Origin of the sequence: Streptomyces inhibens, from assembly GCF_022221585.1 — a bacterium.
Classification (GTDB): domain Bacteria; phylum Actinomycetota; class Actinomycetes; order Streptomycetales; family Streptomycetaceae; genus Streptomyces; species Streptomyces inhibens.
Genome location: NZ_CP084681.1, coordinates 9405623 through 9462554, shown reverse-complemented (window position 1 = coordinate 9462554; position 56932 = coordinate 9405623). Strand labels below are relative to the sequence as shown.

50 protein-coding genes and 11 pseudogenes are annotated in these 56932 nt (G+C 68.1%); 41 read left to right on the top strand and 20 right to left on the bottom strand.

Annotated elements, in window-relative coordinates; translation table 11 throughout:
• Positions 1-74: 74 nt before the first annotated feature.
• Positions 75-890: pseudogene (locus KI385_RS42625) on the top strand (IS5 family transposase).
• Positions 891-1069: 179 nt separating this feature from the next.
• Positions 1070-1465: pseudogene (locus KI385_RS42620) on the top strand (transposase family protein); the annotation flags it as partial.
• A 366-nt stretch (positions 1466-1831) separates the two neighbouring features.
• On the opposite strand, the gene KI385_RS42615 reads toward KI385_RS42620, so the two are convergent.
• Complete coding sequence (locus KI385_RS42615) at positions 1832-2473, bottom strand: TetR/AcrR family transcriptional regulator (protein ID WP_238577349.1); 642 nt, start codon at positions 2471-2473, stop codon at positions 1832-1834.
• Positions 2474-2623: 150 nt separating this feature from the next.
• On the opposite strand from KI385_RS42615, the pseudogene KI385_RS44910 reads away from it, so the two are divergent.
• From KI385_RS44910 to KI385_RS42600, 3 genes and pseudogenes are all read left to right on the top strand, one after another.
• Positions 2624-2806, top strand: a pseudogene (locus tag KI385_RS44910) (DUF2867 domain-containing protein); the annotation flags it as partial.
• 146 nt (positions 2807-2952) lie between these two features.
• Positions 2953-3144 carry a DUF2867 domain-containing protein gene (locus tag KI385_RS44905; RefSeq protein WP_483439810.1) on the top strand — a complete coding sequence of 64 codons (192 nt, stop codon included), beginning with the start codon at positions 2953-2955 and terminating at the stop codon, positions 3142-3144.
• 167 nt (positions 3145-3311) lie between these two features.
• Complete coding sequence (locus KI385_RS42600) at positions 3312-3728, top strand: DUF6463 family protein (protein ID WP_238577348.1); 417 nt, start codon at positions 3312-3314, stop codon at positions 3726-3728.
• A gap of 486 nt (positions 3729-4214) precedes the next feature.
• Here the strand turns inward: KI385_RS42600 and KI385_RS42595 are convergent.
• Positions 4215-5417, bottom strand: a pseudogene (locus KI385_RS42595) (transposase); the annotation flags it as partial.
• A gap of 148 nt (positions 5418-5565) precedes the next feature.
• Here KI385_RS42595 and KI385_RS42590 point away from each other — a divergent pair.
• The 3 genes from KI385_RS42590 (at position 5566) to KI385_RS42580 (ending at position 7339) form a co-directional block, all read left to right on the top strand.
• A complete protein-coding gene (locus tag KI385_RS42590) occupies positions 5566-6021 on the top strand; it encodes a DUF5946 family protein (protein WP_238577347.1) in 456 nt (151 codons plus the stop codon).
• A 292-nt stretch (positions 6022-6313) separates the two neighbouring features.
• Positions 6314-6844, top strand: a complete 531-nt coding sequence (cpt, locus tag KI385_RS42585) for a chloramphenicol phosphotransferase CPT (RefSeq protein ID WP_425357122.1) — start codon at positions 6314-6316, stop codon at positions 6842-6844.
• A gap of 273 nt (positions 6845-7117) precedes the next feature.
• Complete coding sequence (locus KI385_RS42580) at positions 7118-7339, top strand: hypothetical protein (protein ID WP_238577346.1); 222 nt, start codon at positions 7118-7120, stop codon at positions 7337-7339.
• Between the two features lie 7 nt (positions 7340-7346).
• On the opposite strand, the gene KI385_RS42575 is transcribed toward KI385_RS42580, so the two are convergent.
• The 4 genes from KI385_RS42575 to KI385_RS42560 form a co-directional block, all read right to left on the bottom strand.
• A complete protein-coding gene (locus KI385_RS42575) occupies positions 7347-7514 on the bottom strand; it encodes a hypothetical protein (protein WP_238577345.1) in 168 nt (55 codons plus the stop codon).
• A gap of 115 nt (positions 7515-7629) precedes the next feature.
• On the bottom strand, positions 7630-7923 hold the full coding sequence (locus KI385_RS42570; protein WP_238577344.1) for a hypothetical protein: 294 nt from the start codon (positions 7921-7923) through the stop codon (positions 7630-7632).
• Positions 7924-8108: 185 nt separating this feature from the next.
• Positions 8109-9368 carry a sensor histidine kinase gene (locus KI385_RS42565; RefSeq protein ID WP_238577343.1) on the bottom strand — a complete coding sequence of 420 codons (1260 nt, stop codon included), beginning with the start codon at positions 9366-9368 and terminating at the stop codon, positions 8109-8111.
• On the bottom strand, positions 9365-10039 hold the full coding sequence (locus KI385_RS42560) for a winged helix-turn-helix domain-containing protein (RefSeq protein WP_238577342.1): 675 nt from the start codon (positions 10037-10039) through the stop codon (positions 9365-9367). The genes KI385_RS42565 and KI385_RS42560 overlap by 4 nt, the downstream gene beginning before the upstream one ends.
• Before the next feature lie 350 nt (positions 10040-10389).
• Here KI385_RS42560 and KI385_RS42555 point away from each other — a divergent pair, with 350 nt between their 5' ends.
• Positions 10390-12345: a glycoside hydrolase family 9 protein gene (locus KI385_RS42555; protein ID WP_238577341.1), complete on the top strand. Its 1956-nt coding sequence runs from the start codon at positions 10390-10392 to the stop codon at positions 12343-12345.
• A gap of 489 nt (positions 12346-12834) precedes the next feature.
• On the opposite strand, the gene KI385_RS42550 is transcribed toward KI385_RS42555, so the two are convergent.
• On the bottom strand, positions 12835-13035 hold the full coding sequence (locus tag KI385_RS42550; RefSeq protein ID WP_238577340.1) for a hypothetical protein: 201 nt from the start codon (positions 13033-13035) through the stop codon (positions 12835-12837).
• A gap of 337 nt (positions 13036-13372) precedes the next feature.
• Positions 13373-13594: an HNH endonuclease gene (locus KI385_RS44840; RefSeq protein WP_425357046.1), complete on the bottom strand. Its 222-nt coding sequence runs from the start codon at positions 13592-13594 to the stop codon at positions 13373-13375.
• A gap of 18 nt (positions 13595-13612) precedes the next feature.
• Between KI385_RS44840 and KI385_RS42540 the strand changes: the two genes are divergently transcribed.
• From KI385_RS42540 to KI385_RS42530, 3 genes and pseudogenes are all read left to right on the top strand, one after another.
• The gene (locus KI385_RS42540; protein ID WP_238577339.1) at positions 13613-13765 is read left to right on the top strand and encodes a hypothetical protein; all 153 of its coding nucleotides are present in this window, start codon (positions 13613-13615) and stop codon (positions 13763-13765) included.
• A 326-nt stretch (positions 13766-14091) separates the two neighbouring features.
• Entirely contained in the window at positions 14092-14745 is a 654-nt protein-coding gene (locus KI385_RS42535; RefSeq protein ID WP_238577338.1) for a hypothetical protein, read from the top strand.
• A 1448-nt stretch (positions 14746-16193) separates the two neighbouring features.
• Positions 16194-16601 (top strand): annotated as a pseudogene (locus KI385_RS42530) (transposase); the annotation flags it as partial.
• Between the two features lie 230 nt (positions 16602-16831).
• Here the strand turns inward: KI385_RS42530 and KI385_RS42525 are convergent.
• Positions 16832-17835 (bottom strand): annotated as a pseudogene (locus KI385_RS42525) (IS5 family transposase).
• Between the two features lie 102 nt (positions 17836-17937).
• Positions 17938-18483, bottom strand: coding sequence for a GNAT family N-acetyltransferase (locus KI385_RS42520; protein ID WP_238577337.1), 546 nt, complete (start codon positions 18481-18483; stop codon positions 17938-17940).
• A gap of 79 nt (positions 18484-18562) precedes the next feature.
• Here KI385_RS42520 and KI385_RS42515 point away from each other — a divergent pair.
• The 3 genes from KI385_RS42515 (at position 18563) to KI385_RS42505 (ending at position 20220) form a co-directional block, all read left to right on the top strand.
• Positions 18563-19494 (top strand): IS5 family transposase gene (locus tag KI385_RS42515; RefSeq protein WP_425357045.1). Its coding sequence is split into 2 segments (ribosomal slippage): positions 18563-18898 and positions 18901-19494, totalling 930 coding nucleotides; the frame shifts between segments, so codons are not numbered across the junction.
• Positions 19495-19584: 90 nt separating this feature from the next.
• On the top strand, positions 19585-19848 hold the full coding sequence (locus KI385_RS42510; RefSeq protein WP_238577336.1) for a hypothetical protein: 264 nt from the start codon (positions 19585-19587) through the stop codon (positions 19846-19848).
• A 117-nt stretch (positions 19849-19965) separates the two neighbouring features.
• Complete coding sequence (locus KI385_RS42505; RefSeq protein WP_238577335.1) at positions 19966-20220, top strand: PLD nuclease N-terminal domain-containing protein; 255 nt, start codon at positions 19966-19968, stop codon at positions 20218-20220.
• Between the two features lie 324 nt (positions 20221-20544).
• Here KI385_RS42505 and KI385_RS42500 read toward each other — a convergent pair whose 3' ends face one another.
• Positions 20545-22554 (bottom strand): NACHT domain-containing protein, encoded by a 2010-nt coding sequence (locus tag KI385_RS42500; protein WP_238577334.1) that lies wholly within the window; start codon positions 22552-22554, stop codon positions 20545-20547.
• A gap of 237 nt (positions 22555-22791) precedes the next feature.
• Here KI385_RS42500 and KI385_RS42495 point away from each other — a divergent pair, with 237 nt between their 5' ends.
• Complete coding sequence (locus KI385_RS42495; protein ID WP_238577333.1) at positions 22792-23652, top strand: 2OG-Fe dioxygenase family protein; 861 nt, start codon at positions 22792-22794, stop codon at positions 23650-23652.
• A 393-nt stretch (positions 23653-24045) separates the two neighbouring features.
• Positions 24046-24228, top strand: a complete 183-nt coding sequence (locus KI385_RS42485) for a hypothetical protein (RefSeq protein WP_238578112.1) — start codon at positions 24046-24048, stop codon at positions 24226-24228.
• On the opposite strand, the pseudogene KI385_RS42480 reads toward KI385_RS42485, so the two are convergent.
• Positions 24201-24859, bottom strand: a pseudogene (locus tag KI385_RS42480) (transposase). The gene KI385_RS42485 and the pseudogene KI385_RS42480 overlap by 28 nt on opposite strands.
• A gap of 111 nt (positions 24860-24970) precedes the next feature.
• The gene (locus tag KI385_RS42475) at positions 24971-25507 is read right to left on the bottom strand and encodes a 2'-5' RNA ligase family protein (RefSeq protein WP_238577332.1); all 537 of its coding nucleotides are present in this window, start codon (positions 25505-25507) and stop codon (positions 24971-24973) included.
• 181 nt (positions 25508-25688) lie between these two features.
• Here KI385_RS42475 and KI385_RS42470 point away from each other — a divergent pair, with 181 nt between their 5' ends.
• The 6 genes and pseudogenes from KI385_RS42470 to KI385_RS42445 all read left to right on the top strand — a co-directional run bounded on the left by KI385_RS42470 (position 25689) and on the right by KI385_RS42445 (position 29656).
• Positions 25689-26297 (top strand): transposase, encoded by a 609-nt coding sequence (locus KI385_RS42470; RefSeq protein WP_238577331.1) that lies wholly within the window; start codon positions 25689-25691, stop codon positions 26295-26297.
• Positions 26270-26356, top strand: a pseudogene (locus KI385_RS42465) (hypothetical protein); the annotation flags it as partial. The gene KI385_RS42470 and the pseudogene KI385_RS42465, both read left to right, overlap by 28 nt.
• Before the next feature lie 67 nt (positions 26357-26423).
• Positions 26424-26930: a transposase gene (locus tag KI385_RS42460; RefSeq protein WP_342593511.1), complete on the top strand. Its 507-nt coding sequence runs from the start codon at positions 26424-26426 to the stop codon at positions 26928-26930.
• Positions 26931-27066: 136 nt separating this feature from the next.
• The gene (locus KI385_RS42455; protein WP_238577329.1) at positions 27067-28350 is read left to right on the top strand and encodes an NAD(P)/FAD-dependent oxidoreductase; all 1284 of its coding nucleotides are present in this window, start codon (positions 27067-27069) and stop codon (positions 28348-28350) included.
• A gap of 235 nt (positions 28351-28585) precedes the next feature.
• Positions 28586-28729: pseudogene (locus KI385_RS42450) on the top strand (transposase); the annotation flags it as partial.
• Positions 28730-28885: 156 nt separating this feature from the next.
• Entirely contained in the window at positions 28886-29656 is a 771-nt protein-coding gene (locus KI385_RS42445) for a nucleotidyltransferase domain-containing protein (protein WP_238577328.1), read from the top strand.
• A gap of 124 nt (positions 29657-29780) precedes the next feature.
• Here the strand turns inward: KI385_RS42445 and KI385_RS42440 are convergent, their stop codons facing one another.
• From KI385_RS42440 to KI385_RS44110, 3 genes are all read right to left on the bottom strand, one after another.
• Positions 29781-30068, bottom strand: coding sequence for a hypothetical protein (locus tag KI385_RS42440; RefSeq protein ID WP_238577327.1), 288 nt, complete (start codon positions 30066-30068; stop codon positions 29781-29783).
• A 154-nt stretch (positions 30069-30222) separates the two neighbouring features.
• Positions 30223-30909: a transposase gene (locus KI385_RS42435; protein WP_238577326.1), complete on the bottom strand. Its 687-nt coding sequence runs from the start codon at positions 30907-30909 to the stop codon at positions 30223-30225.
• Between the two features lie 209 nt (positions 30910-31118).
• Entirely contained in the window at positions 31119-31241 is a 123-nt protein-coding gene (locus KI385_RS44110; protein WP_281066966.1) for a hypothetical protein, read from the bottom strand.
• A 398-nt stretch (positions 31242-31639) separates the two neighbouring features.
• Here KI385_RS44110 and KI385_RS42430 point away from each other — a divergent pair.
• Positions 31640-32284, top strand: a pseudogene (locus KI385_RS42430) (methyltransferase domain-containing protein); the annotation flags it as partial.
• Positions 32285-32661: 377 nt separating this feature from the next.
• Here KI385_RS42430 and KI385_RS42425 read toward each other — a convergent pair.
• On the bottom strand, positions 32662-33498 hold the full coding sequence (locus KI385_RS42425; RefSeq protein ID WP_238577325.1) for an alpha/beta fold hydrolase: 837 nt from the start codon (positions 33496-33498) through the stop codon (positions 32662-32664).
• 514 nt (positions 33499-34012) lie between these two features.
• Here KI385_RS42425 and KI385_RS42420 point away from each other — a divergent pair.
• Positions 34013-34738 carry an alpha/beta fold hydrolase gene (locus KI385_RS42420; protein ID WP_238577324.1) on the top strand — a complete coding sequence of 242 codons (726 nt, stop codon included), beginning with the start codon at positions 34013-34015 and terminating at the stop codon, positions 34736-34738.
• 266 nt (positions 34739-35004) lie between these two features.
• Positions 35005-35841, top strand: coding sequence for an alpha/beta fold hydrolase (locus KI385_RS42415; protein WP_238577323.1), 837 nt, complete (start codon positions 35005-35007; stop codon positions 35839-35841).
• Positions 35842-35858: 17 nt separating this feature from the next.
• Here the strand turns inward: KI385_RS42415 and KI385_RS42410 are convergent, their stop codons facing one another.
• Positions 35859-36356: a carboxymuconolactone decarboxylase family protein gene (locus KI385_RS42410; protein ID WP_238577322.1), complete on the bottom strand. Its 498-nt coding sequence runs from the start codon at positions 36354-36356 to the stop codon at positions 35859-35861.
• A 125-nt stretch (positions 36357-36481) separates the two neighbouring features.
• On the opposite strand from KI385_RS42410, the gene KI385_RS42405 reads away from it, so the two are divergent.
• Complete coding sequence (locus KI385_RS42405; RefSeq protein ID WP_238577321.1) at positions 36482-37462, top strand: pirin family protein; 981 nt, start codon at positions 36482-36484, stop codon at positions 37460-37462.
• A 10-nt stretch (positions 37463-37472) separates the two neighbouring features.
• A complete protein-coding gene (locus tag KI385_RS42400) occupies positions 37473-37814 on the top strand; it encodes a GNAT family N-acetyltransferase (RefSeq protein ID WP_238577320.1) in 342 nt (113 codons plus the stop codon).
• A 19-nt stretch (positions 37815-37833) separates the two neighbouring features.
• Here KI385_RS42400 and KI385_RS42395 read toward each other — a convergent pair whose 3' ends face one another.
• Positions 37834-38193 carry a hypothetical protein gene (locus KI385_RS42395; protein ID WP_238577319.1) on the bottom strand — a complete coding sequence of 120 codons (360 nt, stop codon included), beginning with the start codon at positions 38191-38193 and terminating at the stop codon, positions 37834-37836.
• Between the two features lie 906 nt (positions 38194-39099).
• Between KI385_RS42395 and KI385_RS42390 the strand changes: the two genes are divergently transcribed.
• The 11 genes from KI385_RS42390 to KI385_RS42340 all read left to right on the top strand — a co-directional run bounded on the left by KI385_RS42390 (position 39100) and on the right by KI385_RS42340 (position 54372).
• Positions 39100-41847 (top strand): helix-turn-helix transcriptional regulator, encoded by a 2748-nt coding sequence (locus tag KI385_RS42390; RefSeq protein WP_238577318.1) that lies wholly within the window; start codon positions 39100-39102, stop codon positions 41845-41847.
• An 88-nt stretch (positions 41848-41935) separates the two neighbouring features.
• On the top strand, positions 41936-42703 hold the full coding sequence (locus KI385_RS42385; protein WP_238577317.1) for an alpha/beta fold hydrolase: 768 nt from the start codon (positions 41936-41938) through the stop codon (positions 42701-42703).
• A 192-nt stretch (positions 42704-42895) separates the two neighbouring features.
• Positions 42896-44149 carry a sugar ABC transporter substrate-binding protein gene (locus tag KI385_RS42380; protein ID WP_238577316.1) on the top strand — a complete coding sequence of 418 codons (1254 nt, stop codon included), beginning with the start codon at positions 42896-42898 and terminating at the stop codon, positions 44147-44149.
• A 19-nt stretch (positions 44150-44168) separates the two neighbouring features.
• On the top strand, positions 44169-45158 hold the full coding sequence (locus KI385_RS42375) for a carbohydrate ABC transporter permease (RefSeq protein WP_425357044.1): 990 nt from the start codon (positions 44169-44171) through the stop codon (positions 45156-45158).
• 11 nt (positions 45159-45169) lie between these two features.
• Positions 45170-45985: a carbohydrate ABC transporter permease gene (locus KI385_RS42370; RefSeq protein ID WP_238577315.1), complete on the top strand. Its 816-nt coding sequence runs from the start codon at positions 45170-45172 to the stop codon at positions 45983-45985.
• A 161-nt stretch (positions 45986-46146) separates the two neighbouring features.
• Positions 46147-47175 carry an AraC-like ligand-binding domain-containing protein gene (locus tag KI385_RS42365; protein ID WP_238577314.1) on the top strand — a complete coding sequence of 343 codons (1029 nt, stop codon included), beginning with the start codon at positions 46147-46149 and terminating at the stop codon, positions 47173-47175.
• Between the two features lie 121 nt (positions 47176-47296).
• Positions 47297-47722, top strand: a complete 426-nt coding sequence (locus KI385_RS42360) for an SsgA family sporulation/cell division regulator (protein ID WP_238577313.1) — start codon at positions 47297-47299, stop codon at positions 47720-47722.
• A gap of 639 nt (positions 47723-48361) precedes the next feature.
• Positions 48362-49663: a cytochrome ubiquinol oxidase subunit I gene (locus KI385_RS42355; RefSeq protein ID WP_238577312.1), complete on the top strand. Its 1302-nt coding sequence runs from the start codon at positions 48362-48364 to the stop codon at positions 49661-49663.
• The gene (locus tag KI385_RS42350) at positions 49656-50936 is read left to right on the top strand and encodes a cytochrome d ubiquinol oxidase subunit II (protein WP_238577311.1); all 1281 of its coding nucleotides are present in this window, start codon (positions 49656-49658) and stop codon (positions 50934-50936) included. Before KI385_RS42355 ends, KI385_RS42350 begins: the two co-directional genes overlap by 8 nt.
• Positions 50933-52702 carry an ABC transporter ATP-binding protein/permease gene (locus tag KI385_RS42345; protein ID WP_238577310.1) on the top strand — a complete coding sequence of 590 codons (1770 nt, stop codon included), beginning with the start codon at positions 50933-50935 and terminating at the stop codon, positions 52700-52702. Before KI385_RS42350 ends, KI385_RS42345 begins: the two co-directional genes overlap by 4 nt.
• Positions 52699-54372 carry an ATP-binding cassette domain-containing protein gene (locus KI385_RS42340; RefSeq protein WP_238577309.1) on the top strand — a complete coding sequence of 558 codons (1674 nt, stop codon included), beginning with the start codon at positions 52699-52701 and terminating at the stop codon, positions 54370-54372. The genes KI385_RS42345 and KI385_RS42340 overlap by 4 nt, the downstream gene beginning before the upstream one ends.
• Before the next feature lie 113 nt (positions 54373-54485).
• Here the strand turns inward: KI385_RS42340 and KI385_RS42335 are convergent, their stop codons facing one another.
• Complete coding sequence (locus tag KI385_RS42335) at positions 54486-55418, bottom strand: glyoxalase (RefSeq protein WP_238577308.1); 933 nt, start codon at positions 55416-55418, stop codon at positions 54486-54488.
• A 71-nt stretch (positions 55419-55489) separates the two neighbouring features.
• Between KI385_RS42335 and KI385_RS44835 the strand changes: the two are divergent.
• Positions 55490-56041: pseudogene (locus KI385_RS44835) on the top strand (aquaporin); the annotation flags it as partial.
• 188 nt (positions 56042-56229) lie between these two features.
• Positions 56230-56370: a hypothetical protein gene (locus KI385_RS42330; RefSeq protein ID WP_238577307.1), complete on the top strand. Its 141-nt coding sequence runs from the start codon at positions 56230-56232 to the stop codon at positions 56368-56370.
• The last annotated feature ends 562 nt before the right edge of the window (positions 56371-56932 follow it).

The following is a 56932-nucleotide window of genomic DNA, read 5'->3' as shown; positions in this document are numbered from 1 at the left end:
CAGGGAGGGCCAGTCGCCGCCCCGCCCTTTAGATCGTGTCCTTCCTATGTGGTGAGTTGGACGTTGAGATGGTCATGGGGAGGGGGCGGTGGAGTTGGATCGTTCCGGATGGACTCTGGGAGATCGCGCGGGTGTTGCTGCCGCCGTCGCGGGTGCGTCCACAAGGAGGCGGGACGCAGAACACCCCTGATGAGGCGGCATTCGCGGCCATCGTCTACGTGCTGGTGAGTGGGTGTGCCTGGCGGTCGCTGCCGCCGTGCTTCGGGATCTCGAAGTCCACGGCCACCGCCGGTTTCTGATCTGGTCGCGGGCCGGCGTGTGGGGCCGGCTGCACCAAGCCGTGCTCGACAAACTTGCCGCCAAGAAGCTGCTCGATCTTTCCCGCGTCGTCCTCGACACCGCCCATGTGAGGGCGAAAAAGGGGGCGAACTTGCAGGTCCGAGCCCCGTGGACCGGGGTAAGCCGGGTTCCAAGATCCATGTCCTGTCCGATCGGTCGGGACTGCCTCTCGTGGTCGGTGTCTCAGGTGGTAACACCCACGACAGCCAGGGGCTGAAGCCCATGGTCGCCGGCCTCCAATCGAGACACGACCCCGATCGGGGCCGGAACTACACACCCCGCAAGCTTCACGCCGACAAGGCATACGACCAGCCCGACCTGCGTAAATGGGTCCGTGGCAAGCGGGTTGGCGTACGGATCGCCCGCAAGGCATCGAGTCCAGCCAGCGTCTGGGGCGCCACCGTTGGGTGATCGAGCGCACGATGTCCTGGCTCTCCGGTTACCGCAGACTCAGCCCACGCTGCGAACGTCACCCCCGCAACTACCTGGGTTTTCACGGACTTGCCGCAGCCTTGCGTTGCTACAAGCGCATGGGCCGCCTCACCACATAGGACACGGTCTTAGACAAGAGATCACGGTCCCGGAACTACCGAAGATCTCCGCCTGGCAGGAACGAGGCATGGCGGAGCCGGACTGAACACGGGGATCTCAGTCCCGGAACGGCGGCAGGCTTCCACCTTGCTTGGTGTCCCTTGCGCCCACGCACTCGGGACCACCGATGAGCAATTAGAACTACCGGTACTCAACGGCCCATCAGGTTGTCATCGACGCTGACACCCGCATGGTCGTCGTGGTCGGCCGGCCCGTGCCGGGTAACCGCCACGACTCCCGCGGATGGCGGAATCCGGAGCCAAAGCCGCCGTCGGAATCACGATGACCATCGCCGACGGCGGGTACCCAGGGCACCGGCCTGGTCATCCCGCACCGCCGCCCCAAAGGCGAGGAGCTCCCCGCCTGGAAGGAGGAACACAACCGCTCCCACAAGCAGGACCGGGCGCGCATCTAGCACATCTTCGCCCGCAGGAAGAGCTGGAAGATCCTGCGGGATTGCCGACTCAAAGGCGACGGCGTCCACCACGCCATGCTCGGCATCGCCCGCCTGCACAACCTCAACCTCGCCGGCTAGGCAGCAGGGTCACACTGCGGTCGACCGCATCGTAGATCACTTACGGGACGGCCCTTAGGCGTGCAGGTGAAGTCCATGCCCCCGGCAGAGGCGACTGCAGTGGCTCAGTGAGACGCGCTCCGAGCTTGGGAAGCATCGGGTGCTTGGTGTTGGTCACGCCGCTGACCTGCGGTGACGCAGCCTCCCGCCCTCGCCCGATATGGCTCTGAGGGCCGCTGTTGACCGCGAACGACCGCCTCGACGGGCACGCTTCGGGCACTCCGCTGCGGTCGCTGAACGCATCGTGCGTTCGCCTCTGCGGACTCCCTGGCTGGTCACCGCAAGTGACCAGCCAGCTGCCCCTCCGCTCGTCTTCGAGGATCTGGATTACGTCACGATCGCACTGTCGGAATCGTCCGGGGCGCCGGGAGCTCCGGCTCCAGTGAGGGCGAGTGTCACGTCGAGAAGTGCAGAGGTCAGGGCGGGGAGTTGGTCGGGGGATTCGGACAGCAGGAACAGCCAGGCGAAGACGGGGCCGACCAGCAGGGCGTTGAGGGCGGCCGGGTCGGGGCGGGTGGTGAGCTCACCGCGCGCGGCTGCGCGGTCCAGGATCTCCGTGAGAGTTCGGCGCTGGGCGGCGAGGTATTTCGCGTCGAACCGTTCGTGTAGTGCGGGGTCGGCGTGGATATCGGCCAACAGGCCGGGAATCGTGCCGTGCGGCGGAGCGGCCATGCTGTCCGCGACTTCGGCTAGCACGGCGGCCAGGTCGGCGCGGAGCGATCCGTGGTCGGGTGCCACGGCCAGGAACTGGCCGGGCACGAGTACGTCAAAGATCATTTCTTGTTTGGTGGCGTGGCGCCGGTAGATCGCCGCCTTGCCCACGCCGGCTCGCGCCGCGACCTCGGCCGTTGTGAGCCGTGCGTACCCCACCTCGGCCAGCAGCTCTCGAACGGCGGAGGCGATGGCGTCATCGACGCGGCTGTCCCGGGGGCGGCCGCCCTGGTTTCTGGCTTGCTTTCGCGCAGACATGCATGCATCATACGGAACCGTGAGTATCGAAACCAACAGTTCCAGAACTACCGGTTCCGTGTTCTCTGGTCCGGCCGTCGGCCTGGCGCACCGTCCGTGCCGACGGCGTGGTCTACGACGCCGAACTCCGCCCCGACCATCGACGCGGTGATGGCCGCCGACGCCACCAGCCGGTCCCGGCCCAACGAGTTCACCCGCGACTTCCGGACCGAAGACGTATGGTTTTTCCGCGCCCCCGACTCCGGACCCGATGACTTCCCCGCGATGCTCGACGCGCTGAAGACGGCGTACGACGGCCGCAAGGAGCCGGCCGCCGTCCGGTTTCTGTTCGCGGTGCGCTGGAAGCTCGGTGCCCTGCTCGGCTGGGACGCCCCGAAGGAGGGCCTGGGCGGGCGGGTCGTCTCGCTGCGCTACCGGTTCCCCCGCGACCTCGCCCGGACCGCGAACGCCGCCGCCCCTGCACCGACCCGTTCGCCGAGGTGTACCAGCTCGACAACGAAGCGGCCCGCGAACTGGCCGACAAGACCGTCCACGACATCATGCACCTGGGTTGGGTGCCGACCGACGACGGCGGATACGAACTGCGCATGGCAGCCCTCGTCAGACCCAGCGGACAGTTCGGACGGCTCTACATGGCCGTCATTGGTACCTCATCATCTGCCCGGCCCTGACCCGCCGATGGGAACGCGCCTGGCTCGACCACGGCTACCCGCAGCGGCACACCGGAGACGCCGCGCGCACAGAAACCAGGACTGGCCCGGATTGATCCGAACCACGGCCTAACGACAACCGTGTGAAGTCTCGCGGCTCCACATTCGCAAGAGATGGGACGATTCAGATGATCAAATGTGCCGGCTGGCTCCTTGTGTTCCTCGGAGCCGCGCACACGCTCCTCGCCCTGACGCTGGAGGGGGCAGCACGCCACGCCGGGGAGTGGTTCAGCGGGGCGCTGTGGGGCGAAGACTTCTCCGAAATGAGCCCGGCCAACAGTGCGCTCTGGCTGTCTCTGGAGAGCTTCGGCCCGCCACTCATCGTGGTCGGCCTGATCGTCCTGTGGCTGGACCGCCGCGGCATCACACCACCGCCGTTCATCGCGTGGACGCTGGGGATCTGGGGCGTGGTGGACGCCGTCATCCTCATCACCACGCCCTGGCCACTCTTCCTGCTCGCGACCATCCTGCTGTTGGTCGGAGGCCGCCGAACCGCCAGCCGCGGCAACCCCGCGCCGCACGCCGACGCGACGCGGATGCCGTAGGAAACCGCCTGGTGACCAGGCCCCCGCCCACCCTCTGTATGAGCTGCATCTGGGTGTGCTCTGGATTGATCGAGGCCACAGCCTGGGTTCAAGTCGGTGGGTGGCATCAGGCTGGGACGGCTCGACGCCGCCGACCTGGATACGGCACGCACGTTCGCCGAAGGACTGCGAGCTCGGATCAGCGCCAACTGCCCGCCCACTGACCTGGCCACCGCGTAATCATCGCCTTGAGGCCGCGGATTTCACGGAGTTGGGCACGCGAAGGGGCACGGAGAGCCGCAACAGGTCTGCTCAACGAACAACCCCCGCGCCACTGGTCTGGGGGTTGTGGTGGAGCGGGCGACGAGAATCGAACTCGCGCTCCGAGTTTGGGAAGCAACGGAGCCTGCGAGATTGAAATGCCATCTCACCTGTACCAGATGTAGGGATGACAGTCCGGCTGGAGGCCACTCTTGACACCCCTCTTGACCGGGGGTCACCGCGTGGAAGGGTACGGACGGGGCGGGCGGCTTGTTCGTATGCGCGCCGTGCCTTTCCGGGTTTCCCGGCGCGTTGGTGGCCGATCCGGGCCACGCCGAGATCGGTCAGGGCCCGGTCGTTGGCAGCGGTGCCGAAGCCGCGGTGGGCGACGACCGTGCCAGGCGGGCGGCCGGTCAGCGTGGTAGCACGCTGCACCGACGGCACCAGCTGCGGTGCATCGGCCGGGTTCCCGCGCTGGACCTGGTGGTCGACGACGAAGCCGCGTTCGTCCTCGGCCACCAGGGCGGTGTAGCCGAACCGGGTCGGGTGCTGGGGCTTGCCCTTGCGGATCGGCCGGACATCGGGATCGGCCAGGGAGATTAACCGGTCGGGGATCGTGCGGTTGCCCGCCAGGCACTGAGCGGGCTGCTCCAGCAGGCGCTGCGTGCCCGCCACCGTCTCGGTCAGATCACCGACCAGATGCGCGAGGCGGCCTGAGGGACCTGTGCGAAGTGCCCGGCGGGCGTTGCGCTCCACAGCGGCCACGTTCCGCAGCGTCGCCCGGGTGAGGGCGGCGACCTCGCCGGTGAGCCGGTCGATCTCGCCCAGGGCCTGGCCGGTGCGTCTGCGCAGAGTGCGGGAGATCTGCTTCCGGCGGGAGCCCGCTGACCGGCTGCCGTTCCTGAATCGGGTGCGCCTGGCGGCGTCGGTGGCCTTGATCCGGCCCACCAGCCGGCCGAGCTTGCGCACCCCGTGCTCCAGAAGGTCGGCGTCAGTGGGGTGGTCGGTGTCGGCTTCGATCACGGTGGTGTCGATACGTAATGTGCAGCACCGCAGCAGCTTGTCCTCGAGCAGTCTGCCCAGCAGCGCGGCATTGAGTTGTTCCACGGTCTGTGGGCCGCTGCGGCGCATGAGTTTGATCAGGGTGGGCGGGTGCGGCACCGGTGAGGTTGACGGGATCCGGCAGAACCGGCGCCAGCTCAGCGAATCCGCTACCTCGCGGCACAACGTCTCGTAGCCGAGGTGGTAGCGGTGCTTGAGATACAGCAGCCGCAGCAGCGTCTCGACCGGTACGATGGTCAGCCGCTCGGTGAACACCGCCCGCCACGGGGCGATGAACCGCTCGCCGTCCAGGAAGGCATCGACACAGGCCAGTTCAGCGGGCAGCTGCCGTGCTTGCTCCGGCAGCACTTCCCACCGGGTGTCCCGCACTGCCTCGACACGCAACATCGCTACCACCCCCGGCCACAACGACCCGCTCTCACTGTCGCAGCCGGCGACAGCCCGCACCAGCTCTCCCCACAGGTCAAGCGAACGGCATCCCGGACTTCTTCAGGAGCAAGTAGCTACGCTGTACTTCGAGGATCAAGGAGAAGGCATGGAACCCTGCGCGGAGTGCGGTGCGCCGATGGACCCGCGATCCTGTGACGAGCTGTTCCACACCTTGCTCGCGTTGGACCATTCACGGCAGGCACCGTGGGGGCCGCTGCACGGCGTCGCAGTCTCTTGCTTCCTGCTCCAACACCCCAGTCGGCTTCCCGCCGATGACGGCGCGATGGCTTGGGCGCTCCTGTGCGCCTACCTCGAAGGCGGCCTCGATGAAGCGAACCAGCTCGTCGGTCAGGCTCGTCGTGGCAACTCCCATCGTGTGAAGGGCGGGCCTTCACGAGTCGTCCGGAACGCGCCGCTGACGCACCGGGACGCGCCGCGATCGGGTTTCTCCGTCACGATCGAAGACGTCGCCGTCGACGGGACCTTCCCCTCCGCGGAGTTCACAGAACGCGTCAAGGCTTGGGCCGCCGCGACGGTCGACGCGTGGAGCCGCGGCACGTGATCAAAAAGACCGTGGGCCCGCCGAAGAGCGGGCCCACGGCATTCCTGGTTCGTTCGGCCTGTCCACGACCGCGCGCACCGACGACGCTGGGTCCGCCTGGCGCCGACGTCACCAAGCCCGCACACGCCGCAGCCTTTACCGCCGTCAAGCCGCCCTTCAGCCATGAAGATCGCATCTACGGCTGGAGTACCGGTGCTCTGACCGGGACAGTTCACCGGGTTGTGGCAGGCGGTGCAGGGTTCGCGGAAATTCGTTTCGAGCGTTGCCGCGGGGCCTCTACTGTGGCGCGGTGATGACTCAGGTGATCGTTCTCAACGGTGGTTCCAGTTCGGGGAAGTCCGGGATCGTTCGGTGTCTGCAGGCAGTCCTGCCGGATCCGTGGCTGGCCCTTGGGACAGACACGCTGGTTGAGGCGATGCCGGCCTCCATGCAGGCGTCGGATGGCGGGATCGAGTTCGCTCCGGACGGAGAGGTGATCGTCGGGCCGGAGTTCCGGACGCTGGAAGCGGCATGGATCGAGGGGGTCGCCGCGATGGCCCGTGCGGGCGCCCGGGTCATCGTCGATGAGGTCTTCCTCGGCGGAGCGGGCTCACAGCAGCGATGGCAGAAAGCTTTGGGCGAACTGCGGGTGCTGTGGGTCGGCGTCAGGTGTGACGGTGTGGTTGCCGCAGGCCGTGAGGTCGCACGAGGCGATCGGGTCACCGGGATGGCCGCGTCCCAGGCGGATGTGGTTCACCAGGGCGTGGCCTATGACCTGGAGGTGGACACCGCGCATGCCGAGTCGATGGAGTGCGCACGAACTATCGCCGTACATGTCAAGTGATCGACGGCCCGGCTGTCTGCCGCTGTGACCGCAGCGCCGGGACGAGTCGGGCTGCGGTGGTGAGGGGGCGTCCGCCCCAATGGATTCCCTTCTCGCTGTGGATGCGGGCGCGCTCCCTGCGTTGGGCTGCGAGGACGTCGGGGTGGCGGGCGTTGGTGTTGGTTGGCCCGGGGGTTGGCGGAGACGACGACGAAGGCGTAAGCCGACGCTGTCGTGCTGTTCCTGGTGTGGTGCGCGAGCACCAGGCGGGAGTGGCGGACCGCCGCTCGGGACATGGGGCTGTTCATGCTGTGGCTGAAGTGGACCCTGGGAAACAGCGGTCAGCGGCGGGTGGTGGGGCCCGGCCCGGGTGTGAAGCCGGTCCGGGGTGAGAACCGGATCAACAAGGTGCTGACTGCCGTCCGGATGTTCCTGGTGCACGCGGTGGTGAACAAGGCCGCGCCGGGCCCGCACCCTCAAGTCCGGGCGCTGATCAGCGTTTTGATGCTGTTTTGATGCCCCTTTAGCGCGGATCGTCGTCCGTCTCCAGCAGGTGGACGGCTGCCGTGGGCATCAACCAGTAATCCGTGACCGATTCCTGCGCCAGGAGGCGTGCGACCGTGAGCCGGTACGCCAGCACGACCTCACCGCTGTCCAGCTCGACCTCGACCAGATGGCTCCGCCCGCTCACCACAGCCCCCCGCTGTTCCTCGGTCCGTTCGAGTGGTGGCGTGACTATATCCCCGCGGTCGCTACGGCATCGGAGGGCAACACGCTTGTTCTGCACGGGAGTTGGCGAGCTCGTCTCATCGCGGCCGACCGGTGGCATCGTGCGCTTGCCGCACGGAGGCCAGAACTCGGTCGGCGAGTTCGGGGAGGGCTGCCCGTACCGGCTCGCTCAGGCCGGTGCCCAGTGCGGTGTCGGCCGCTTCCACGGCGTGCACGACGAGCGTGCGCGGCAGCCGGTCGAGGGCTTCGTCCAGGACGGGGCACTCCCCCGGCCCCAGGGCGTGGGTGCTCGCCGTCCCGCTGGAGGGATCGGCGGCCTGGGCGTCCGACCTGGCCTCCTCGGTGATGTCGATGCCGACCGGGCACCACACGATGCAGCGCCCGCAGCCGACGCAGCCGCCGGGTCCGCCGGGCGGGCGGACACCCCGGCGAGGGTCGCGGCACCTTCCGCCCCCGGGCGGCGATCAACGCTGGCGGGCTGATTCACCGTGCCCGGTGCTGCATGAGATGAAGGTGAGACGGCCTGGCGAGGGCGGCCGGGCCTCGCCAGGGTGCGTCAGCCGCTCTTGCGCTCCGGCAGCAGCAGCTCTGCCAGTGCCCCGCCACCGGGGGCCTGGGAAAGCCGGGCGGTGCCGCCGTGGAGCTCGGCCACCCAGCGGACGATGGCAAGACCGGTGCCGGTGCCGGTGCTCGCGGCTCCGGTGACGCGCCGCTCGAAGATCCGGGTACGGTCCTCGGGCGGCACGCCGGGGCCGTGGTCCCGTACAGCGACCCGGCCGGCGGCGACCGTCACTTCGACCGGAGTGCCGCCGCCGTGTCGTAGGGCGTTCTCCACGAGGTTGCGGACCGCGTGGGCCAACAGTTCGGGATCCCCGTCGGCGATGACGGCCTCGGTGGTGACCGTGACGCCGGTGGGGTCCGGCAGTTCCTCGATGGTCTGCTCGACCAGCTGGTCCAGGCGTAGCGGGGTGAGCTCGACTTCCTGGGTGCCGGCTTCCACCCGGGCTCGGGCCAGCAGCCCGGTGACGAGGCGGCCCAGCCGGTCGACCAGCCGGACTGCCTCGTCCAGGGCGGCGGGGGCCCGGCCTGGCGAGGCGTTGCCGTTCTCCATCACCAGGCGCAAGGTGGCCAGTGGCGTGCGCAGTTCGTGGGCGGCTTCCGCGAGGAACTGCTCTTGCTGCTCAAGTCCCTGTAGGGCGGGGCGCATTGAGCGCCCGGTCAGTAGGTGGCCCACTGAGGCTGCCGCCAGCACGAGCGTGGCGCAGCCCAGGGCCAGCCACTGGATCAGCCGCTTGTGGTCCGCCTGGCCGCGTGCTGGGTCGGCTCCGACCAGTACGGTGGCGCCGATCCTGTCGTTGTCCCAGACCGGGGCTGCGGCCCAGTGGTACTCGCGCCCGTTGGCGGCGGTGGTGGTGACCAGGGTGGTTTCCTGGTCGTGTTGGACTTCCTGCCAGATCTCGTCGAGTTCTGCCTTGGCGGGCAGGGTGGCGTGGGAGGGGTACGCGTAGCGGATCCGCGGTCCGGCGTTCGGGGGTGCCTGGAGAATGCCGAGTGCCTCGGCGCTGCGGGCGAGTTCGTCCTCGTGCAGCGAGTCGAGGCGCAGAGTGCCGTCCGCGTCGTAGAAGAACGTGCGGGCGAGGCCGTCGGCGCGGTGGCTGACGGCGTTGTCGAGATCGTTGGTGCGCGAGTGGCTGTCGGTGCGGACGGCGATGGTGGCAAGCACCAGCAGGCAGGCGGCAGTCGTCGCGGCGAAGAGCAGGGTCATCACCCACCGGGCGCGGTGCAGCCGCGCGGCGGCGGGGGTACGCGACTTCACAGGCCCGTGGCCGGGTCGGCGAGGCGGTACCCGGCGCCGCGCACCGTCAAGATGAGCTCGGGTGGTCCCAGTCGGCGGCGCAGCTGGCCTATGAGGACGTCGACGACATTCGAGAGCGGTTCGGCCTGTTCGTCCCAGCAGTGTTCAATGAGTTCGCTGCGGCTGACCACCTCGTCGGCACGCAGCATCAGGACCTCCAGGACCGCGAACTCCTTCGCGGTCAGCGTGAGCAGCACGCCGCCTCGCCGCACCCGGCGGCGGGGAAGGTCGAGCTCCAGGTCGCCGACTCGCAGCTCGGGCAGCCGTGCGGGCTGGCCGCGGCGGCACAGGGTGCGCACCCGGGCGTTGAGCTCGGCAAACGCGAAAGGCTTGACGAGGTAGTCGTCGGCGCCGTGCTCGAAGCCGGCCACCCGGTCGGTGACGGCGTCAAGCGCGGTGAGCAGAAGGATCGGGAGGGTGGAGCCCGCCTTGCGCTGAGCGGCAAGGAGAGTGAGCGCGTCCCCGTCGGGCAGAGTTCGGTCGGCGATCAGGCAGTCGTAGGCGTTGACGGCGAGTTTGCAGTCGGCCTCGGCGAGATCGCCGGCGAAGTCGACGGCGAAGCCTGCCTCGCGCAGGCCTCTGGTGATCGCTGGGCCAAGCTCTGGGTCGTCCTCGAGGACCAGTACGCGCATGATCGGGGAGCCTACGTGGTCGGAAAATCGCGAAGACCTCGGTGGTCATGGTGTTGAGAGTTCATTGTGCCGCTTTGCCGGACCCGGGCATCCCCGAAGCGGATCGGTGGTTGCCGGAGCGCTCGGCGAGCCGTCGAGGCCCAGGACAACGGCGGCGATCACCGGGAGCTGGGTGAGGCGCGGGGACGCGAGCCGAATGACGCACCGGCCCCGGGCGGCCTCGCTCGACCGACGTTGAAGCACCACAGTGCCGTCGAAAACGGCTTCACGAGCGTCGACTTGGCGTGGGAGCGCCGGGTGCCGTCGTCTTCCTCATCATCACCTCATGAAGCCGCTGGCAGTCTGCGGGCATGGCAAAAAAACGTACCCGCGTCATCGGCCTGACCGCTGCCGGCGCGGCAACCACCGTGCTTGCGGTCTACTGCGTCCAGTCCGCCCAGGGAGCGGGCGGACTGGATACAGCACCCCGCGCCGTGGTGCGCGTCGACCAGGTCGGCTACACGCCCGGTGAGGCCAAGCAGGCCTACCTCATGACCTCAGCTTCTGCGTCCCAGGCGTCCTTCCGGGTGCGGGACACCTCTGGGAAAGAAGTGCTCAGCGGCAGGGTCGAGGCCTCCACAGGAGGGTGGAACAACACCTACAAGGCCGTTCACACCCTGAACCTGTCCCGCCTCACCGAGCCCGGCGACTACCGGGTGGAGGTGTCAGGGCCCGTGACCGCGACCTCCCCGCAGTTCCACATCGCGCCCGCAGACGAACTGTTCGGCAAGATCATCCAGGACAACGTCCGCTTCTTCCAGGCCCAGCGCGACGGAGGCGACGTTGTTCCCACCGAACTGCGACGCAAGCCCTCCCACCTGGCGGACCGCCAGGCCACCGTGTACGACACCCCTGTCTACGACGCCGACGAGACCGTGCTGCAGGCGCCCCTCAAGCCGGTCGAGGGCCCGGTGGATGTCTCAGGCGGCTGGAACGATGCCGGTGACTTCCTCAAGTTCACGCACACCGCCTCCTACTCCACCGCGAGTCTGCTGCTCGCGCAGCGGACCACGCCCGTCGGCGGGAAGGAACTGGCGGCCGAGGCCCGCCACGGGCTGGACTGGCTCGACAAGATGTGGGACGACGAGTCCCGCACCCTCTACGTCCAGGTCGGCCTCGGCAAGGGCGACACGGACGACGGCAGCGGCAAGATCCGCTCCGATCACGACGTCTGGCGCCTGCCCGAGGCCGACGACGCCCTCAACGTCAAGCCCGGCGATCCGAACTACCTGATCAAGCACCGGCCGGTCTTGCGAGCGGCACCCCCCGGCAAGCCGATCAGCCCCAACCTCGCAGGGCGCGTCGCCGCGACCTTCGCCCTGGCCGCCCAGCTGGACGCGGCAGACAACCCGGACCGGGCACACGCGGAGCTGGAGAAGGCCGCACACATCTACGAACTCGCCAACACGGACCCCGGTGACCAGCTGGTCACCGCCTTCCCCCACGGGTTCTATCCCGAGGCGTCCTGGCAGGACGACATGGAGTTCGGCGCCAGCGAGCTGGCCCTCGCCGGCCGGGCCCTCGACGACAACCGGTCAGCCGGCTGGATCAAACAGGCCGGCCACTGGGCCACGCAGTACCTCGCCTCGGACAACCTCGGCACCCTTGGACTCGGCGACGTCAGCGCACTCGCGCACGCCGACCTCGCCAAGCTGCTCAACTCCGACGCCCCGAGCACCGAGGTGACCCGCAGCCGGCTCATCGCCGACCTCAAGCGGCAGCTCGATGACGGCAGCTCCCGCGCGGCCGGCGACCCGTTCCGAGCCGGTGCTCTCTACACCGACTTCGACTCCGTGCCCCACACCTTCGGTCTGGCCGCCACCGCCCAGCTGTATCACCGCGTGACCGGAGACTCCCGCTACGACGCCTTCGCCACCCAACAGCGCAACTGGACGCTGGGCGCCAACGCGTGGGGCTCCTCCTTCGTCATCGGGGCCGGCACCACTTTCCCGCACTGCCCCGAGCACCAGGCCGCCAACCTCGCCGGTGACCTCAACGGCGAAGGTGACATCCTGCTGGGCGGTGTCGTCAACGGCCCCAACGCTGCAGACAAGCTCAAGGACCTCAACTCCTTCCCCACCATGCGCAAGTGCCCGACGGACCAGGGCAACCCCTTCGAGGCTTTCGACGGCCGCGGCAGCGGCTACATGGACCACGTAGGAGCCTGGCAGACGGTCGAATCCGCAGACGACTTCACCGCCACCGCCCTGCTCTCCTTCACCCTCTCCGCCTCCACCCCCAAGGACGCCGAGACAAACGCCGGTTGACGACAACGGTGGGCGACAACGGTGGGCGATGCGATGCCCTGACTGCTTGGAGCTGAACGACTGCAGCGCATCCCGGTGAGTCTGTACCACCGTCCCTTGCAGACTGTTGTCTTCCAGAAGGTGCCTGCACCAGCTCAGGCGTCTGGCTTCCTGCCTCCCACGTCCCTGAATAGCGCAACAGATCTGGCTCCCTGCAACCAAGCGGGGAGCCAGAACGCATGCGTTATGTGTGCAAGGCGGGGACAGGCCCTGAACACACGGAGGCATCCGCAAGATTCGCCCACGACGGCACCGGGCCCCAGCGCAGCGGCCGCAACTGCCGGGTGACCCCCGTTGTGACGGCTTCCCAGATCCCGACGGAGCTACGACCGGCGCCCCGAGGGCCAGGTCGAGCTGGTTGTTCAGGTCGACCTCGAACCGGCCCTGGGACGGGCCGCCGGTCAAGGTCCTCGGTCAGCGCTGGCGCCATGTCGCGGCGAGCCGGGGAGGTCAGTCGCTTTCGCGGAGGGCTTGGAGCTGGGCACGGGTGACAGTGAAGGGAGGGACGCCCCCCTTCCATCCTTCCTGCGTGGCGCGCGCCAGCCCGGTCGGCGGCATGTTGCAGTCGTATCCAGGGGCGGCGTTGGTGATGTCGTCCAGCAGGAGGGCGATCAATCGGGCCAGCGCGATGGGCCCCGCCGCCGTAACCATAGGTGTAGCTGGCGCCTACCTGCGGTGCCAGGAAGACCGTGCCGTCCTCGGTGCGGACCCACACCGAACGCTTCACCACGGTCAGAGCGGCAAGCGGCAAGCGGCGAGCGGGCGGGCAGCCGCTGCGGGCCGCTCGTGGTTGTAGTGGTTCAGGAAGTCGGCCAGTGCCGACCGGCGTTCACGTTCGGAGGTGTGGTCGCGGAGGTACGCCCACTCCCTGGCAAGGGTCCCGGTAGGGTCGGCCGAGCGGCGAGGTCCCTGCTGAGCAGGGCCTTTTCCCCTCGGCCTCCCTCCGAACCGGACAGGCCCGATTTCCGAGCATCCGGCTCTCCAGTGACTACTGCGTGAGCGTCGTGTTCGATTTCCCCGTGTGGATGCGCTCGTGGCAGGCGCCGCAGGCCACGAGGGCCTTGCGCCGGCGCTTGGCCATGAGTTTCTTCCCATCGGGGGATGGCGAGACCAGTCGGCCAAGGTCGTTGAGTGACCTGATGTGGTGAACCTCCACCTCGCCAGCCCGCTCGCAAACCTCGCACCGATTTCCCTGGAGTCGACCGATCAACTCCTTGTGGGCATAACCGTGACACCCACAACGGGCAGCGGCGCCCGTAAGACCCCTTATACCCAAGCCCGCCCCACCCAGCGCTACAACCGCCGCAACGAACTCCTCGACGACTCCCCCGGCTACCCCCTGGCCGCCTCCCTGGCTGACGCACTCGATCCGGCACTTTAGTGCGCCAATGAGGTATAGGTACGCGAGATTGGGCCGGCCAGCCAAGACTTGGGAGCCGACTTGCTCCTCGAAAGCGCTTTGGGGCGTCAGCTTCGTACGTCAGTCAGGTGAACGTCGGCGCGGCGGTGCAACATTTCGGCCAGGGGTGGTACAGGAGGCATGTGAGCTCCCAACCGCCGATCGGCCCGCCCAGCGGCCCCCTACACGGGGAACCGCCGGCCAGTCAGCCGCCCCCTTGGCAGCCCCGGCAGCAGCCCCCTCGGCGGCCCCGGTGGCGCACTCCACTTGTACTCATCGGTGCGGTCGTTGCCGTTGTTGTGATTGCGGTGGTCCTCGCCTTCGCGTTCAGCGGCGGCAAAGACGAGGGTGAACCTTCGGGTACCCCTGCCAAGGTTCCGAGCGTCAGTTCATCTGCAGCAGCTACCGATCTCGCGGAACGCGTGACACTGACACCCAAGGATTGGGGTAGTACGTTTGTTCGAGATTCCCCATATCAGAGTACCGGTTTGACTTGGCCAGCGGTCGACCAAGACTGCAAAGTCACGCAGGAGTCGCCGGTTGGCGCACTCGCTGCGCTTTCACGCAACGCCAAAGAACCAGATGGCACGGCGTTTTCCGGCTCTTCATTCATCACCTATAAAGGAGCGGACTTTGCCAAGCGCGGCATTGCCCGGCAGCGCGAGCCCCTGCAGAGATGCCCGAAAATGAGCGATGCGGGAAGCAAGTTGCAGTACGATAAAGTCCACGAAGTCGCCTTTGCTGAGCTGAAGGGTTTTGATGACTTGGTGGCCGAGGAAGGTCACATCAGCGTCGATACCGATGGCAAGAAGGCAGACGCCGAATACACGCTTCTCACGGGCCTCAAAGGACAGTTCCTACTGCAGTCATACATTAACCGCGCCTCTGGGTCCCAGGAGAAGAACCGCGACGATGCCGTCAATGCCCTCTCGCTCATGCTGAGCCGCCTCAAGAACAGTTGACTTCATTCACCTGCCATGGCCTCGCCAAGCCGAGAGCGGCTACTGCAGACGTCACATCCTGATCTGGGCGACGAGTGCAGTGCACCGGCGCTACCTCCGCCTTGTGTGCTGTGGTCGGGGTGCTCGCCAGCCTTCTCCCGCTGGGCCTCGGGCCGCGAGACCGGCACACTGCTCCCCTGTCGCTGCCAAGACGCGAGCCGTCTCGGTCCTGGTGATAACCGCGTTATCACCAGGACCGACAACAGATGGTCGCCAGGGAATAGAGCAGAGAGACAGGGGCCACAGCATGGCTCAGAGCTCCATCGAGAAGCGCCGACAGCATGCACCCGTGGGGCGCATTCGAGGCCCGGTGGCGGACAGCACTGGCTGACCTGCGATGGTGTGCGCCATGGACTCTGAGCCGAGCACCGGTCCCGCCCGCCACTACGACCGGGGAGGATGGCTGGCTCAGTTCACTGGCCACGTGCTTGTGGTCTGTCCTCGTTGCGGCGGTTGCGCACTCGTCCTCCCCCGGCCTGGCCTCCCTGAGCCCAACGCCTTCGAGCTGCTGTTCCAGCCACGCCGCCTGGCCTGCCGAGGGTGTGGTGCCGTCACCGATTGGGAGCCGGAGGTCCGAGATGGCGGGCTGGTCGCAGCGAGTCCGGGCGGGACAGAGGATCCGTTCTTCCGAAGGCCGCTGTGGCTGCAGACCCGCTGTGCCGGCCAGATCCTGTGGGCCTACAACGAAGAGCACGTCAACGAACTGTCGGCCTATGTCGGCGCCACATTGCGCGAGCACGGGGCGAGTCCGACGAGGGCGATGCTCACGCGGCTGCCACGGTGGATGAAGAGGTCTGACAACCGCTCTGATGTCCTGGCCGGCCTGGAGACGCTGCGCGTTCTGGCCAAGCGGTCAGCTCCCGCCGATCGGTCCGATGCCGCACATGAGCGTGGCGACCGCCCTCGGCCCTATAGGGCCCTGTATTTCCGGGGCGGTCCATACGAGAGCACATCCTGAAGCATTGCTCGCAGCCGACCGCTGTCATCGAATCGAGTCGTTTGGCAGCGAGCCCACACGATGTGACGCCCCGGCCAATCTGCCTGTTCTGGATGCTGATCACCATCATGACCCGGCGGCTCGCCCGGGGCAGCCAGCTCGCACCGACAGCTGGCAAGAGGCAACACCCGAGAGGGCGAACGGTTCACGGCCGTCATCCCGGCTGACCGAAGCCGAACCGGGCATAGCGCGGACTTCCCCGGCTCACCACGTGTGCACACAGCGCGCGGCCCTGGCTGGCGACGCGCCGCGCAGCAGGTTTCAGACGGAACGGACAGATGCGCGATCAGTCGCGATCGTGGTGGACGGCGGTGATCTGGGAATGGTGCCGAGCGGACGGCGGACGTCGGAGAGATCGTTGCTCCACGGTCGCAGCGCGTTCGCTTCGCGGTCGTCCGCGGCCGTGCGGCGTCGGCACCGCGCCGAGGTGTCTGCCCGTCGGGTGGGCGGGCTGACGACGAAGATCCACCTGGCCGGTGAGGGCGGACTGCGGCCGTTGGCCATGCTGATTACGCCCGGACAATGGGGTGACGCCCCGGAGATGATCCCGGTCCTGGAACACATCCGCGTGCCCCGTCCGGCTGGCGGCCATCCCCGCACCCGGCCGGACCACCTCAGCGGTGACAAAGCGTACTCATCTCGCCGCAACCGCGGCTATCTGCGGCGTCGGCAGATCAAGCACACCATCCCCGAGCGCCGCGATCAGCAGGCCCACCGCCAACGCCGCGGCACCCGGGGCGACCGCACCGAGACACTGGCGCGGTGGCAGCGGCGCCTCCTCCAGCACGAGGTGGAGCACGGCGGCGGCAGCCCTCGGTGACCGGGTCGGTATGTCAGCGCTTCGGCGGCGGCTTGATCAGGTAGATCCGGCGGGCCAGATCCAGCGCGGTCAGCAGCACGTTGGCGCCGTTCCAACGGTACTGGCGCTGCTGCCGCCACACGGAGCTGCGCGCCCTGCGCGCCCTGGTACTCAGCCCTCTCCTGCTGCTCACATGCCTCGGCGGGGGCGCGGCCCTTCCCCTCGCCGCTAGGGCCTGTGTGATGTTGTGATCAACCAGTTGGCTTCAGGAGGTCGTTGATCCAGATCATCGAGGCGCGGAGGTGGAGGCCAGCGAGGTAGCTCTCGGGCGTCTTGTCGTATCGAGTCGCGATGCCCCGCCAGGCCTTCAGCTTGTTGATCAGGCGCTCGACGGTATTCCGTTCCTTGTAGAGATCGGCGTTGTGGCGTGTGGGCCGGCCGCCCCGGCTACCTTTCTTCTTCCGGTTGGCGGCTTGGTCCTTCTTCTCCGGGATGACTGCCTTGATGTTACGTTTCCGCAGGTAAGAGCGGTTGGCGCGGGATGAGTAGGCTTTGTCCGCGGCGACAGCGGCAGGCCGGGTCCGGGGACGGCCGACAGGCAGACGGACCCTCACCTTTTGCAGCACGGGGACGAACTGGGGGCTGTCGGCGACCTGTCCTGCGGTCAGGACGAGTGACAACGGACGGCACTTGCAGTCTGCGGCAAGATGAATCTTGCTCGTCAGCCCACCACGGGATCTGCCGAGCTGGGCTTCCTTCAAGCGGAGCTTGCGCCGTCGCCTGATGCGCCGCCGCTCTTCCTGCTCGGGGTCGTCATTGCCGTCCTGCCCGTTCTGTTCTGGCCGGCGGCCCCCTTTTGCCGGGCCCGCTCCTGCTCGGCGGCGGCTTCCTCAAGGGCGTCCATGACCTCCTTGCCGATGCGCATCCCGGCGGCGTCGTGGTGGGCGCGGGCGGCAGTGGAGTCCACACTGACCAGGGACAAGTCCGCCTTCCCCTGGCGGGCGGCCTCGGCGATCACGCCTTCCAGCAGTGCGGTGAAGACACCGGCGTCCCTCCACACCCGAAAGCGGCCGTAGACCGTCGGCCACGGGCCGAACTCATGCGGCATCTCCCGCCACTGGCTGCTGGTGCGGAACCGCCAGATCACCCCCTCGAACTGCTCCCGCAGCCGCCCGGGGTACGGGCCGTACTCGCCTATCGGCAGGAACGGCTCGATCAACGTCCACTGCTCGTCGCTGAGTTGGCTACGCGTCACGACCGTCTTCCTACCGGATCCGCCTTCCGGGCGGATCCGGATCGCAAGATTGATCACGACATCACACAGGCCCTAGTGCGGTCTTCGGTTCTGTCCGGCCGATCACGAAGGAGTCGACGTCGGCAGGTTCTTCATGAGGACGATGCTGTCGTAATTGGTGACGTCCCACCGCCAAGTGCCGATCGGTGCGTAGCCACGCCGGCGGTACCAGTCGACGAGGTCTGTTGCCTGTGAGGAGGTATCGATGACGACCTGCCTCGATCCGAGAGCAGCGATCCGTGACTCTGCCAGAGCCAGCAGCCGCTGTCCGAGGCCAGTGCCTCTTTGTGATGGCTCGACAGCCAGTTGCCAGAACGAGCCGCCTCCTGCCGGCGCAGGGTATCCAGCCGGAGTGGCGTGTGGAGCTGACACGGTGACGGTGCCGACCACTGCGTTCCCGTCCATCGCGATCCAGCACTCGCCTTTGCTCAAGCGGTGCTGAGTGTCCTGCGGACTTTGGTAGGAGGCGAAGAAGACCCGCCCGGCAGCGGCGTGGTCTGCGTAGGCGCGGTGGAGCAGGAGAGTCAGCTGCTCAACCGAGTCACCGTTGCGGAAACGCCTGACCTGCACGGTTGCAGACGGACTCACTTCCGTCGAGTTGATGTTCATCCGCGCAGTCAAGCGCACTTTTGGGATCTGTCCAGCTCAGTCATGTGACTTGCCTCTGGGGCGGGGCGTTGCTCTGGGTATGGGGCGGGGTGATCTGACGGAAGCCGAGTGGGAACAGCTACGGCCGTTCCTGCCGGTCAGCAACGGGCGTTGTGGCCGGTGGCGGGATCACCGGCAGGTGATCGACGGGATTCTGCACCGGGTGCAGACCGGTGTGCAGTGGCGTGACCTGCCTGAACGGTTCGGGCCGTGGAAGACCGTCCATGAACGTCACCGGCTGTGGTCGGCGGACGGGACCTGGGAGCGTCTGCTCCAGCAGGTCCAGGCAGCGGCCGACGCGGCGGGTGAGATCGACTGGGACATCTCGGTGGACTCCACCACCGTGCGGGCGCATCAGCACGCGGCCGGGGCCCGCACCGACCCGCCGTCGGCTCCCGCGTCAAAGGGGGCCGAGGCGGCAGAACACCAGGACGAAACCGCATGGCAGATCCTGCACGCCCGCCTGGTGGAGGTGGTGCGGGAGGTGAAGGCCTGGGCCGCTCGCGCGGCGGGTTCACCACCAAGCTCCACCTGAGCGCGGACGGCCGCTGCCGCCCGCTGTCTTTGATCGTCACCCCAGGTCAGCGGGCGGACTGCACCCAGTTCAATCCGGTCCTGGAGAAGATCCGCGTCCCGAAACTCGGGCCTGGCCGACCGCGCAAGAAGCCCGGCAGCCTCGCCGCCGACAAGGCCTACAGCAACGGACCCTGCCGCCAGTACCTGCGACGCCGGGGCATCCGCCACATCATCCCGGAGAAGACCGACAGCCAGGCAGCCCGCCTGCACAAAGGCGCACACGGCGGACGGCCACCCGGCTTCGACGAAGACCGGTACAAGAAGCGCAACACCGTCGAACGAGCGATCAACCGACTCAAGCAGCAGCGCGCTGTCGCCACTCGGTACGACAAACGCGGCTACGTCTACCTCGGCACCGCAACCGCAGCCGCCCTCGTCATCTGGCTCCGAACGTGACCGCCCGGACAAGTCCTCGCCGGCGCCACCGCTTCCGCTGCCAACCCCTCCGCGCTGACCGAGATCGCGGGCCGGGTGCACTTTCAGGAGGTGGCGTACAGCCTCGCGGCCGACCCGGTGGCCGGACTCGTTCTGCTGCTGCCGCCGACGCTCTGCCTGGCCCTGATCGGCGCCTGCGTGAGGGGCATCCGCCGCCACCCCCAGGGCCTGGGCCTCCACGAAACCCTCTCCGGCATCCGCAACCATGCCCTCCCCCACACCCGAGCACGCACCGGCCCGGACGCGCCCGAGCCGGCCGATCCACAGGTACCGGCACCGGTGGCTGCGGCCGATGGCTCCCGCACAGGCGGGTAACCGCCTCTCACCTCCACCCACACACCTGGTGCGCCACACGCCCCAACCACCGGTCACCACACGTCCAGCCCGACCGACGAACTCTGGGAATCCCCCCAGCAATAAGAGGAGAGAACGATGCAGGCACAGCTCGCACACCAGATGGCCCTTGCCCCTACGGGCGACATCATGATCGCCTGCGCAGGAGCTGCTGTGGTCCTGGGCGCTCTCGCGTTTTTCTTCGGCGCTCTGCTCAGCATCGTCAGGTCCGACCTCACCGGCGGGATGAAGCTGGTCTGGGTCGTCTTCGCCTTGATGGCCCCCTTCTTCGGGTGCCTGCTCTGGTTCCTCGTCGGTCGCCGTGACGCCCAGCGTCGGGCAGGCATCGCCTGATTCCAAGAGCGGGGTGGCCGAGGAGGGCGTTGATGCGTGCGGCGGCCAGGAGAGTGTCGGTCGGGGCCTGAGTGGAGTTGCGGGCGATGGTCAGGGCGTGGTCGGTGGCGGCCGCGTCGGGGTTGCGGTGGGGGCGGGGTGATGCACGAGCACGCCTGTCTGCCGCAACCCAGTCTCAGAGAGTGCGTCGGCCTCCTCAATCGGCGTTTCGCCGCCCTGCGGGAGTAACCGGTAGCGCGCGATGGTGCCGCAATGTCGATCAGATGCCGCGCCAGTTTTGGGTGGAGTCTCGGGTGAGGCGTATGGGGTGACGTGTCGGCACGTTCACCGGGCCGACGGCCCGGCAGGTGCCGAGCCATTCACGGCACGGGCGTGCAGGGCCGCGAAGTGGTCGAGGAACAGGCCGTGAACGAACATGTAGCCGCCGCCGACCCGGCGGAGCCGGATACGGTCGCTCGCGTACTGCAGGAACCGCACCCACCTCAGCGGGATGCGGCCCTGTAGCGCCAGCATCACCCGCAGGGTGTAGTGGTGCAGCCAGGCACGTCCTCCGGTGTGCAACGCCGTCAGAACAAACACGGAAATGCCGCACGTCAGCCCATCGATCAAGCCGAACAGCAACGTCATTCGTGCCCCGAACGCCACTCCTGCCAGGATGCCGATGGCCGTTCCTCCGGGCAGACCGACGGCGACAGCGTTCATCAGAGAGCGGCGCATTCCTTCGTTCGGACTGATGCGGGCCTCTCGAAGCTGCGGCGACACCCCACCGACCACCACATAGAAGGTGATCGGCAAGACCATGAAGAAGGCCGCAAAGACCACGGTGGTGGTCAGGCCCCACACGTGCATGATGGTCCCAACGATGGCTGAGAGCGCGACGCCCCAGGGCAGGGCCGAGCGCAGTTGCCGGCCGGCGTTCTGCCGCAGGGAGTGCAACGACCAAGAGATGATCTCGGCTGGACGGATCGCTCTGTCGAACGCAAAGACGCAGACCAGCCCCCCGATCGCTGCACCTGTGAGCCAGCCCGTCGACATGCCCGCCACATAGACGTCGTTCCCCAAGCCGAAGAGCCTGGCACCGAGGGTGTTGGCGTGGTCGATTGCGTACCCGGTCGCCAGAGCCATCGCCACCCCGAGGAGAAGAGGGGAGAAGCATGCCGTCATGATCCTCAGCAGCGGGCTCGACAACCACATAGGCTGCGTCCACTCCACGTGGAACACAGTCTGGTCGTCCTGGCTCATCTGATGCGCGAGTTCACCGAGCCAGCGGACGACGCGTTCGTCATCGTAGGCACGGCCGGTCGGCCTGCGGCGCAGCGTGTGCTGGATATAGCTGTCGATCAGGTGTGAACGTCGGTCCGCAACCCGGCCTTCGGCCTCCAGTTCCTCTGCGGACAAGCCCCGATAGACCAGGGAGGCCACATTCAGCAGCAGCGGAGAGGAGAGCAGTGACAGCAGCTGATCGTCATGCTCAATAGCCGTGTGTAGCCCTGCGAGTTGGGCTCCGGCGCCGGCGAGGTGGGTGAGTACCTGGCTTTGCGTCAGGTCCTGAATCAGGACAGCCCTGTTCAGGCGGAGCCGCGAGCCGATGGCATCGTAGTCCGCGACCCGCGAGCAGACGACGATTTGCAGAGGGCCGTTCGCGCCGAGGAAGTCATTGATCGCCCTGACGCAGCCGTCGCGGCGGTCGACTCTGACCTCGTCGAGACCGTCCAGAAGGGGCAGGATCATCTCGTCGTGGAGCCACTGCCGGGCCAGTTTTCGCGGAACGGTGTACCGGCGATGCAGCTCGTCCTCGAGCCATTGGTCGAGCGGACTTTCGGACTTCCCCCACGAGGAGAGGTTGAAGACGACGGGCATCGGCTGTTCGCAGTCAGACTGCGCCCGCTGAAGCAGCTCCGCGGCTATCTCAAGCAATAACGTCGTCTTGCCGGACCCGGGCATGCCAAGGATCAGCAGGGAGCCTCCGGACTGGTCGAAAACATCGATGGCGGATGTTCCCGGCGGAAGTGCACGCGGCCGGTCCGGATCGTCGTACACCACTACGTTCCACGGGCGCTCGACAGCGTCCGAGCGGGTCTCCAGCCCCAGCTCGAGCCTCGTCACCACCTCCAGCGACTGGTTCAGGACCCCGTCGATCCAAAAGTCCCGCTGGCGCTGGAGCATCAGTCTCCGGTGCTGCTGCTGAACCGGAGCATCGGGTGCGGGATCCTCCTGCGGCTCGATCCATGCCTGCCATGCCGCGACCCCGAGACACAGCAGTGCCGTGATGCTGAAGGCGGCCCAGGCGAGCGCGGAGTTCTTCACCAGCCAGTCCGGCAGTTGATCGGGCACGAGCTCGGTGGCAACCCCCGAGCTGGCACTGGCGCAAGCCAGCGCAATCGCAGCTACAACCCTCGTCCTGCGCGCGGCCACGACAGGCCTACCTGGTGTCCGGCATGTCGAACATCCCCCAGAAGGTACGGTGCCGGGGAGCGGAGAGGCATGAGCGCCTTCCGATGCCGCCGCGCCAACTTCTACACTTGTATCTCTCGCACTTACAGAGCGTCAATTCCCCAAAGGTGTGACGCCATGGCCATTCGGCGCGATCCGTTTAGCCCGTGCACGGCGATCCCCACGCCACCCTCTGCCGCCGTCGGTGAGCTGTGTCGGAAGCTCGACCGGGACAACGCGTGCATCCTGCCCGGAGAATGGGCTCAGTCGCTGTTGTTGTCCCGGAATCCCCGCTCGCTCTCGGACTGGGACGCGTTCCAGCAGAGCTGGTCCCGAATGCCGCTCGACGGCTTCATGAACGATGGTGGCCGCTACCGGCGCCGCCGATTCTCAACACTGCGCGCATGCGCCTCCAGTTACACCTTCTATGTCAATCCACCCCAGGCCCACTATCAGCATCTCCAGCACAACTGGTTGAACGGCGGATTCCCCCGTTTCTTCGCTCCGGTCCGTGACGAGATCTTGTACAGCCGGACGATGAACAGCCTGTTGGAGCTGGGAGCCGAGGTGTTCGGCCAGCTGTCCCCCGACGACGACTGGCATGTCGAGGTCCACCAGTTCCGCATCACGGCGCAGGGCACCGCGAGCGCCTCACCGACCCCGGAGGGCCGGCACCGTGACGGGGTCAGATTCGTGATGATGGTCCTGGTGCGGCGGGAGAACGTCAGCGGCGGGACGACGATCCTGTACGACCTGGACGATCAACGCCAGGCCGAGGTGGCACTGGGGCATCCGCTGGATCTGGTGCTCGTCAACGACGAGCGTGTCCGGCATGAAGTCACCCCGCTGATCCAGGCCAACTCTCGCCTGCCCGGCCTGCGGGACGTGCTGGTAGTGACGTTCAGTTCCGGATGGCGATCTGCTCCAACTGGGGCGCGGCCACCCGGATGTGGCCCTCGGTGTACAGGGCGATCGAGCGGTCCAGCCGGGCGGCGTTGAAGCACATCTGCGTGACGGCCAACTTCGTCGGATCCACCGTCAGGCGCGGATGGGGGTGATAGCTGAAGGGAAGCACCGTGCCCATGGGGCTTCCGGGAACCTCCTGGTAGCGGACTTCATCCCGATCTCGGACACCAGCAGCCGAACGCCCCAGGAAGTCTCCCCGCCGCTCCCCCACTTCCAGGACGCATGGGCCCACTCCGTCGCCACAACGACGTGTACTTCGCCGATGCGGCCCCGGCCCTGCGTGCAGCCCGTAAAAGAGCGTTGTGTCCCGGCGAGCGTGTTTGGCCGAGTCGGGTTCTTGTCTGCTCCGGAAGGCGCTAATGCCGTGCGATTGCGTCGGACGGGGGCTGCCTGGGGGCCGGGCTGCTTGGCAGGTTCAATGCGTGGATGGACGATTCTTTGTGGGTCAGGCTCCCGGCCGATGCGCAAGCAGAAGTGGACCGCCTCGTTTCCGTGGGCCACAACGTGCAGGCCATCGTGGTGATGCGCGAGCATGTTCGGCTGCCGCAGCCCAGTCTCCGCGAGTGTGTTGACCTTCTCAGTCAACGCTTCACCGCCCTGCGGGAGTAATCGGCAGTGTGCGATGGTGCCGTGATATCGATCAGGTGCCCGCGCCAGTTCGGGGTCGCTTCGCGGGTGAGGCGTCGGCTCATGAGGTCGATCATTGCGAGGTTAATCATGGCTTCGGAGCGGTGCGGGTGGGTTTCGTAGTCGCGGGCCAGGCGCCTGTGGTGCATGAGCCAGCCGAACGTTCTCTCCACGACCCAGCGCCGGGGGATCACCTTGAAGCCCTTCTCGGCGGGATCGCGGCGTACGACTTCGACGTCGATGCCGAGACGGGCGCCGTGGTCGATGGCCTTGGTGCGGTAGCCGGTATCGGTCCAGGCTTTGGTGACGCGGTACGAGTCGCCGCAGCAGCCCGTTGAGCTGGTTGAATGCGCCGTCCTTCTGCCGGGCGGCGAAGTAGCCGTACACGCACGGTCTCCCAGGGGGCGAAGTTGCGCGGCAGGTAGCGCCAGGGGATGCCGGTCCGGTCGACGTACAGGATTGCGTCCATGATTCGGCGCAGATCGTGCTGGGGCGGGCGTCCGATGCCCAGACCGCTGGCTCTGCGTTCGGTCCGCCAAGCGGTCAAGGTGGGGTCGATCAACTCCCAGCGGGCATCGGAGAGGTCGCTGGGATAGGGGCACTGTCGCGTCATGTTTCGGTAGTGCCGCCGAACTCTGCGTGTGCCAGGGCCCAGACGGGAGTGAGCAGGGGTGTCTTGGGATCAGACAGGAGTGATCGGACCGAAACGGGCTGGTGCTCGTCGTCACTGGAGAGCGAAGGACGCTCGCTCATGCCACCCCGTGCCGTCGTGAACCATGAGTTCTACCGACGATACGCGCGCTGTGATGGGGAGACAGCCGAGGAGGTCGGCCTCAACCTTCTCCAGGACAGCGGCTTGTTGACCTTGGGTCACGGTCAGGTGCGGGATGACGTCTGTGAACTGGCCGCCGAACGGCGGGGTCTGTGGCCATCGATCGGCTATCGCCTGAGTGAGCTGCCGGAACTGCGTGTCCGGTTCGGGGACGAGATACAGCACCCCGGGAAACCGTCCACAGCTCTCGAACCGAACCTCAAAGGCCCGGTGCCCTTCCAGCACCTCCCCGACAGCAGCGCAGACGGCGCTATCGATGCGGCTCTCTTCGAGGAACGGGAAGAGCACCGTGACATGCGCTGGAACACCCGCGCGGGCTGAGGGGTCAAGCTGTTCGCGCCACGCACGAACAGCAGGCTCGGCCTCGGGGATCTTCACGATGAGTCCCGTTTGCCCTGCCTGAAACTCGCTGGAGCCGTCGTCTGCCACCGCATCTGTCTACCAACGAGCCCTGGCGACTGCGACCGAATAATCGCCAGAGCAATGCTCAGGACTTGTGGATCAGCTCCCGGGAGCACGCGAAGGGCGTACCTTCCCGGGTGATTGATCAACCAGTCACCGAGTAGGCCCGCGTTGCAGCGCGGGCTGGGAAAGCACGCCCGTACTGAGTGTGGTGAATGCCGACGGCACCACCGAGTCCGGCTCCCTGATCGACGAGATCGTCCGCGAAGGCGCCAGCCGGATGCCGGCCGCCGCGCTCGAGGCGGAAGTCGACCAGTACATGGCCGAGTTGGCCGCCGAACGGGATGAGCGCGGGCACCGCCTGGTGGTCCGCAACGGCCGCCACCGGGCCCGCACGGTCGTCACCGCGGTCGGTCCGGTCGAGGTCGCCGCGCCCCGGGTGAACGCTGCGTCGACGAGGCCACCGGCGAGCGCAAGCGGTTCTCCTCGAAGATCCTGGCCCCGTGGTGCCGCAAAGTCGCCGAAGGTGTCCGAGGTGCTGCCGCTGCTCTACCTGCACGGCCTGTCGTCGGGGGACTTCGTGCCCGCGCAGGAGCAGTTCCTCGGCGGTGCGGCCGGCCTGTCGGTGGCCACGGTGACCCGGCTGACGAAGCAGTGGCAGGACGACCACGCTGCCTTCCAGCAGCGTGATCTCGCCGACCGCGACTTCGTCTACGTGTGGGCCGACGGCGTGCACCCCAAGGTGAGGCTCTCGGGCAGGCGCACTCCTGCGCGCTGGTCCTGCTCGGGGTGCGGCTGGACGGCACCAAGGAGCTGATCGCCCTCGCAGAGGGGCTCCGCGAGTCGACCGAGTCGTGGGCCGACCTGCTGCGGGACTGCCGTCCGCGGGGCATGCGCGACCCGGAGCTGGGCGTCGGCGACGGGGCGATGGGGCTGTGGGGCTGTGGGGCTGTGGAGGGCCCTGGCCGAGGTGTTCCCGGGCGCCCGCCATCAGAGGTGTCGGGTTCACAAGGCCCGGAATGTCACGAACGCCTTGCCGAAGTACGCGCAGCCGGGTGCGACGAAGGCGATGCAGGAGATCTACAACGCCGAGGACCGCGCGCACGCGGAGAAGGCGATCGAAGCGTTCACAAAGGCCTACGGGACGGAGTGGCCCAACGCCGTCGCGAAGATCACCGACGATGCGGAGGAGCTGCTGGCGTTCTACGACTTCCCGACCGAGCACTGGATCCACCTGCGGACCACGAACCCCATCGAGTCGACCTTCTCGACCGTGAACCTTCGAACCAAGATCACCCGCGGTGCGTGCAGGCCCGGCTGCCGCCCTGGGCGACGGTGTTCAAGTTGGTCGAGTCAAATCCGCCCAGGAACGCTGGCGGGCCATCATCGGGGCCCACCTGGTCGCGCTGGTCCGCTCCGGCGCGAGGTTCGAGAACGGCGCCCTGGCTGACGCACGGAGGAAGCCACCGCAGCCTGATCACACATCACCCGATCCACAACTCTTGACAACCGTTCATGCACCTGACAGCAGTGGCACTGCACCACTCCCACGAACGGCGCCACACTCCGAAGGGAACGATCAGCGCATGACCAAGCCTGAGAGCGCGGGATACGACTACGACGTCGTCATCAGCGGAGCCAGCCTCGCCGGCAGCGCCGCGGCGATCTTGCTCGCTCGGCGCGGTGTCCGCGTCGCACTGCTGGAACGCCGCTCGGACCCCGAAGCGTACAAGGCGCTGTGCACCCACTCCCTCACGGCCAACGCCTACCCGGTGCTGGACGAACTCGGCCTCATCCCCGCTCTCGAGAAGGCGGGAGCCGTCCGCAACCAGGCCCGCTGGTACACCCGCTGGGGATGGATCGAGCCAAGGGCCGCGCCGGCGGGCCCCGAACTGCCGCACGGGTACAACATCCGGCGCAGCACCCTCGACCCGTTGATCAGGTCCCATGCAGCGGAAACCCCTGGCGTCGATCTGCTCCTCGGTCACCATGTGACCGGGCTGGTCCGGGAAGCCGGGCGAACCTTGGGGGTGCGCACGTCGACACCACAGGGCGAGCGCGAGATCCGGGCCCGCCTGGTGGTCGGCGCCGATGGCAAGGACTCGGCCGTAGCGAAGTTCGCCGGGGTGCCTGCTCAGTTGTACGAGAACACGCGGTTCGGCTATCTCGCGCACTTCCGCAATCTGCCGCTGCACGGCGGGATCAGTCACGCCTGGTTCCTCGAGCCCGACATGGCGTACGCGTTTCCGAACGACGACGGGGTGACGGTCCTTGCCGTGCTCCCGGACAAGAAGCGACTGCCGGCCTTCCGGGAAGACCTGGAGGGCAGCTTCCTCGGATTCGTCCGCGCCCTGCCCGAGGCACCGCCCATCGACTCCGCCGAGCGCATCACGAAGATCACCGGCACTGTCAACTACCCGCTTCACAGCCGCAAGCCGACCGCACCGGGCGTCGCGTTCATCGGCGACGCCGCCCTGACCGGCGATCCCCTGTGGGGAGTGGGATGCGGGTGGGCTCTGCAGTCCGCGCAATGGCTGGCGGAGGCGGTCGCCTCGGCCGCAACGGGTCGGGGCGACCTCAATAGGTCGCTCGTGGTGTATGCACGCAGACACCAGCGCCAGTTGCGCGGTCACCAGTACCTGGCCGCCGACTTCGCCAAGGCCCGTCCGTTCAATCCCTTGGAGCGACTGATGTTTTCGGCGGCAGCGCGCGATGAATCGGTGGCGCGGCACATGCATCTGTTTGCATCCCGCCTGATCGGTCCGCTGCGTTTCTTGAACCCCGTGGCACTGGCCAAGGCTTCGGCCGTCAACATCAAGCATCGCGGGGCGGCTGTGCCACCCGCGCACCTGTCACACACAGGGTCATGACCGGCTCCCCTCCCACTCCACTCGCTCTCGGCAGCTTCCGCAGAAAGGAACACCGAACCGCTCCGGGGGTCTGTGGAGGCTTGATTCCATCAGGCCATGGCACGTCCGTCGAGGATCCCGTTGAGCTGCGCCGCCGTGCGGTGCAGCTGGCCGCCGAGGTGCGGCCTGAGCACGATACCGAGTGGCCGCGATGAAGGCGGTCGCTGTGAAACTCGGGATCGGCTCCACCGAGACCTACGGGGTGAAGTGGCCCAAGGCCGTCGCGAAGAACACCGACGATGCGGAGGAGCTGCTGGCGTTCTACGACTTCCCGGCCGAGCACTGGATCCACCTGCGGACCACGAACCCCATCGAGTCGACCTTCTCGACCGTGGAGATTCACCCGATCCACAACTCTTGACCATTGCTCTAATCACCATCGGGCCCATCTCAACTGGGCGCTCATCACCGTGATGACCAAGCGCCTGACCCACAAAGGACCTCGCACCGGCAGTTGGACGATGCGGTCCTAGCCCGACCTGGCACGATGACGGCCATGCATCCCCAGCCGCATCCCCATACAGGAATGTCAGGCCTTCGGCTCGGTTCCAACGAGGCAGCGGCAGACGTCCGTGCGGCCAGCCGACTCGTTTCCGCGCGCTATCCGGAAGCGATCGGCGCGGTGCTGGGCGGTTCGGCCGCACGCGGTCAGTCCACTCCCAGCAGTGACCTGGACATCACAGTCCTTCTCCCTGATCACGGCATGAGACGTCGTGAGGTGCTTCGGTACGATGACTTCCTGGCTGAGGTCTTCCTCAACAGTCGCTCCGACCTGCGAACGGCCTTCGCGGAAAGCCGCACGACGCGCAGGGCGACCACTCTCTTTCTCTTCGCTGATTCCCTCGTTCTCCACGACCCCAACGGCCATGTCGAGGCGCTTCGCCAAGAGGCCAAAGCCCTGTTGGCAGCAGGCCCAGATCCCCTAACCGGGCCCGAGCGCGACGCCCAGCGCGCCCTGCTCACAGACCTCTTGGACGATCTCACTGACACCGGCCCCAACAGCGACCCTCACGAACAGCTGGCCGTGGCAGACCGGGTCCTGCGCGAAGCGGCGCACCTGCTCACCGCGCACCATCGCACGTGGAACGGTGCCGGAAAATGGCTGCCCAGGCGCTTGAGAGCAGCTGACCCCGTACTCGGCAAGGGCCTGCTCGACGGACACCTCGCCCTGGCCAGACACGCTGACCCCACACCGCTGGCGACCTCAGCCATCCGAGTGCTGAACCTGACAGGCGGTCCTCTCCGCGAAGGCCACGTCGACCGCTGACGCCCGCCACACCAGCGCCAGTGTCACCGATGCCACCTGCCACGAGGGATCTCGGCAGGTTGAAAAACACCTACTGACCACTTGCGTGGAGCCCTAGTTGGTGGTCCTTGCTCCGCCTGCTGGGCTACTTGTGTGCGTCGAGGCGGGCTTGCAGGTCTTCGGCCAACCTGTCCGCCACGTCTGCGAGCGGGGGGTGATCTTCGGCCACCAATGCAAGGAGCCTGATGGTTGCCTCGGCCTGCCCCGCAGTCGTCAGAGCGAGCAGAGGTCCCTCCTGGTCCAATTTCTGCGCGAGCTTCGCGGCCATCCTGGTGGTGTCGATCGAAGGGACACGGGTGCCGCCTACCTGGCCGCCCTGGATGACGGTCCCGTGGAGCTGCGCACCGGGCGAAATGTTGTTCGAGACGTTCATGGTGTGCAGCCTAACGAGCTCGTGCATGGTTGGCGCTGAGACCTCGAGGACTTCGGTTCCGCCTGGTGTTCACACGTGGCAATCGGTCGCCAGGGTGGCGGTCTGCTGGTGGGAGAGCAGTCCGGCGATGGCTTGGATGGTGTCGGTCATGTGCTCACGGCGGCCGTGGTGGCGTGCGAGAGCTCGCCAGTTTTTGAGGTGGGCGATGCCATGCTCGACGCGGATACGGCGAGAGGAGTGGGGGCCCGTCCGAAAGCAGCTTGACCAGGCCTAACTGCCGGGCATGGGTGGTGTCGGCGCAGCTGGTCGGCTCGGCCGGGCTGCAGAACGGCAGCCTGCCATCGGCGTCCGTGACGACCATGGACTTGACGGCGTTCTGCTTGTTCTTCCCGGAGATGAACTTCTCCCGGTCCTTGCGCCCGACGGCCGGGCGGCGGACCCGGATCTCGGTGCCGTCCATGATCCCGGTCTGCCCCCTCGCACCGAGATGGTCGACGACTTCGGCGAGTGTCCGGAGGCGGACGTCGGGCGCGACGGTGCAGCCGCGCATCACCAGCAGTGGCAGTACTTCACCGATTGCGCGTGTGATGGTGGAGCGGTCGACGCCGAACCAGCAGGCCAGTACGTCGTGGGTGGCACCGTGGCGGAGGTGGATGAGCGTTGCCAACAGGCGGTCGGCAAAGACGAGTTTGTGTTTCGCGCCGGCACCCACGGCCCGGCTGCGGGGACGCGCCGTGAGCACGGCCTGGTGCCGCTCGTGCCACAAGGGGCCGATCTCAGCGATGAGTTCAGCGATCACATCGGGGGTGAGCCCTGTGATCCGCTGACTATGGATGATCACTGCACGCGCCCGCTTCCCCACCACACAGACCATGATCAACGATCACGATCCTCGACGCGCCACCGCCAACCATGCACGAGCTCGTTAATCCAGCATGTGTCTCCTTCCTTGCCTCCACCTCGGGGCGCTGTGCGGTAACGAAAGGGGCCTCCTCGCCGACCTCCGCCAGCTCGGCGCCTCGTCGTCCTCCGGGAACCAGGTCTCGAAGATCAGCGACAGGGGAAGGTCCGGCCCTTGGGGCCCGAGGCGGCGTCAGGGTTGATGATGTGCACCCGCCCACGGAAGGTCATGCCCTCCACGGCGTCGACGGAAATGGTGAAAAGGTCAGTCATGCGGTGCGCTCTCTTTCGCGGCTGTGCTTCTAACCATCTCGCGTCCTGGCTGCCCCATCAGTGGCAGGCATTTCCGCACCCACCGGCCATCCGTACGGATGTGCCTCCGAGCGAACCGACACTCCGGTGGACGGAGCGGCTTCGTTCGGTCTGCACGGTGATCCGAACGAAACGGCCTGGGCGCGGCCAGACGCCATGAGGAGATCCCTCCGCGCAGCGACGTCTACGACTTCGCGAAGAGCACCATGGACGAGTGGCTGGAGGAGATGGAGGAGATGGAGGAGCGTGAGCAGAATGAGCGGGAGAACCGTCTTTGACACCCGTCAGCTCCAGTCATGACGGGAGTTGACGAGAACAGGCCCGCGACGCTCGACCTCCAGGCTCGGCGTTCGCCACGGGCCGTAGCCGACGGGGTCTACGGGTACTGGCCCGAGGCGCGACCGGATCGTGGCCGCCTGCTCCTTCCGAGCCGTGCCGCCCGCGCTGCTCGCTCAGGCCCGACCGGGCGCGAAGCTCCTGCTCACCCTGTCGGGCCGGCTCTGCGGCTACGCGCGGATGCTGCTGACCGTCGCCGAGGACTGCACCGCCGAAGGCCAACTGCTGCCCGGCACAGTGTCGTTCATGTCGGCACGGACCCACACAGCGCCGTCGTTCGGCAACCCCGCCAACTGGGCCGCTGGCCTGCCGGAGAAGCCCAGGGCGGCCCGGCACAGCCCCCGGCGGATCACCGCCGCGACCGAGGAAGCAATCCACCTGCGACTCCTCGCCCAAAGCGCCGTCCCCAACGTGCAGATGACACATGTCGGCGACGTCGTGCACCTGTCCGACATCGTCACCGGCTCCACAGCCATCCTCACCCCGAGGCGGAGGGCTGGGCCGTACGCGAGGCCGGACCGGTGCACGTGTGGGCGCGGATCGAGGACGTCCTGGACAGCTACGACGAGGCCGGACTGCCGGGCCCGGGACGTTCAGCCTGCACGTCTACGACGGCCGGCAGCACCTGCGACACCTACAGGCCCAGCGTGCCGCTCCCCCGGCCTTGAGCGGCAGGGGCTTGCGGCGGGGCTTGCGGAAAATTGCGAAGCCGCAGGTCAGGTGATCGCCACAGTCCGCCCGGGAACGTCCCCTCTCCGATTCGGGCACGCATGGGGATGTCTTCGCAGATCAGGCGGTCACAGTGGGGCACTGAGCGCTCAGGACAGCATCCCCGAGGGCCGTTGAATTTCGCGGCACCGGTGGGTGGTCCTCCTCCCCGCCTCTCAACACCGGTAGCCGCAGGTGCCCGGCTCCTTTCGAACGACCGGCGCCGCTCACCGCAGCGGTACCCGGCCTCGCATGAGCGCCGTCGGGATCCCCGTCCCCAGAGATCCCGACGGCAGCCTCGATCCGCAGACCCGCCGGGCGGGCCTGCGGCGGAGGGTCACTTCCTCAGGAAGGCGAGGAGCGCGGTGTTGACCTCCTCCGCGTGGGTCCACAGCAGTCCGTGCGGGGCGCCCTCGACCTCCACGTACTCGGCGGACGGGAGCGCCTTGTGGAAAGGTCGCGCGGTTCCCTCGACGGGCAGGATCCGGTCGCCCGTGCCGTGCAGAATCAGGGCCGGGACGTCGATGGCCGGGATGTCGGCCCGGAAGTCGGTGTACCAGGTCGACGGCGCGGCAGCGGCGGCGAAGAAGCCACCGCCCGCGGAGACGTTCCAGCTGTTGCGGACCGCTTCCTCGCTGATCCTGGTGCCGAGGTTCTCGTCCAGGTTGTAGAAGTCCTTGTAGAAGGCGGTGTAGTACGCATAGCGGTCCGCCTTGACGGCCGCGACCACGCCGTCGAAGAACTCCTTCGGTGCGACCCCGTCCGGGTTGTCGTCGCTCTTGAGCAGGAAGGGTTCCAGCGAGGCCAGGAAGGCGACCTTGGCGACTCGGGCGGAGCCGTACGTGGACACGTAGCGGGCGACCTCACCAGTGCCCATGGAGAAGCCGACCAGGACGGCGTCTCGCAGGTCGAGGGTCTCCATGACGGTGTTCAGATCCGCCGCGAAGGTGTCGTAGTCGTAGCCGATCGCGGGCTGGCTGGACTGTCCGAAGCCGCGGCGGTCGTAGGTGATCACACGGTAGCCCGCGTCGAGCAGCACGGCGCTCTGCCGCTCCCAGGAGTGGCCGTCGAGCGGGAAGCCATGGATGAGGACGACAGGCTGCCCGGTTCCGTGGTCCTCGTAGTAGAGGTCGATGGTGGTGGAGTTTTCCTGACCCACGGTGATGTACGGCAAGGTCTCGTTCTTTCGTCCGGAGTGACTGGCGCGCGCAGGACCACGCTCCGCCTCGATGAGGCAGGGCGCTGTACGGACGGCATCGGCCAATCGGCGTCCGACGTCCGGGCGTTCGCGGCGCGGGATGTCATCACGCTAGGGCCAACATCTCGCCGCCTGTTGTCCTCGGACGCACCGCTTCTTGCCTGAAAGTGCCAGGAAGGGACGCATCCCGGCCCGCCGCTGCGCAAGGCCGTCGAAGACGTCCGTCCCCGCACCACTCGGAGGCGCGGACAGACCACAGGTGGTGCACCAACAGACAAGGCGCCTCCACCGTCCGCCCTTAATGTGCTGTTCAAGCGGCCCATCGCCCGGCTCGGACACCGCCTGCGCCGGTCCCGCCCGGCGAAGTACCTCGACCGAGGCAGCCGTCCGTGTCTCCTGGCGCCACTCGCTCCCAGCACAGGCAGCGGACCTGACCCGACCGCCCGGCCGCGCATCATCCGATCACCACGACATCAACAGGAGTTGTGCCTTGTCCCGTTCCGACAGCCCGACCGTAGTCCTGGTCCACGGCGCCTTCGCCGACGCGTCCAGCTTCGCCCGCATCATCCCCGAACTGGTCGCCCGCGGCCTGGACGTGGTGGCGCCGGCGGTGCCCAACCGCAGTCTGCTCGGCGACTCCGCCTACATCGCCTCGATCGTCCGTGAGATACCCGGACCGGTCATCCTGGTCGGACACTCCTACGGTGGTGCCGTCATCACCGTCGCCGGCGTGGAGGACAACGTCAGGGCGCTGGTCTACCTGGCCGGCTACGCCCTGGAGGAGGGCGAGAGCCTGGGCGAGCTGCAGGGTGGCTTCCCGGACTCCGACCTCGCCACCGCGCTCGTCTACACGCCGTTCCCGATCGAGGGCTCCACCACTCCCGGCACCGACGTGTCGGTCGAGATCGACAAGTTCCCGTCCATCTTCGCCGCCGACGTCGACCCCCGCCTCGCGGCCGTCCTCGCCGTCTCCCAGCGTCCGCTGGCCGCGCAGGCCTTCGCCGAGAAGGCTCCGAAGGCGGCCTGGAAGACCAAGCCCTCCTGGGGTCTGGTGGCCTCAGCCGACCGCACCATCAACCCCGATGTGGAGCGTTACGGCTACCAGCGGGCCGGCATGACCACCGTCGAGGTCGACTCCTCGCACCTGGTGATGCTCGCCCAGCCCGAGCGCGTCATCAAGCTGATCGAGGAGGCCGTGCGGGCCACCGCCGACTGAGTCGGCCTGCCCCTCGGCCGGTTGCCGTCGGGCCTCGGCCCCGCAGCCCGGCGGCCGCTCCTCCTCGACGCGGACGCGCATGGCCCTCGCCACCCGCGTGGCGGCTTTGACGGGCGGCGCTTTCCGCTGCCCGCCCGCGCAATCATTCGCCGACGCGGCCGGTCCGGGCTGCCGCGGAACCACGATGCGCCCTGCTCACGCGCACCCTTCCCCGTCCCCGTCCGTCCGGGGGACGCATCCCCGTCATTGCCCGTAGGAAGTCAAGGATGAACTCACCGATCTCCCGCCGCACCGTCACCGCCTCCCTCCTGGCCGGCGCCGCCGTCCTGGCGACCCCCCGTGCCGCGTTCTCGGCCACGTCACCGGCGGACGACCGGAAGACCGGCCCGCACCGGCACCCGACCAAGCCCACCATCGTCCTGATCCACGGCGCGTTCGCCGACGGCTCCAGCTGGAGCGCTGTCGTCGAGCGCCTCCAGCGGCAGGGGCACCATGTACTGGCACCGGCACTGCCGTTGCGCGGGCTGGCAAGCGACGCCGCCTACATCCGCAGCGTCCTGGAGAGCATTCCGGGGCCGATCGTGCTCGTGGGCCACTCCTACGGCGGATCGGTCATCAGCCAGGCCGCGGCCGAGTTCCCGCGGGTCAAGGCACTGGTCTACATAGCCGCCTTCGTCCCCGACATCGGTGAAAGCGCGCTGGAGTTGACGAACAAGTACCCCGGCAGCACCCTGGCGCAGGCCACGTCCACCCAGCCCTACCCGCTGCCCGGCGGTGGCACCGGCGAGGAGCTGATCATCAAGAAGGAACTGTTCCGCGAGCAGTTCGCGGCCGGCGTCCCCGTCCCGACCGCCCAGGTGATGGCCGTGGGTCAGCGTCCGATCACCGTGGCCGCACTCCAGGAGAAGACCACCGCGGCCGCGTGGAAGAAGATCCCCAGCTGGTACCTCGTGGCTACGGAGGACCGCAACATCCCACCGGCCGCCGAGCAGTGGATGGCCGACCGGGCCGGGGCCCGCACCATCACCGTCCGCGCACCCCACGCGGTCGCGGTGAGCGACCCCGACCCCGTTACCGACCTGATCCTGCGCGCTGCCTGCTGAGCGGACCGAGGTGGCGATCACCCACGTGGGGAACCGGGTATCAGGGGGACACGGTGCTTGCTCAGGACGGAGACCCGGTTGAACGCGTTGATGGTGATCGCCACCCAGATCGCCGCGGAGATCTCGTCGTCGTCGAGGGCCTGGCGTGCTGTTTCGTAGGCGCTCTCCTGCGCGGCGGCGTTCGCGGGTTCGGTGGTCGCCTCCGCGAGGGCGAGTGCCGCGCGCTCCCGTTCCGTGAACAGTTCGGTGTCCCGCCAGGCGGCCAGCACACACAGACGCTGGGTGGTCTCACCGGCGCGCAACGCAGCTCTGGTGTGCACGTTGAGGCAGTAGGCGCAGCCGTTGATCTGTGACACGCGGAGGTTGATCAGCTCTACCAGGCTGCGGTCCAGCCCCGCCTCGGCGGCGACCGCGCGGACCGCATCGGCCGTCTCGACCAGTGCGTGGTAGGCCTTGGGGCTCTGCTTGTCGATGAAGACCCGTCGGCTCGCGGGGTCTGCTGTGGTGTCACTCAACGTGGACTCCTTCAGGGCCGCTCCCGGCCCTCGCTCGCTCTGCTGTGCATGTGATGGGGAATGGACTTACTATCAAGCATGATTGTTGAATATGAAATCATCCTCGGGTGGGAGAGGGGCGTGCGATGAGCAACGCCGAAGTGGATCCTGCCGCACTGCGCTGCGGTGCCGCGGACCACGGTGAGGCCGCGCCGCAGGTCGACGTGCTGACCGCGCGGGACGTCCCATTGGGCGGGCCAAGAGCGATGACGGTACGGCGCACGCTGCCGCAGCGTGCCCGCACGCTGATCGGAGCCTGGTGTTTCGTCGACCACTACGGCCCCAACAACGTCGCCGACACCGGCGGCATGGACGTCGCTCCCCATCCGCACACCGGCCTGCAGACCGTGAGCTGGCTGTTCAGCGGAGAGATCGAGCACCGCGACAGCCTGGGCAGCCACGCGCTCGTACGGCCCGGTGAGTTGAACCTCATGACCGGCGGGTACGGCATCAGCCACTCGGAAGTCTCCACCACCCGCGCCACAATCCTGCACGGCGTCCAGTTGTGGGTGGCGCTTCCCGATGAACACCGGTACACCGGCCGTGACTTCCGGCACTACGTGCCGAGCCCGGTCCGGGTGGGCGGAGCGGACATCAGAGTGTTTCTGGGATCCCTCGCCGGGGACACCTCTCCGGTGCGGACGTTCACGCCCCTGCTCGGCGCCGAACTCGTCCTCGATCCACGCTCGACGACCACACTCCCGGTGAATGCCGCCTTCGAGCACGGCCTGCTCGTCGACCAAGGGAACGTCCGCATGGCCGGAACGCTCCTGCGCCCGGCGGAACTGGGCCACCTCGGCACGGGAATCGACACGCTGACGCTGACGAACGAGACGGACATCCCCGCTCGGGCGGTCCTGCTCGGCGGGACGCCGTTCGAGGAACAGATCGTCATGTGGTGGAACTTCATCGGCCGCAGCCACGAAGACATCGTCGAAGCCAGAGAAGCCTGGGAGAACGCATCCGACCGCTTCGGCAGCGTCGATGGTTACGACGGCGACCGTCTCCCCGCGCCCGCCCTCCCGAACGCCACCATCGCGCCGCGCAAGAATCCGACGCACCGCTGAAAGGCACACGATGACACAGCCTGCCCCCGCTCCGACCGTCCAGCGAGTGGACGCCAAGCACCGGTACGAAATCCTGGTCGACGGCAAAACCGCCGGCCTCACCGCATACCGCGACCGCGGTGATCAGCGCGTTTTCTACCACACCGAAATCGATGACGCCTTCGCCGGGCAGGGCCTGGCCTCGCTCCTCGTCCAGCAGGCCCTGACCGACGTACGCGCCTCCGGGAAACGCATCGTGCCGGTCTGCCCCTACGTCGCGAAGTTCCTCAAGAAGCACGACGAATTCGCCGACATCACCGACCCCGTGACCCCCGAAGTCCTGCAGTGGCTGGAGACCGTGCTGGCGAGGTGAGCTCCAGGCACTGACTACTTCAGTGGCCCACACCGGAAGCGGCAGGTTGGCCCTGATCCAGGGGGAACCGGGCATCGGCAAAACCAAGCTGCCTGCCGAGGCCGTCACCAGGGCCAGGGCGTGCCGCGCTTGCGGAGTCGAGTGCGATCTCGCCCGTTTCCGCCGGAGCGGCCGCCCGAGGCACATAGCCGACGGCGGCAGGCCAGATCCGCAATGCTTCAGCCGCAGCCGACGACGGATCGCCCATGACGCCGGGCAGCCCGAGGACTTTGTGGTGGTCGCCGTCGTGGGGGCCACCGGTGCTGTGCCGCAGCAAGGCGGATAAACGGCTGAGCTCGCCGCCGGAGCGCTTGCCCTTCGGGACACAGAGCGCCCGCATGCGGTCGACTTCCCGCGCGGTGTGCGCATCAAGGCCTGACTCGTCCCACGCCGCGTTCTCGGCGTACGGGACGACCAGCTGGAGCGGGTGACAGCGACCGTGATCGACGCGGATGGTCCGGTGGCCACCCTCCTCGGACCGCTTCTCATGACTCTGGCCGAGACTACCGCGGACTACCGCGGACTACCGCGGACTACCGCGGACTACCGCGGACTACCGCGGACTACCGCGGACTACCGCGGACTACCGCGGACTACCGCGGACTACCGCGAGCATGTTGCCGGCCGCCTGGCTCGCAACTTCACCGACCTGGTGGCCACCCTCATCACCGAGCGGGCCGCCCATGACGTGGAGGGCACAGTCTCACCACATGTCCGTCCGGCCCCTCCACAAGCTCTTCGAAGTGAGCCAGGGATCTCGCCCGGGGCAACAGCGGTGACAGGACCGTCTCCGGCGTGGCCCGGCGTTGGGGCTTCACCAACGCCGGGCCACTTCAGCCGACTCTTCCGCGATGCGTAGGGCGTGACTCCGAGCCAGTGGCGCGACACTCATGGCGGCGATGCGTCGTCGGAACCGTCAGCCGTGGTGGACGGGCCTGCCTGCTCTCCAAGTGACTGCAGACCCGCGTTCACGAAGCGCTCGAAGACGGTGGGCTCGACCCGCGCGAGGCGGCCACACAAGGCGTGCCCGCGGGGAGCCGCGACATGCTGGACTGCACGCACGCCCTCGTGCGTTTCCACGCCGATGGAGAACTCCAGCCCGCCATCGATATGCTGCCCGATGTGCTCCGGTACTTCCGGCGCTGAGACCTTCCGGCACCGGCAGACGGCGCCGAAGGGCGGAGACACCAGTTGGCTTGGGCTGAGCCCGGCTCCGGCCGGCCAGAGCGGAAAGGAAGGGGCGTAAGTGCACGGGTCAGGTGGATCGCTGACCCGTAGCGGTCTGCGCGGCCGAGAGGTCGAGCTCGAACGGCTGCAGGCACTGATCACCTCCGTCGCCCACACCGGAAGCGGGGGTTTGGCCCTGATCCAGGGGGAACCGGGCATCGGCAAAACCACGCTGCTCACCGAGGCCGTCACCAGGGCCAGGGCAGCGGGATTCTCAGTCGGCCTCGGCAAGGCCGATGAGCTGCATCACATCGTTCCGCTCTCGTCGCTGGCGGCCTGCGTCCTGCACGGCGATCAGCCTCTGCTGTCCGGCGATGCCCTTGTCGATCTTGCACGCAATCATGATCAGCGGATCTGGCTGGTGGAGCGCCTGGCGGAGGCGATCGAAGCCAGAGCCGCCAGCGTGCCGGTGCTGATCGCCCTGGACGATGTGCAGTGGACCGACCCACTGAGCCGGTTCGCCCTGAAGCAGCTTCCGACCCGCCTGCGGACCTCGCCGGTTCTGTGGATGCTGACCGGGCGACCGGAGCCCGCTGGTCCGGCGGACGAGGTCGTCGCAGCCGCGACCGGCAACCTCCCGACGGTCACTGTGCCACTGGGGCCCCTGTCCGGCGCGGCCATCGGCCAACTGGCCAGCGACACACTGGGTGCAGCCGTTGACGAGCAGGTACGGGACTTGCTCGACGGAGCCGGCGGGAACCCCTTTCTGGCGGTCGAGATGCTCGCGGGCCTGCGGACCGCCGAGGCATCCGGTGACCTGGTGCCCCCAGGGCTCGTGGTGGGTGTGCGCGGCAGACTCAAGTCCCTGCAGCCCGGCACGCTGCGCTTCCTTCAGATGGGAGCGGTGTTGGGACACAGCTTCGGCTTCCACGACGCCGCCGCACTCTGCGGCCAACCGCCCGCCACATTGATCGCGGCGCTCGAGGAGGCGGTGCGCGCCGGGCTCCTGGACGACGACGGCGATCATCTGGTCTTCCGGCATGATCTGCTGCGCCAGGCGGTCTACGTCGACATCCCGCCGTCAGCCCGCAAGGCCCTGCACCGAGAGGCTGCCCACCACCTTGTCTCCGCGGGCCACCAGCCGATCGACGCGGTGCCGCACGTCCTCAAGGGCGCCCTGCCCGGAGACGAGGAAGCCGTGGCGCTGCTGCGGCGAGCCGCTGACGACGTACTGCCGGTCACGCCGGGCCTCGCGGCCGACCTGATGACGCGCGCCCTGGAACTGGTGCCGTCCGCACGGCCGCTGAGGTTCGTAGTGGGTGAGCAGGCGATCCTCTGCCTGACTCGGGCCGGCAGGAGTCGAGAAGCGCTGTCGACCGGCGACCGGCTGCTGGCCTGCCGACCGACGCTGGAGGTGTTCAGTCGGCTGCAGGCCGCCCTCGGCGGGACGCTGTGGAACCTGGATCTCGCCGGCGAATTGCATCGCCGGGCCGAAACCGCCCTCGCCATGGTGGGCGCCGTCCCGGAGATCGGGGCGAGGCTGGCCGCCCTGCGTGCACTGGCCTTGTCCCGGGACCATGATCTCGTCGCGGCGCGTGAGGCCGGCGAGACCGCGCTGCGTGCCGCCACCGCGATCGGTGACCGGGAGGCGCACGTCCTGGCTCTGTCCGGGCTCGGCGAAATCGCGCAGAACGCGGGTGAGAACGCCGTCGCGCTGGAGCGCTTCACCGCGCTCAGCGCCATCGATTCCGCCTTCCTTCCCGAAGAGATCGTCGCGCGCCTGCACGTGGACGACTTCGAGTCCGGCGAACGACTGCTCCTGCAGGCAGCCGACAATGCCGGGGCGATGCGTCAGGCAATGATGCTGTGGGCTCAGGGCCAGTACGATCTGGGGCTCGGCCGGCTCGACGACGCCGACGCCGACTTCGTGACCATGGAGCGCCTGGAAGACGACGTACAGGTACCCGTTCAGCAGGTGAACGCTCGCGTGATCCGCTCCCGGATCGCCCTTCTGCGCGGCGACCGGGAAGCGGCGCGAGAGCACCTGGTCGCAGCGCAGGAAAGGCTGGCGGTCAAACCGAACCCGGGCAATACGGCGGCGGTGCGCTTCCTGGAAGCGGTCCACGCCGAGGCCGACGGGGACATCGGGCTTGCCGTCGACAAGATTCGGCAGGTGCAGCAGGAAGGTTTCTTCATGCGCTGGCGGCTGTTGCGCAACTGGGTCGATTCCGCCATACGCATGGCTCTGCAAGGCGCGGAGCATGAGCTCGCCGAGGACCTGGCCGCACAGGCCGAGGCCCATGCCGAACGCAACCCGGCCGTGCCCACCGCCACGGGCATCGCGGCGCAGGCCCTCGGGCTCGTGAAAAACGATCTCGCCATGCTGGAAGACGCCGTGCTGCTGCTCAAGGCAAGCCCTCGCCCGCTGGTCCGGGCCGCCGCCTACGCCGATCTCGGACAGGCACTCCTGGCAGCAGGCCGGAAACCTCAGGCAGTGGCCGCCCTGACCCACGCCCATGGCACGTTCGCCGACTCAGGCGCCCACGCCGCAGCGGAACGCGTACAGCGTGATCTGGACTGTGCAGGGGCCGGCAGCCGCAGGGCAGCGACCGTGCAGCGCCCCGTTCAGGGATGGGGGGCCCTCACGACCTCGGAGAAGAAGGTCGCGCGTCTCATCGCCGAGGGTCACACCAACCGGTCGGCCGCCGACATGCTCGTCGTCTCCCCGCACACGGTCAACACTCACCTGACCTCCGCCTTCCGCAAGCTGTCGGTCAACTCCCGGGTTCAGCTCGCGAATCTGGTGATGGCCTTGCCCGACGGCTGAGCCGACGAGTTGGTACGTTCACGCGATGCCCCGCCATACCTGAACGCGCTTGGCTGGGGCACCCCACACTCAGTCAGAGGTCACCGACATGCACGGACCCACCTCCGTACCGCCGACCATCGTGCTCGTGCACGGGGCGTTCACCGACGCCTCGTCGTGGGCGGGGGTCGTCAGCCTCCTTCACGCCGCCGGATTAACGGTGCGCGCCCCGGCGAACCCGCTGCGCGGCCTGGTGCAGGACGCCGCCTACATCGGGAGCATGGTGCGCGACATCGACGTTCCCGTCGTACTGGTCGGCCACGACTACGGTGGTGCGGTCATCACACATGCCGCCACCGACGCCGACAACGTCGTGGCGTTGTGCTACGTCGCAGGTTTTGGCCTCGACGCGGGCGAGTGCGTCCTGGACATCACGAACCGCTTCGCCCCCGTGCCGGTGGCGGACGCGACCTTCACCGCCGCTCTCCCCGCCCAGATTCCCGGCGGCCCGGAAAGCGAGCTCTACATCCATAAGGAACGGTTCCCGCAGGTGTACGCCGCCGACCTGCCGCCCAGCGTCAAGGATGTGCTGTCCGTGGCGCAACGCCCGATCGCCTGCCGCGCGCTGACCAGTAGATCGGGCCCGCCGGCATGGGCCTCCAAGCCGTCCTGGTACGCCATCGCGACCGCCGACCGGATACTCAGTCCCACCGCTCAGCGCTTCATGGCACAGCGCATGGCGGCCACCGAATACATGCTGGACGGCTCGCACGCTGTTGTGCTGTCGCAGCCCGCCGCCGTGGTGGCGATGATCCGGGAAGCCGCCGAGCAGGCCACTGGTCGCGGCGATGACGGCGGGCTTCGACAAGCCTTCTGAGCAGGTGAAGGAGGTAAACCGCAGAGTCTCTGCCACGCCCTGTGGGAGCCGGCATGACGACTACTGGAATCCGTTAACATTCAATCGAACGGAAGACACCGGTACGGACCTCCTGATGGTGCCCGCCGGGCTGCGTCCACCCTCCCGACGCCGACACTCCGGCCACAGACGTCCCTCGGTAAAGGCACCACCATGATCTCACCGGCCAGACCGCCGGCGCGGCGGATCGCCGCCCTCCTGACCGGAACCCTCACCCTGGTACTGGCTGCCACCGGGTGCGGTGGCGGAACCGGTGACGGGTCCGCCACAGGCAAAATCACTTCCATCACGGCACTCGACTATTACACCGACAAAGCCGAACACGCCCAATGGGACGAGATGCTCACCGCCTGCGGCAAGGCCGCCGGTGTAAGGGTCGAGCAGACAAGCGTTCCGGGGGCGTCGCTCATCCCCAAGGTCCTGCAGCAGGCCTCGTCGCGGACCCTTCCCGACCTGTTGATGCTGGACAACCCCGACATGCAGCAGATCGCACAGACCGGCGCACTGACCCCGCTGGACCAGTACGGCATCAACTCGGGCGGCTTCGCCAAGGGCATCCTGTCGGCGGGCACCTACAAGGGAAAGGTGTACGGCCTGGCGCCCACCGTCAGCACGATCGCCCTCATCTACAACAAGGACATGCTCTCCGAGGCCGGTGTCGCCGTGCCCAGGACCTGGGACGAGCTGAAGGCGGCGGCGGCCAAGCTGACCCGCTCGGGGCGCTATGGCATGGCGGTCGACGCGAACGCCACTTTTGAGGGCACCTGGCAGTTCCTGCCCTTCCTGTGGTCCAACGGCGGGGACGAGAAGCAGTTGGACACCCCGCAGGCCGCGCAGGCACTCCAGCTGTGGGTCGACCTGGTGAAGAGCGGCTCCATGTCGAAGTCGGTGCTGAACTGGACGCAGGCCGACGTCCACGATCAGTTCATCGCCGGCAAGACAGCCATGATGATCAACGGCCCCTGGCGGATCCCCGCCCTGAACAAAGCCAAGAAGCTGCACTGGGGGGTAGCCCCCATCCCCGTCCCCCGGACGGGGCAGACCCCTGTCACACCGCTCGGCGGTGAGGTGTGGACGGTCCCACAGAGCGCTTCCAAGGCCCGGCAGAAGAAGGCCGCCCAGGTCCTCGCCTGCCTGAACGACTCCACGAACATGCTCACCCTGGCCAAGCAGCACTTCACCGTGCCCTCCCGCTCCGCGGTGGCCTCCCAGCACGCCGAGCAGGTCCCGTCGATGGCTGCCTTTGTCAAAAGCGTGGAAGCGGCGCGGGCCCGTACCAACAAGCTCGGCGTCAAGTGGCCCAAGGCGGCGACCGGGATATACACAGCGATCCAGTCCGCGCTGACGGGCGAGCAGACACCGGAGGAAGCCCTCAGGCATGCGCAGCAGATCGCGGCCGGTAACTGACCTGTCCCCGCCCCTCCGGATGAGTACTGGGCCTGAAGACGGCGCCGTCGTCGTGGAGACAACGGCCACCGGTGCGGCAGAGGAGGATGAGGCCGCGCCCGGCAGGGAGCGGGCGGTGGCCCGGGCGCGCCTTTGGGAGCGGCTCGCCCAGTGGATGTTCATCACGCCGGCCGCGGCATACCTGCTGCTGTTCTTCGGCTACCCGATCGTCAAGAACATCGTGATGAGCTTTCAGCAGTACACGACCACCACGTTCTACACCGGTGCCGCACCGTTCGTGGGACTGCAGAACTACTCAAAGATCCTTTCGTCGGACCTGTTCTCCAAGGCCCTGCTGACCACGGTCCTGTTCACCGCTGGTTCGATCTTCGGGCAGTTCGTGCTCGGCCTGGCACTCGCCCTGTTCTTCCGGCGCAGCTTCCCGCTCGGCCGCGTTCTGCGGTCGCTCCTTCTGCTGCCGTGGCTGCTGCCGCTGGTCGCCTCCGGAACGATGTGGAGGTGGATGCTCGACCCCGACACGGGAGTCGTCAACGACGCGCTGCGCCACCTCCACCTCTCGTCGTCCGGCATCCCCTGGCTCACCGGCACCTCACAGGCGCTCGTGTCAGTAATCCTCGTCAACATCTGGGTCGGAATCCCCTTCAACACCACGATCCTGTACGGCGGCCTGCAGGACATCCCGACGCATCTGTACGAGGCGGCGAAGATGGACGGCGCCGGCCCGGTGACGTCGTTCCGCCATGTCACCTGGCCACTGCTGCGACCCGTGGTGAGCGTCGTGCTGGTGCTGGGCGTGGTCTACACGGCCAAGGTGCTGGACATCATCCTCGTGGTGACGGGCGGAGGACCGGCCAACGCCACGGAGACCGTCGCCACCCAGTCCTACGAACTGTCCTTTCAGCAGTTCGAGTTCGGGCGCGGTGCCGCAATGAGCAACATCCTCATCGTCATCTCGCTCGCCTTCGCCCTCGTCTACCTGCGCGCCAACCGCCGCACCCAGAACGTCTGAGAGGCGATCCCGTGAAGCGCGCACCCAACCGTGGCTGGCCGTCCACGATCGTCGGGATCGTCCTGCTCGCGCTGATGCTGTTTCCCGTCTACTGGACGGTGAACGCCTCCCTCCAGCCGGCGGGCAACACACTGCAGGGAGGCTGGTTCCCCTTCCATCCGGACTTCAGCGGTTACGCCACCGCACTGCGCGATCAGGGCCGCAACCTCGTCACCAGCCTCGTCATAGCCCTCGGCAGCGTGACGCTCAGCCTCGGGCTCGCCGCCCCGGCGGCGTACGCGCTGGCCCAGTTCCCCGTCCGAGGAGCCAACCTCGTGCTCTTCGGCATCCTGATCACACAGATGGTGCCGGGCATCGTCGTGGCCAACGCGCTCTACAGCGCCTACAACGACCTGGGACTCCTGAACTCCTACCTCGGACTGATCCTCGCCGACTCCACCGCCGGGGTCCCCTTCGCGATCATCATCATGCGTTCGTTCATGCAGAGCATTCCCAAGGAGATCATCGAGGCCGCGCGAGTGGACGGCGCCGGGAGGTTGCGCGCCTTCCGCTCCGTAGTGCTCCCGGTGAGCGCAAACGCATTGATCACTGCCGCCCTCTTCACCTTTCTCTTCACCTGGAGCGACTTCCTCTTCGCCCTCACGCTGACCACCACGGAGACCGTACGGCCGATCACCTTGGGCATCTACCAATACATCGGAGCTCACACGAACCAGTGGAACGCCATCATGGCCACCGCGGTTCTGGCATCCATCCCGGCCGCCGTGCTGCTCGTCATCGCTCAGCGATACGTCACCGCCGGCGCCTCCAGCGGAGCCATCAAGTGAGGGACGGTCCCGTCTCCGTCCCGTCCGTCGTCGACCTGCCGATGGTCATCGCAGGCTCCAGTCCTCCCGCATCCCCGATCTAGCGGATTCACGCGATGTGCTGACCCAGGCCCGCTGGCACGGTGTTTTTCAGTAACCACACCGGCTGATGGGCGGAGATCATGTCGCCGAATTCCTCGATATTGGAGCCCGGGCAGGTCCCGGCCACCCTCAACACCACGGATTCGGTGCCCGCCGACCGCAAAAGGGCGCACTGGCGCGAAGTCCTGTCCCAGACGTTCGGCGCTGTGGACATGGCCGTCCCCGACGAGGTGTATTCCGGCACGATCCGCACGACGCCGCTCGGCCCGCTTCAGGCCGTCACCGTGGACGGCGACTGCCTCTCCGCCCGGCGATCTCGCCGGCTCGTCGCACAGGGCAGAGAAGACGACTACGTGGTCGTCAAACTGCTGGACAGGGGTATCGCCCGACTCGAGCAGGACGGCCGCGAAGCCTACCTTGGGTCGGGGGACGTTTTCGTCTACGACATGGCGCGCCCCGTCCGGCTGGACTTTCCCCAGTCCTTCCGGACGAAGTCCCTCGTCCTGCCGAGAGACGTTCTGGGCCTGAGCGAGTCCGACGTGGCTCACATCACGGCCACCCCGCTCGGCCCCGACACCCCCCTGGGCGGGCTGCTGGCGCCCTTCCTGGCCGGGCTCGTGAACGGCGCGGGAACCTACTCGCCACGCACCAGTGAGCTGATGGCCCGTAGCTTCGTGGACCTGCTCGGCGTGCTGGCCGACGATCTGCTCGGCCGGACGAGCGAGGACACGCCCGGCGGGAACCGGGCACTGCTGCTACGGATCCAGGCGTTCATCGACCGTCACATCGCGGACACCGATCTGACCCCGCAGGCCATCGCCCGAGCCCACCACATATCCCTGCGCTATCTGCACAAGCTGTTCGAGAGCGAAGACGCCACTGTCGGCCGGTGGATCCAGCGGCGTCGCCTGGAGGAGTGCCGGCGCGATCTGGCGCGCCGGGCGAATGTCTCCACGATCGCCGCGGTGGCGCACCGATGGGGTTTCACCAGTGCCGCGCATTTCAGCCGGGTGTTCCGGGCCACCTACGGGATGTCCCCACGTGAATGGCGCGACACCCAAGGCTCGGCGCCGTACACCCCGTCACCCACGCGGCACCTCGGTGCCTGAACCCGGTGCCCGGTTCTTTCTCGGGCTACATCCCGCGCATCCCTCGACAATATGCACCCACCACAGGCTTTTAGGGTCATTCGCACGAAACCCGCTCCTGCAGCCAATATTGAGGGATGAAATGATCCAGCCTCTTCTCTCGGTCATGTGCACGGTGACAGTGCACGTCAGTGTCCCTGACGAGGTGCCCGCCCCGCTGCCTGCGGAGCTGCACTACGACATGACCGACCCCTACGCCGTCCGACTTTCCATCGGTGCCCCCGCGGCCAGACCCGTGGACTGGGTGTTCGCCCGCTCGCTGCTCACGGAGGGCCTGCACCGGCCCGCCGGTACGGGGGACGTGCTCGTGATTCCCCGCGACCATTGCCGTCCGGGTTCTGTACGCATCGTCCTGAGGTCCGCCGCCGGCCACGCACTGGTCGACCTCGCGGTGTCAGCGGTCGACGCGTTCCTGCGGCGGACGGTCTCGCTCGTGCCCTTGGGGACGGAGAGCCGTCACATAGATATGGACCGTGCCCTCGCCGAGCTCACGGACAGGCAGGACTGAAACGCATTCGACCTGCCGAATTGCCGGGAAACCTACGGCATGTCGCCCGGCAAGTGGCCGGGGTTGGCGTCGTCGGACGCGGTCGCGTCCGTCCCCGCCCGGTGCTCCGGTGAGCCCGGGCGCCCCCTACGTGCTGCGAATGCCGGCACGCCCGAAGGCAGGGCCAGCAGCGCGACGCGGAGACCGGGAACGCGAAGGGCGGTTGACCGAGAGCGCACCGCCTCTGGCCCCTGAGCGCAGGCACGACGGTATTCCATGACCAGTCCCATCGGGCGCCGGCCGCACTGCATCCACGCATTGCGCTGCGGGAACACGAGTGATGCGCCCAGAGTCAAAGGACGCCCACCGGCCGACCCTACGGTGGCCCCAGGAGTCGGGGAATACGAAGACCGTCCGGGAATTCGTGACCCGCGTCCCGGAATTCGTGGTCGGCGTCCCCGTCATCGCCCCCCGCTACAAGCGGAAGAAGGGGCCTCGCATGCCGCGTGGTGGCACAGCCGGAGGCTGTCGCGAGCCATTCCGCCAGGGGTGGCCGCCGCCATCCGGACCGACCGAAACCGATCAAGAGGAGACACCGTGGCGTCGCCCGAAGTGGTGGATATCTCACGATGGCAGTTCGCCATCACCGCAATCCTTCACATGAGTTTTCCCGCACTGACCGTCGGACTCTCCGTCTTCTTGGCCGTGATGTACACGGTCTACCTCAGGACCGGGAATCCGCTGTACCTCCAGATATTCCGTTTCTGGAAGAAGATATTCGCGGTCGGATTCGGTCTCGGCGTGGTCGCCGGTACCGTCATGACCTTCGAGTTCGGCCTCAACTGGGGACGATACGCCCATGCGGTCGGTCCGATCCTCGGCGTCACGATCGGAATGGAGGTCATCACGGCCTTCTTCTTGGAGGCCGGGTTCATCGGCATCATGCTGTACGGCGACGGCCGCGTGCGTCCCCGGACCATGGCGTTCGCCTGCTGGATGCTCGTCGTCGGCACCCTGCTGTCCACGACGTGGATCCTGTCCGCCAACAGCTGGATGCAGGACCCCGTGGGCTTCACCGAGGTCGACGGCCAGTTCCGGGCGAGCGACTGGTGGCAGGTGCTCTTCAACCCGGCGTTCTCCTACCGGTACCCGCACATCCTGCTCGCGGTACTGATCAGCGCCAGTTGGTTCATCGGCGGGATCGCCGCCTGGTACCTGGTCAAGCAGCGAGCGCTGCCCTTCGCACGCCGCACCCTGTCCATCGCCCTGGGAGTACTGGCCATCCTGATGCCCGTACAGCTGTACGTGGGCGACACCACCGCCGCGTTCATGGGCGCACACCAGCCCGCGAAACTGGAGGCCTTCGAAGGCAACTGGAAGACCGACAACAACGGCTACAACCTGCTCGTGGTGCCCGACACGGACAAGGGTGAGAACAAGGTCCAAGTCGAGATACCGCACCTCGGCGCCATCATCGGCAAGGACCTGTCCGGCAAGGCACACGTCCCCGGACTGCTGCAGACACCCAAGGACGAGCGCCCCAACATGTGGTCCGCCTTCTACGGCTTCCGGGCGATGTACTTCACCGCTCTGGTGATGTTCGGCATGGCCTTCGCAGGACTGGTGTTGCGGCTGCGCGGAAGGCTGTACACAGCCCGGCGGTTCCACCGGCTGATGGTCTGGATGGCTCCCGCCGGTGTCCTGGCCATCAGCGGCGGCTGGATCACCGCGGAGACCGGCCGGCAGCCCTGGGTCGTCTACGGCCTGATCCGCACCAGTGACGCCGTCTCCCACCTCTCCCTCGGCGCGGCGATCGCCAGCCTCACCGGCTTCGTCGCCGTCTACGGGCTGCTGCTCGGGCTGTGGATCCGCTACATCGCCCGCACGGTGCGGACCGGCCCCGAGCACCTGGTGACCGACGCCGGCACGACCGTCCACTCCACGGAGATCAGCCATGCTTGAGTACGCGTCATACGCCTTGGTCCTGCTCGCACTCGGCGCCTATGTGCTACTCGACGGCTACGACCTGGGCATCGGCATCCTGAGCCTGTTCGACCGCAGCGACCAGCGGCGCAAGGAGTACAACGAGCTGATCGCGACCGCCTGGGACGCCAACGAGAGCTGGATCATCCTGGCGGGCGTCGTGCTGTGGGCGGGCCTGCCCGGCGTCTACGCCACCGTGCTGCCCGGCGTCTACCTGCCGCTCATCGTCATGCTGCTCGCCATCGTGCTGCGCGGCACGGCCATCGAGCTGCAGAGCGCCACCCCCGGCTACCGGCGCGGCTGGGGCCTCGTCTTCGGAATCTCATCGCTGGTGGCCGCTTTGTGCCAGGGCCTCGTGGTCGGGGGCGTCCTGTCCGGACTGCCCCACCGCGGCGGGATGTTCACCGGGGGCACCTGGGACTGGCTCACGCCCTACAGCGTGCTGTGCGCCCTGGGGCTTGTGGCCGTCTATCTGCTGGCGGGTGCCGCATGGCTGCAGGACAAGACCACCGGTACCGCCCATGAGTGGGCGGGCCGACTGGGCCGACCGCTGATCCTGGCGGTCGCGGTGGCGAGCCTGGTCCTTGGATTCGGGCTCCGGCTCGCCGACCCGCAGCACCTGCGCTTCGACCAGCCCCTCCGCGCGACCCTGTTCGGCCTCGCGGTGGCGATGGCCGTGGTCTGCGCGGCGATCGCCTGGTACGGCTTCGGCCGCCGGCCCGACTGGCGTCCGTTCGCCGCCGTGGCCGGTACGGAGGCCGCGGGTCTGCTCGCGCTCGTCGCCGCCACCGCGCCCGTCATCGTCCCGCCCGACCTGACCGTGCACGCGGCCGCCAGCCCACACGGGTCGCAGCTGTTCCTGCTCATCGGGGTGGGCGGGTGCATGCCGGTCGTCCTGACCTACAACATCTACGCGTGGTGGGTCTTCCGCGGGAAGTTCGCCCAGCCACCGGTCACCACGTCCGCCACGGCCGGCCCGTCCGACACCACGGCTGCCGCGGAGCAGCCCGCGGCGGTGGCGCCGGCCGCGGGCGACGGTCCGTGGGCGGCCGCTGTCGCCCGGCGCGTGCTCCTGACCCTCCTGGCCGTCGCGGTGGCCGCCGTCTCGCAGGACATCTTCGGTGGCGTGCGGGTGTGGATCGGCCCCGTCGGTGTCGCTCTGTTCGCCGTGACCGCACTCGCCCTGTGGATCCGGTCCGACCGCCGCTCGGCGGCCGCCGGCGAATTCGACCTCCAGGCAGCCGACAAGTGACCGACATCCCCGACCACCTCGCCCGGCTCGGCCGGGACGACGAAGGTCAGCAGCGGGCGGCGGGACTGCTCACCCAATGGGCGGATGTCGCCGAACCCGCATTCCGGCGAGCCGGCACTCTGCGGGGACTGGCGGCCACAGGCCACGTCCTGTGGGCCGCGGGGCTGGGCCGGGCGGCGCAGGCCGCACTGCGGGCCCCGCACGGGGGCGTGGCGCTGGCTCCGGTGCTCTCCGGCGCGGCTCTGGTCACCGCCGGGCTGCTGCTGCGCGCGGTCCTGCTCGCGGCGGCCGACCGGGTCGCCGACGACGGCGCGGCCGCCGTCCGGGATCACCTTCGCGCCCGCCTGCTCCTGGCCGCACTCCCGTCCACGGGCACGCCCCCCGAGGAGGTGTCCGACGCCGCTGTCGGTGAGGCGCTGGACAGCGAGGTGGGCCGGCTGAGCCCATGGCTGACGACGTACGTCCCGGCCCGGCGGGCGATGCTGCTGGGAAGCGGCATCATCCTGGCCGCCGTCCTGGTGGGCAGTTGGGCCGTCGCGCTGATGCTGGTGCTGGCGACCCCGCTGCTGCCGTTCAACCTCAAGGTGATCGGCATGGGTACCCGCGCCGCCGTGCACGCCCAGCTCACCGCCACCCGGAAACTGAGCACCCATCTGCTGGACCAACTGCGCGGACTGCCCACGCTCGTCGGCCTAGGAGCGGGTGAGGAAGCGGTACGCGCGACCGAGGCAGCCGACAGGGAACTGGCCAGGCGCACCCACACCGTGCTGCGCGTGGCCTTCCTCTCGACCGCCTGGATCGAGCTCCTCATCACCGTGGCCATGGCTGTCGTCGCCACGTACTGCGGACTCGCCCTGCTCGGCTACCTCGACCTGCCGGTGGTCCCGTCCACCATGAGCCTGGGCACCGCGCTGTTCGTCCTCGTCCTGACCCCGGCGTACTTCGCCCCAGCCCGGGAACTCGCCCGCGGCTACCACGCCCGCGCCGAAGCCTCCGCGGCGGCCGAACTGATCTCGGAGATCATCGACCGGGCTCCGGTCGCACCGACCGGTGGTCCTCCGACGCGTGTGCCCGCCGTACGTCGTCCGAGCCTGCCGAGCCCGGCCGGTGTGATGCTGGAGGACGTGGGGGTCCGGTATCCCGGTCGTGGCGACGCGGCCCTGGACGACGTCACCCTGACGGTGCGACCGGGCTCCATCGTGGCCATCGGCGGGCCCAGCGGCGCTGGCAAGACCACCCTGCTCTCCGTGGCGGCAGGCCTGCGCGAACCGGACCACGGGTGGTGCCTGCACACGGTCGGTTCCGCAACCCTGCCCGCCTCGCCGGCCACGACGGCATGGGTCGGCCAGCCCTCCTATCTCCTCCCGGGCACGCTGCGCGACAACTTGCTCCTGGCCCGGCGCGACGCCGACGACGAACAGCTGACCGCGGCGTTCGCGGCGCTGGGCTTCGAGGGCCTGCTGGCCGCACTCCCCCAGGGGTTGGCGACCCGGGTCGGCGAACGCGGCTGGGGGCTGTCCTCCGGGCAGATGCAGCAACTGGTGTTGGTCCGGGCGCTGCTCCATGACGCACCTCTGCTGTGCCTGGACGAACCCACCGCCCATCTGGACCCGGACGGCGAGGCCCGCGTCATCGGCGCCATCCGGACGCTGGCGCGCACCCGCACCGTGCTGCTGACGACACACAGCCCGGCACTGCTCGAAATCGCCGACGACGTCGTGCAGTTGGGCCAGGGACGGGTGTCCCGGATCAGGGAGACACTGTGACCGCATTCAGGCTGCTGTGGACGGCGGCGGACCAACGGGCACGCCGCGACCTGCTGTTCGCAGCGGTGCTCGCCGGGACCGCCGAACTGTGTGCCGCCGGTCTGCTGGGGGTGTCCGGCTGGTTCCTGACCTCCTGCGCGGTGGTCACCGCACAGGCGAACACCACCTGGTCGTGGATGTACCCCTCAGGGACGGTCCGCGCTCTCGCACTGGGCCGCACCGGTCTGCGCTACGGAGAGCGCCTGGTCAGCCATGGCGCCCTGCTCGGCGCGACCGTCTCGCTGCGCTCGCGACTGGTTCGCGCCGCGACCACCGTGCCGGCACGCGAACTGCGCAACCACCGTGACGGCGCCCTGATGACCCGGCTCACCAGCGACGTCGCAGCGGTGGGCGGGATAGCCGGCCAGGTCGTCCCGCCGCTGGCCGGGATCGGCCTGACCGCCGCCGTCGTCGTCACTCTGCTGATGGTGGCGAGTCCGCTGTCGGGTGCGGCCGAACTGCTGCTGCTCGCGCTCTCCACAGCCACGGCGGTGACCGCCGAGCGGCGGACCCGCAGCCATCAGCAGACGGCCGCAGAAGCGTGGGCCGCCGCACGCACCGCGCTGCTCAGCGCGCGCTCCGCGCTTCCGGAACTGCGCTGCCTGGACGCGGTCGATCTGGTCCGCGAGCAGGTCTCGCACGCGATCGGCCGGGCCCGGCGGGCCGAGGCCGCGGCCGCGTCGGTGATGCGTTGGACCCGGCTGCTGCTGCGGCTGCTGGCCGTGGCCGGCCAGACGGCGGTCCTGGTGCTGGCGCTGTCCGGTCCTGTCTTCACGCAGCCGGCTGCCGACGCCATCGGCGAGGTGTTGCTGGTCGCGGCCGCGTACGAGCTGATGGAGACGCTCCCTCAGGTGCTCCGCGACCACGGCCTGGCCGCCGACGCCGCCCTGCGGCTGACGGATCTGGCGAACCGCGCCCTCCCGGACGAGGCGTCGACCGCGTCCCCGCCGATGTCGCCGCTCGCAGGCGCGGCACGGGCCCTGGTGGCCCGCCAAGTGCCCGTGGGTATCGGCGACGACCGCACCCGGTGGTCCGCGGTGATCGAGCCCGGCAGCGTCGTCATGGTCACCGGGCCCAACGGCAGCGGGAAAAGCACCCTGCTGGAGACTCTGGCGGGACGCATCTCCCCCGCTGCCCCTCGGTCGGTGCTGCTCGACGGCGTACCTGTCGAGTCCCTGCCCGCCCATGCGATCGCCGATTCGCTCACCCTCGTCGAAGCGGAAGACTGGATCGCCGACGCGACCGTCGCCGAGAACCTCCGGCAGGCCGCCCCGGGCGCGGACGACGACACACTTCGGGCCGCGCTGGCGGCCGCGGCCTTGGAGCAGCTGCCCCTCGACACCCCGGCGGGCCCGCTGGGCGGTGCGCTCTCGCAGGGCCAGCGACGCCGCCTGGTGATCGCGAGAGCGGTCCTGCGGGCACCCGCGGTCCTCCTGCTCGACGAACCGACGGCCGGCCTCGACGACCGTACGGCGGTGCGGATGCTGACGGGCGTGCGCCGCGCCCTGCCGGACAGCGCCCTGGTGATCGCCCTGCCGGACCGGCACGACGACCTGATGCCCTTCGCCGCCACCCACACCCTGCGGCTGAAGCCGTTCCCCGCGCTGCGACCGTTGAGCGACCGAGGGTAGGAAACGATGTGCTGCCCGGGAATGCCGTCGCCCCGGGCGAGGACTGTGACGTCCTTGCCCGGGGCGACGGCCCTTGCCCGCACGGTATGGCGTTCGGCGGCTGGTACCGCGGATCAGCGGTCGTCGCCCTGGTGGAGTTCGGCCACGTAGCCGCCGGGGAACCGCACCATCGCGCTGGTGCTGGTCCGAGAGGTGTAGGGGCCCCACAGCACCTTCGCGCCCGCGGCCTCGGCCTTGTGCAGGGTCGTGGTGAGGTCCTTCACCGCGTAGCCGGTGGTCTCCCGCCCGAACGGGTACGGCAGGTGCCCATCGGTCACGCTGACGACCGTGTTGCCGAAGGGGGAGCTGATGGTGATGCGGCGGTACGTCTCGTCGGGCATACCGAGCTGACCACCGTCGGCGGCCCGGTCGTCGGAGACGATCCGGCCACCGGTGAAACGCAGGTACGACGTGAGGAACGCACTCGTCGAGTCTCTTGTCAGATAGATGCGGTTGTCCGGCACAGTCTCCAACGGCGCGTAGGACGGAGCCTTGGTGTGCCAGTACAGCTGGGCGTTGACGCCGCCGGGGAACTGGACGACCGCGTCTCGGCCGATGGGGTCGTCGAAGGGTGCGACGACGACGTCCGCCCCGCTCGCCCGGGCCAGCCGCACGCCCTTGTCGAAGTCGCTCATGAGCCAGCCGGTGCGTTCGGCACCGAACGGGTAGGGGACCGGCGTCTGGAAGTCGAAGACGGACAGGGTGCCCACAGGTGAGAGAACCAGTTCCGACGCGGTCGTACTGGGCGTCGGCGTGACATCCGTGACCACCTTGTCCGTGTGGGTTCCGCCGAAGGTCGCCTCCCAGCAGGTGACGAACGCATCCATCGCGCCGGGGGTGACATAGACGTGCGTGGTGTCATACTGCGGACCGACCGCCGTGGTCACGTCCGGCAGCACGACGGCGGCGTTCCGGCTCTGAGCCGACGACGTATCCGCGAATCCCCCAACACTCACCACCAGCAGTAACGCCGGCAGTAACCGCACCATCGCCTTGCGCTTATTCATCTGCCATTCCTCCATCGGGTCCGTCGGGAGTGAACCGAAGGGAAATGTAGGCAACGAGCGCGGCATCGGGTGTGCCCGCAGCGCTCCGGGCCTTGACTGTCCGGGCACGACCCAGCGGCTGGATCGCCGGGCCCTCACCGATCTCCGACGCGATCCCGCAGATCCACCTGAAACTGCTGATCATCGGCCTGTGTGGGCCTGCTTCTCGCAGGGCTCATCCGGAATCGACGGGGCGGATCTCGGGAGGACACATCAGCCCAGCGGTCTCCCTGGCCACGTGGCGCCTCGGAGTCTTCCCGGGTGCGTCGGCCCTTCCGTACATCGCCGCTCAGCTCGTCGGGTCCGTACTCGAGGTGTTCGCCGCCCGCGCGCTGTGGGGACCGGCGGTCGACAACCCGCCGGTGGTGGACGCCGCGTTGCAGCCCGGCGTCGGCTGGTCCGCCGGCGGACTGTACCTGGCCGAGGCAGTCAGCAATGGGGTCACCGTCTACACCGTCTACCTAGTCGGGCTCTTCCTCCAGTCCCCGAAACCGGCGCCGTTGGTTCCCTGGCTGGTCGGCTTCCTGATCTGCGCGGCGATCGCCCTGCTGGGCACCACCATCGGAGGATCGGAAAACCCCGCACGCCAGTCCGCCAGCTCCCCCGGGCCCAACCTCGTCCTCAGCCCCGCCCACGACTCCAAGGGGGAACGCGGTCTGTCAATTTCCCTTCGTGAGAACCGCGTTACGGACGGATGCGTCGTCAGGCGTACAAAGAGCACGAGCGCAAGTGCTGCAGCGGGCCTGAGCCCACCGCGTACGGATGCCGCAGAATGCTTGAGGTTCACTTCACCGCGCGGAGTGACCACTTCGCAACCGATGACGACCGGTGGCTGCGACAGGTGCGGTCGCTTCGTGAAGCGCTCGGAGAAGAGGCGGCGCTCGGCGAACACCCCACCAAGGAGGACGAGTGAGACCGACACTGGGCCACCCGCGTCCTGCGCAGCTCACTGCTTCAGGCCGCCCACCACCAGGCACCGGACATCAGCCGCCTGACCGACGACGCCTCCCTCACCCCCCACCAGCTGATCACCGGCACCCGCCGCGCCCTGAGCGACTTCGCCACCGTCCGCAGCCGCTGGAACCGGGCGCAGCACGCCACGGCGTCCCCCTCGCCGAAGCGGCCCCGCCGTCGGCCACCCGGAGCAGTCGATGACCAGTGCCGCCGTCCACCTCGAGGCTCCGCTCCCGGGGCGAGCACCCGCGCGGGCGCACCGCTTCGGCGGTGTCCGCCAGCGCCTCCTTGATGGCGTCCTTGCTGAAGAGCGGGGCCCCAACTCGTCCACCAAGGACCGGGCAAGCGTCGCCTCCCGGCTCCGGGCAGTCCGTTGACGAGGACAGTGACCATGCCGTGACCCCAGGGCGAGGGGCCGTCCCGTCACTGTTCACCACCCCGTGTTCCCACGGCGAGGTGGGGAGATCTGGAGTATTTTTACTTATGTCGCCTTTATGCCGCTGGCGTGCTCCATAGCACCG

What these genes read in the sequence shown, in the direction of transcription:
- KI385_RS42615 (WP_238577349.1), bottom strand. Translation starts at nt 2,473, where the DNA reads ATGTCTGCGCGAAAGCAAGCCAGAAACCAGGGCGGCCGCCCCCGGGAC.
- KI385_RS42600 (WP_238577348.1), top strand. Translation starts at nt 3,312, where the DNA reads ATGATCAAATGTGCCGGCTGGCTCCTTGTGTTCCTCGGAGCCGCGCAC.
- KI385_RS42590 (WP_238577347.1), top strand. Translation starts at nt 5,566, where the DNA reads ATGGAACCCTGCGCGGAGTGCGGTGCGCCGATGGACCCGCGATCCTGT.
- cpt (WP_425357122.1), top strand. Translation starts at nt 6,314, where the DNA reads ATGACTCAGGTGATCGTTCTCAACGGTGGTTCCAGTTCGGGGAAGTCC.
- KI385_RS42580 (WP_238577346.1), top strand. Translation starts at nt 7,118, where the DNA reads ATGGGGCTGTTCATGCTGTGGCTGAAGTGGACCCTGGGAAACAGCGGT.
- KI385_RS42560 (WP_238577342.1), bottom strand. Translation starts at nt 10,039, where the DNA reads ATGCGCGTACTGGTCCTCGAGGACGACCCAGAGCTTGGCCCAGCGATC.
- KI385_RS42555 (WP_238577341.1), top strand. Translation starts at nt 10,390, where the DNA reads ATGGCAAAAAAACGTACCCGCGTCATCGGCCTGACCGCTGCCGGCGCG.
- KI385_RS42550 (WP_238577340.1), bottom strand. Translation starts at nt 13,035, where the DNA reads ATGGTTACGGCGGCGGGGCCCATCGCGCTGGCCCGATTGATCGCCCTC.
- KI385_RS42520 (WP_238577337.1), bottom strand. Translation starts at nt 18,483, where the DNA reads ATGAACATCAACTCGACGGAAGTGAGTCCGTCTGCAACCGTGCAGGTC.
- KI385_RS42505 (WP_238577335.1), top strand. Translation starts at nt 19,966, where the DNA reads ATGCAGGCACAGCTCGCACACCAGATGGCCCTTGCCCCTACGGGCGAC.
- KI385_RS42495 (WP_238577333.1), top strand. Translation starts at nt 22,792, where the DNA reads ATGGCCATTCGGCGCGATCCGTTTAGCCCGTGCACGGCGATCCCCACG.
- KI385_RS42485 (WP_238578112.1), top strand. Translation starts at nt 24,046, where the DNA reads ATGGACGATTCTTTGTGGGTCAGGCTCCCGGCCGATGCGCAAGCAGAA.
- KI385_RS42455 (WP_238577329.1), top strand. Translation starts at nt 27,067, where the DNA reads ATGACCAAGCCTGAGAGCGCGGGATACGACTACGACGTCGTCATCAGC.
- KI385_RS42445 (WP_238577328.1), top strand. Translation starts at nt 28,886, where the DNA reads ATGCATCCCCAGCCGCATCCCCATACAGGAATGTCAGGCCTTCGGCTC.
- KI385_RS42440 (WP_238577327.1), bottom strand. Translation starts at nt 30,068, where the DNA reads ATGAACGTCTCGAACAACATTTCGCCCGGTGCGCAGCTCCACGGGACC.
- KI385_RS44110 (WP_281066966.1), bottom strand. Translation starts at nt 31,241, where the DNA reads ATGACTGACCTTTTCACCATTTCCGTCGACGCCGTGGAGGGCATGACC.
- KI385_RS42415 (WP_238577323.1), top strand. Translation starts at nt 35,005, where the DNA reads ATGAACTCACCGATCTCCCGCCGCACCGTCACCGCCTCCCTCCTGGCC.
- KI385_RS42405 (WP_238577321.1), top strand. Translation starts at nt 36,482, where the DNA reads ATGAGCAACGCCGAAGTGGATCCTGCCGCACTGCGCTGCGGTGCCGCG.
- KI385_RS42400 (WP_238577320.1), top strand. Translation starts at nt 37,473, where the DNA reads ATGACACAGCCTGCCCCCGCTCCGACCGTCCAGCGAGTGGACGCCAAG.
- KI385_RS42395 (WP_238577319.1), bottom strand. Translation starts at nt 38,193, where the DNA reads ATGCGGGCGCTCTGTGTCCCGAAGGGCAAGCGCTCCGGCGGCGAGCTC.
- KI385_RS42385 (WP_238577317.1), top strand. Translation starts at nt 41,936, where the DNA reads ATGCACGGACCCACCTCCGTACCGCCGACCATCGTGCTCGTGCACGGG.
- KI385_RS42380 (WP_238577316.1), top strand. Translation starts at nt 42,896, where the DNA reads ATGATCTCACCGGCCAGACCGCCGGCGCGGCGGATCGCCGCCCTCCTG.
- KI385_RS42375 (WP_425357044.1), top strand. Translation starts at nt 44,169, where the DNA reads ATGAGTACTGGGCCTGAAGACGGCGCCGTCGTCGTGGAGACAACGGCC.
- KI385_RS42365 (WP_238577314.1), top strand. Translation starts at nt 46,147, where the DNA reads ATGTCGCCGAATTCCTCGATATTGGAGCCCGGGCAGGTCCCGGCCACC.
- KI385_RS42360 (WP_238577313.1), top strand. Translation starts at nt 47,297, where the DNA reads ATGATCCAGCCTCTTCTCTCGGTCATGTGCACGGTGACAGTGCACGTC.
- KI385_RS42355 (WP_238577312.1), top strand. Translation starts at nt 48,362, where the DNA reads ATGAGTTTTCCCGCACTGACCGTCGGACTCTCCGTCTTCTTGGCCGTG.
- KI385_RS42350 (WP_238577311.1), top strand. Translation starts at nt 49,656, where the DNA reads ATGCTTGAGTACGCGTCATACGCCTTGGTCCTGCTCGCACTCGGCGCC.
- KI385_RS42335 (WP_238577308.1), bottom strand. Translation starts at nt 55,418, where the DNA reads ATGAATAAGCGCAAGGCGATGGTGCGGTTACTGCCGGCGTTACTGCTG.
- KI385_RS42330 (WP_238577307.1), top strand. Translation starts at nt 56,230, where the DNA reads ATGCTTGAGGTTCACTTCACCGCGCGGAGTGACCACTTCGCAACCGAT.